Source organism: Stenotrophomonas forensis (genome assembly GCF_028752115.1).
GTDB lineage: Bacteria > Pseudomonadota > Gammaproteobacteria > Xanthomonadales > Xanthomonadaceae > Stenotrophomonas > Stenotrophomonas forensis.
The window spans coordinates 3,176,884-3,232,682 of the sequence record NZ_CP082270.1 but is presented as its reverse complement, the minus strand read 5'-3'; the positions used below and the strand labels follow the sequence as shown (position 1 = coordinate 3,232,682).

The 55,799-nt window shown below is 66.9% G+C and carries 53 protein-coding genes (2 of these 53 only partly in view); 28 read left to right on the top strand and 25 right to left on the bottom strand.

Translation table 11 applies throughout. The features are described from left to right. A protein-coding gene (locus K5L94_RS14995) for an endonuclease/exonuclease/phosphatase family protein (protein ID WP_053450280.1) crosses the window boundary here: on the top strand, positions 1-430 show its end. 458 nt of this gene lie to the left of the window's left edge; the window shows 430 of its 888 coding nt (coding positions 459-888); its start codon lies beyond the left edge, outside the window; its stop codon occupies positions 428-430. Between the two features lie 177 nt (positions 431-607). On the opposite strand, the gene rne is transcribed toward K5L94_RS14995, so the two are convergent. Next, positions 608-3,898, bottom strand: coding sequence for a ribonuclease E (gene rne, locus K5L94_RS14990; protein ID WP_274510789.1), 3,291 nt, complete (start codon positions 3,896-3,898; stop codon positions 608-610). 408 nt (positions 3,899-4,306) lie between these two features. Between rne and K5L94_RS14985 the strand changes: the two genes are divergently transcribed. Continuing rightward, a complete protein-coding gene (locus tag K5L94_RS14985) occupies positions 4,307-5,281 on the top strand; it encodes an RluA family pseudouridine synthase (RefSeq protein ID WP_040007401.1) in 975 nt (324 codons plus the stop codon). 113 nt (positions 5,282-5,394) lie between these two features. Here the strand turns inward: K5L94_RS14985 and zupT are convergent, their stop codons facing one another. The 3 genes from zupT to K5L94_RS14970 form a co-directional block, all read right to left on the bottom strand. Then, positions 5,395-6,204 (bottom strand): zinc transporter ZupT, encoded by an 810-nt coding sequence (gene zupT, locus K5L94_RS14980; RefSeq protein ID WP_006456115.1) that lies wholly within the window; start codon positions 6,202-6,204, stop codon positions 5,395-5,397. 98 nt (positions 6,205-6,302) lie between these two features. After that, positions 6,303-6,719, bottom strand: coding sequence for an energy transducer TonB (locus K5L94_RS14975; protein ID WP_053450278.1), 417 nt, complete (start codon positions 6,717-6,719; stop codon positions 6,303-6,305). Then, on the bottom strand, positions 6,716-7,066 hold the full coding sequence (locus tag K5L94_RS14970) for a 4a-hydroxytetrahydrobiopterin dehydratase (protein ID WP_049466833.1): 351 nt from the start codon (positions 7,064-7,066) through the stop codon (positions 6,716-6,718). The genes K5L94_RS14975 and K5L94_RS14970 overlap by 4 nt, the downstream gene beginning before the upstream one ends. Positions 7,067-7,156: 90 nt before the next feature. On the opposite strand from K5L94_RS14970, the gene K5L94_RS14965 reads away from it, so the two are divergent. Beyond that, the gene (locus K5L94_RS14965; protein ID WP_006456023.1) at positions 7,157-7,756 is read left to right on the top strand and encodes an NfuA family Fe-S biogenesis protein; all 600 of its coding nucleotides are present in this window, start codon (positions 7,157-7,159) and stop codon (positions 7,754-7,756) included. Positions 7,757-7,766: 10 nt separating this feature from the next. Continuing rightward, positions 7,767-9,539 carry a hypothetical protein gene (locus K5L94_RS14960; protein ID WP_274510785.1) on the top strand — a complete coding sequence of 591 codons (1,773 nt, stop codon included), beginning with the start codon at positions 7,767-7,769 and terminating at the stop codon, positions 9,537-9,539. Between the two features lie 185 nt (positions 9,540-9,724). Here K5L94_RS14960 and K5L94_RS14955 read toward each other — a convergent pair whose 3' ends face one another. Next, complete coding sequence (locus K5L94_RS14955) at positions 9,725-10,138, bottom strand: barstar family protein (RefSeq protein ID WP_053450276.1); 414 nt, start codon at positions 10,136-10,138, stop codon at positions 9,725-9,727. Then, the gene (locus K5L94_RS14950; RefSeq protein WP_053450275.1) at positions 10,138-10,590 is read right to left on the bottom strand and encodes a guanyl-specific ribonuclease; all 453 of its coding nucleotides are present in this window, start codon (positions 10,588-10,590) and stop codon (positions 10,138-10,140) included. Before K5L94_RS14950 ends, K5L94_RS14955 begins: the two co-directional genes overlap by 1 nt. Positions 10,591-10,809: 219 nt before the next feature. Between K5L94_RS14950 and K5L94_RS14945 the strand changes: the two genes are divergently transcribed. Further along, a complete protein-coding gene (locus K5L94_RS14945; RefSeq protein ID WP_005410310.1) occupies positions 10,810-11,421 on the top strand; it encodes a superoxide dismutase in 612 nt (203 codons plus the stop codon). 132 nt (positions 11,422-11,553) lie between these two features. Here the strand turns inward: K5L94_RS14945 and K5L94_RS14940 are convergent, their stop codons facing one another. Next, positions 11,554-12,402: an endonuclease/exonuclease/phosphatase family protein gene (locus K5L94_RS14940; RefSeq protein ID WP_274510771.1), complete on the bottom strand. Its 849-nt coding sequence runs from the start codon at positions 12,400-12,402 to the stop codon at positions 11,554-11,556. Positions 12,403-12,564: 162 nt separating this feature from the next. On the opposite strand from K5L94_RS14940, the gene K5L94_RS14935 reads away from it, so the two are divergent. Further along, the gene (locus tag K5L94_RS14935; protein WP_274510769.1) at positions 12,565-14,130 is read left to right on the top strand and encodes a POT-type proton-dependent oligopeptide transporter; all 1,566 of its coding nucleotides are present in this window, start codon (positions 12,565-12,567) and stop codon (positions 14,128-14,130) included. 7 nt (positions 14,131-14,137) lie between these two features. Continuing rightward, positions 14,138-14,764 (top strand): rhomboid family intramembrane serine protease, encoded by a 627-nt coding sequence (locus K5L94_RS14930; protein ID WP_049458513.1) that lies wholly within the window; start codon positions 14,138-14,140, stop codon positions 14,762-14,764. Positions 14,765-14,808: 44 nt separating this feature from the next. Here K5L94_RS14930 and K5L94_RS14925 read toward each other — a convergent pair whose 3' ends face one another. Beyond that, positions 14,809-14,994 carry a hypothetical protein gene (locus K5L94_RS14925; protein ID WP_008264509.1) on the bottom strand — a complete coding sequence of 62 codons (186 nt, stop codon included), beginning with the start codon at positions 14,992-14,994 and terminating at the stop codon, positions 14,809-14,811. 185 nt (positions 14,995-15,179) lie between these two features. On the opposite strand from K5L94_RS14925, the gene K5L94_RS14920 reads away from it, so the two are divergent. From K5L94_RS14920 to cfa, 3 genes are read left to right on the top strand one after another with little or no spacing between them, the layout of a single operon-like run. Next, positions 15,180-15,482, top strand: a complete 303-nt coding sequence (locus K5L94_RS14920; RefSeq protein WP_006377679.1) for a GNAT family N-acetyltransferase — start codon at positions 15,180-15,182, stop codon at positions 15,480-15,482. Positions 15,483-15,518: 36 nt separating this feature from the next. Further along, positions 15,519-16,400, top strand: coding sequence for a DUF3298 and DUF4163 domain-containing protein (locus K5L94_RS14915; RefSeq protein ID WP_180879732.1), 882 nt, complete (start codon positions 15,519-15,521; stop codon positions 16,398-16,400). Positions 16,401-16,419: 19 nt separating this feature from the next. Beyond that, entirely contained in the window at positions 16,420-17,535 is a 1,116-nt protein-coding gene (gene cfa / locus K5L94_RS14910; protein ID WP_180879730.1) for a cyclopropane fatty acyl phospholipid synthase, read from the top strand. A 174-nt stretch (positions 17,536-17,709) separates the two neighbouring features. On the opposite strand, the gene K5L94_RS14905 is transcribed toward cfa, so the two are convergent. Further along, positions 17,710-19,878, bottom strand: a complete 2,169-nt coding sequence (locus K5L94_RS14905; RefSeq protein ID WP_274510767.1) for a M3 family metallopeptidase — start codon at positions 19,876-19,878, stop codon at positions 17,710-17,712. A 130-nt stretch (positions 19,879-20,008) separates the two neighbouring features. Here K5L94_RS14905 and K5L94_RS14900 point away from each other — a divergent pair, with 130 nt between their 5' ends. Beyond that, complete coding sequence (locus K5L94_RS14900) at positions 20,009-20,488, top strand: glutathione peroxidase (RefSeq protein ID WP_274510766.1); 480 nt, start codon at positions 20,009-20,011, stop codon at positions 20,486-20,488. 79 nt (positions 20,489-20,567) lie between these two features. On the opposite strand, the gene K5L94_RS14895 is transcribed toward K5L94_RS14900, so the two are convergent. The 4 genes from K5L94_RS14895 to K5L94_RS14880 form a co-directional block, all read right to left on the bottom strand. Further along, complete coding sequence (locus K5L94_RS14895; protein ID WP_006455701.1) at positions 20,568-21,347, bottom strand: ferredoxin--NADP reductase; 780 nt, start codon at positions 21,345-21,347, stop codon at positions 20,568-20,570. An 80-nt stretch (positions 21,348-21,427) separates the two neighbouring features. Beyond that, on the bottom strand, positions 21,428-23,299 hold the full coding sequence (locus K5L94_RS14890) for an ABC transporter ATP-binding protein (protein WP_274510765.1): 1,872 nt from the start codon (positions 23,297-23,299) through the stop codon (positions 21,428-21,430). Between the two features lie 363 nt (positions 23,300-23,662). Then, complete coding sequence (locus tag K5L94_RS14885; protein ID WP_274510764.1) at positions 23,663-24,112, bottom strand: carboxymuconolactone decarboxylase family protein; 450 nt, start codon at positions 24,110-24,112, stop codon at positions 23,663-23,665. Between the two features lie 36 nt (positions 24,113-24,148). Next, complete coding sequence (locus K5L94_RS14880; protein WP_274510763.1) at positions 24,149-25,045, bottom strand: RNA polymerase sigma-70 factor; 897 nt, start codon at positions 25,043-25,045, stop codon at positions 24,149-24,151. Between the two features lie 118 nt (positions 25,046-25,163). Here K5L94_RS14880 and K5L94_RS14875 point away from each other — a divergent pair, with 118 nt between their 5' ends. The 3 genes from K5L94_RS14875 (at position 25,164) to K5L94_RS14865 (ending at position 28,297) form a co-directional block, all read left to right on the top strand. Then, the gene (locus K5L94_RS14875) at positions 25,164-26,681 is read left to right on the top strand and encodes a fumarate hydratase (protein ID WP_008268808.1); all 1,518 of its coding nucleotides are present in this window, start codon (positions 25,164-25,166) and stop codon (positions 26,679-26,681) included. Between the two features lie 587 nt (positions 26,682-27,268). Beyond that, on the top strand, positions 27,269-27,604 hold the full coding sequence (locus tag K5L94_RS14870) for a hypothetical protein (RefSeq protein WP_053450265.1): 336 nt from the start codon (positions 27,269-27,271) through the stop codon (positions 27,602-27,604). Between the two features lie 57 nt (positions 27,605-27,661). Further along, the gene (locus K5L94_RS14865; RefSeq protein ID WP_180879718.1) at positions 27,662-28,297 is read left to right on the top strand and encodes a glutathione S-transferase family protein; all 636 of its coding nucleotides are present in this window, start codon (positions 27,662-27,664) and stop codon (positions 28,295-28,297) included. A 73-nt stretch (positions 28,298-28,370) separates the two neighbouring features. Here K5L94_RS14865 and arsC read toward each other — a convergent pair whose 3' ends face one another. From arsC to K5L94_RS14850, 3 genes are all read right to left on the bottom strand, one after another. Continuing rightward, entirely contained in the window at positions 28,371-28,712 is a 342-nt protein-coding gene (gene arsC / locus K5L94_RS14860; protein WP_180879716.1) for an arsenate reductase (glutaredoxin), read from the bottom strand. Continuing rightward, a complete protein-coding gene (locus tag K5L94_RS14855; RefSeq protein ID WP_053450262.1) occupies positions 28,712-29,866 on the bottom strand; it encodes a phospholipase A in 1,155 nt (384 codons plus the stop codon). The genes arsC and K5L94_RS14855 overlap by 1 nt, the downstream gene beginning before the upstream one ends. A gap of 118 nt (positions 29,867-29,984) precedes the next feature. After that, positions 29,985-30,470 carry a DUF456 domain-containing protein gene (locus tag K5L94_RS14850; protein ID WP_053450261.1) on the bottom strand — a complete coding sequence of 162 codons (486 nt, stop codon included), beginning with the start codon at positions 30,468-30,470 and terminating at the stop codon, positions 29,985-29,987. A gap of 236 nt (positions 30,471-30,706) precedes the next feature. Here K5L94_RS14850 and K5L94_RS14845 point away from each other — a divergent pair, with 236 nt between their 5' ends. Continuing rightward, on the top strand, positions 30,707-30,916 hold the full coding sequence (locus tag K5L94_RS14845) for a cold-shock protein (protein WP_005410290.1): 210 nt from the start codon (positions 30,707-30,709) through the stop codon (positions 30,914-30,916). Positions 30,917-30,989: 73 nt separating this feature from the next. Here the strand turns inward: K5L94_RS14845 and K5L94_RS14840 are convergent, their stop codons facing one another. Continuing rightward, the gene (locus K5L94_RS14840) at positions 30,990-31,484 is read right to left on the bottom strand and encodes a glycine zipper 2TM domain-containing protein (RefSeq protein ID WP_010486804.1); all 495 of its coding nucleotides are present in this window, start codon (positions 31,482-31,484) and stop codon (positions 30,990-30,992) included. A gap of 135 nt (positions 31,485-31,619) precedes the next feature. After that, positions 31,620-32,054 carry a hypothetical protein gene (locus tag K5L94_RS14835; RefSeq protein WP_274510761.1) on the bottom strand — a complete coding sequence of 145 codons (435 nt, stop codon included), beginning with the start codon at positions 32,052-32,054 and terminating at the stop codon, positions 31,620-31,622. An 80-nt stretch (positions 32,055-32,134) separates the two neighbouring features. On the opposite strand from K5L94_RS14835, the gene K5L94_RS14830 reads away from it, so the two are divergent. Further along, positions 32,135-32,962, top strand: coding sequence for a tRNA threonylcarbamoyladenosine dehydratase (locus K5L94_RS14830; RefSeq protein ID WP_053509648.1), 828 nt, complete (start codon positions 32,135-32,137; stop codon positions 32,960-32,962). Between the two features lie 74 nt (positions 32,963-33,036). Here the strand turns inward: K5L94_RS14830 and K5L94_RS14825 are convergent, their stop codons facing one another. Together K5L94_RS14825 and K5L94_RS14820 are read right to left on the bottom strand one after the other, a co-directional pair. Continuing rightward, entirely contained in the window at positions 33,037-33,810 is a 774-nt protein-coding gene (locus tag K5L94_RS14825; RefSeq protein WP_053450258.1) for a TatD family hydrolase, read from the bottom strand. Further along, a complete protein-coding gene (locus K5L94_RS14820; RefSeq protein WP_040007412.1) occupies positions 33,807-34,022 on the bottom strand; it encodes a DUF6116 family protein in 216 nt (71 codons plus the stop codon). The genes K5L94_RS14825 and K5L94_RS14820 overlap by 4 nt, the downstream gene beginning before the upstream one ends. 163 nt (positions 34,023-34,185) lie before the next feature. Between K5L94_RS14820 and K5L94_RS14815 the strand changes: the two genes are divergently transcribed. The 11 genes from K5L94_RS14815 to K5L94_RS14765 all read left to right on the top strand — a co-directional run bounded on the left by K5L94_RS14815 (position 34,186) and on the right by K5L94_RS14765 (position 47,732). Then, the gene (locus K5L94_RS14815) at positions 34,186-35,031 is read left to right on the top strand and encodes a glycine zipper 2TM domain-containing protein (protein WP_053451351.1); all 846 of its coding nucleotides are present in this window, start codon (positions 34,186-34,188) and stop codon (positions 35,029-35,031) included. Positions 35,032-35,160: 129 nt separating this feature from the next. After that, positions 35,161-35,703, top strand: a complete 543-nt coding sequence (locus K5L94_RS14810; protein ID WP_053450257.1) for a GNAT family N-acetyltransferase — start codon at positions 35,161-35,163, stop codon at positions 35,701-35,703. Between the two features lie 176 nt (positions 35,704-35,879). After that, positions 35,880-36,536, top strand: coding sequence for a glutathione S-transferase family protein (locus K5L94_RS14805; RefSeq protein ID WP_053451350.1), 657 nt, complete (start codon positions 35,880-35,882; stop codon positions 36,534-36,536). 62 nt (positions 36,537-36,598) lie between these two features. Next, complete coding sequence (locus tag K5L94_RS14800; protein ID WP_053450256.1) at positions 36,599-38,878, top strand: transketolase C-terminal domain-containing protein; 2,280 nt, start codon at positions 36,599-36,601, stop codon at positions 38,876-38,878. A gap of 3 nt (positions 38,879-38,881) precedes the next feature. Further along, positions 38,882-40,825 (top strand): asparagine synthase (glutamine-hydrolyzing), encoded by a 1,944-nt coding sequence (gene asnB / locus K5L94_RS14795; protein ID WP_274510758.1) that lies wholly within the window; start codon positions 38,882-38,884, stop codon positions 40,823-40,825. 66 nt (positions 40,826-40,891) lie between these two features. After that, positions 40,892-41,452, top strand: a complete 561-nt coding sequence (locus K5L94_RS14790) for an NADPH-dependent FMN reductase (protein ID WP_053450254.1) — start codon at positions 40,892-40,894, stop codon at positions 41,450-41,452. A gap of 213 nt (positions 41,453-41,665) precedes the next feature. Next, positions 41,666-43,096 carry a replicative DNA helicase gene (locus tag K5L94_RS14785; RefSeq protein WP_005410278.1) on the top strand — a complete coding sequence of 477 codons (1,431 nt, stop codon included), beginning with the start codon at positions 41,666-41,668 and terminating at the stop codon, positions 43,094-43,096. A gap of 174 nt (positions 43,097-43,270) precedes the next feature. Next, positions 43,271-45,514, top strand: a complete 2,244-nt coding sequence (locus K5L94_RS14780) for a TonB-dependent receptor family protein (protein WP_274510756.1) — start codon at positions 43,271-43,273, stop codon at positions 45,512-45,514. Next, positions 45,514-47,103 (top strand): alkaline phosphatase D family protein, encoded by a 1,590-nt coding sequence (locus K5L94_RS14775; protein ID WP_274510755.1) that lies wholly within the window; start codon positions 45,514-45,516, stop codon positions 47,101-47,103. The genes K5L94_RS14780 and K5L94_RS14775 overlap by 1 nt, the downstream gene beginning before the upstream one ends. Positions 47,104-47,271: 168 nt before the next feature. Next, positions 47,272-47,484, top strand: a complete 213-nt coding sequence (locus K5L94_RS14770) for a hypothetical protein (RefSeq protein WP_005410275.1) — start codon at positions 47,272-47,274, stop codon at positions 47,482-47,484. Then, positions 47,481-47,732: a hypothetical protein gene (locus K5L94_RS14765; protein WP_164086741.1), complete on the top strand. Its 252-nt coding sequence runs from the start codon at positions 47,481-47,483 to the stop codon at positions 47,730-47,732. Before K5L94_RS14770 ends, K5L94_RS14765 begins: the two co-directional genes overlap by 4 nt. A 62-nt stretch (positions 47,733-47,794) precedes the next feature. Here K5L94_RS14765 and gstA read toward each other — a convergent pair whose 3' ends face one another. Beyond that, on the bottom strand, positions 47,795-48,397 hold the full coding sequence (gene gstA / locus K5L94_RS14760) for a glutathione transferase GstA (RefSeq protein WP_274510752.1): 603 nt from the start codon (positions 48,395-48,397) through the stop codon (positions 47,795-47,797). Between the two features lie 122 nt (positions 48,398-48,519). Between gstA and K5L94_RS14755 the strand changes: the two genes are divergently transcribed. After that, entirely contained in the window at positions 48,520-49,389 is an 870-nt protein-coding gene (locus K5L94_RS14755) for a LysR family transcriptional regulator (protein ID WP_274510751.1), read from the top strand. Positions 49,390-49,461: 72 nt separating this feature from the next. Here K5L94_RS14755 and lpdA read toward each other — a convergent pair whose 3' ends face one another. From lpdA to K5L94_RS14735, 4 genes are all read right to left on the bottom strand, one after another. Beyond that, positions 49,462-50,898, bottom strand: coding sequence for a dihydrolipoyl dehydrogenase (gene lpdA, locus K5L94_RS14750; RefSeq protein ID WP_008264626.1), 1,437 nt, complete (start codon positions 50,896-50,898; stop codon positions 49,462-49,464). Positions 50,899-50,961: 63 nt separating this feature from the next. Next, positions 50,962-52,161: a dihydrolipoyllysine-residue succinyltransferase gene (sucB, locus tag K5L94_RS14745; protein ID WP_008265271.1), complete on the bottom strand. Its 1,200-nt coding sequence runs from the start codon at positions 52,159-52,161 to the stop codon at positions 50,962-50,964. 40 nt (positions 52,162-52,201) lie between these two features. Further along, complete coding sequence (locus K5L94_RS14740) at positions 52,202-55,033, bottom strand: 2-oxoglutarate dehydrogenase E1 component (protein ID WP_006453251.1); 2,832 nt, start codon at positions 55,031-55,033, stop codon at positions 52,202-52,204. A gap of 186 nt (positions 55,034-55,219) precedes the next feature. Further along, on the bottom strand, positions 55,220-55,799 hold the 3' portion of the coding sequence (locus K5L94_RS14735) for a GNAT family N-acetyltransferase (RefSeq protein WP_053450247.1). Its footprint extends 317 nt past the window's final position; 580 of the gene's 897 nt are visible here — the last part of the coding sequence; its start codon lies beyond the right edge, outside the window; its stop codon occupies positions 55,220-55,222.

The window sequence follows — 55,799 nt, the reverse complement described above, 5'->3', positions numbered from 1 at the left end:
TGTCGATGGAACGCCGGTGAATGTCTACGCCACGCACCTCAACGAGCGCAGCGACGAGCGTGGCCAGGGCATCCGCCGCAGCCAGGTGGAAGACCTGCTGCGCTTCATCAGTGACACCTCGGCCGGTGCGCCGGTGGTGATCGCGGGCGACTTCAATGCACTGGTGGATGCCGGCGACCTGAGTGCGCTGCGCAGCCGTTACGGTGACAGCTTTGGCAGCGTGCACGTCAATACGGACCTGGCCGGGGTCAGCACCTTGAACCGGCACTATTACCAGGCGCCCTCGCGGATCGACCACATCTTCTTCCAGCAGGACGAGATGGTCGCGCGCGAGGCAAAGCTGCTGTTCGACCAGCCCGACGACAGCGGTCGCTGGGCCTCGGATCATTACGGCGTGTGGACCCGCCTGCAGTTCGCGCCGAAACCCTGAGATAGACCCGCTCTGGTAGGTGCCAACCTTGGTTGGCACCGGCGTGCCCGCGTGCATTCAATCAACGGTGCCAACCAAGGTTGGCCTCTACCAAGGCGAAGCCAGCGCCAATCACACAAACAAAAACGGCGGGGATCATCGATCCCCGCCGTTTCGATTCACACGATCAGGAGGCGATCAGTGCGCCGGCGGCGTGCGCTTGGCGGTCTCTTCGTCTTCTTCGTCAGCCTTGGCTTCGGCAGCCTGGGCCGCAGCGTCGGTGTGGCCATCGGCAACCGGGTCAATCGACGGTGCCACCACTGCCTCGGCGACCGGGGCAGCGGCTTCCACCGGAGCGGCCTCGACCGCCACCGGGGCGACCGGCTGTTCGGCGATCGGCGCGGTCTCGACGACCGGCGTGGCTTCAATCGCCACAGCGGCGTCCACCACCGGAGTGGTCTCCACCACCGGGGCAGCCTCAACGGCCGCCGGCTGGGCTTCCGCCACCGGGGAAGCGTCAACAACCTCCGGCTTCGATTCCACCACCGGCGCTGCCTCGGCCACGACCGGCTTCGTCTCAACAGCCGGGGCAGCTTCAACGACCGGGGCAGCCTCGACCACCGCCTGCGTTGCTTCCGTCACCGGGGTCGCAACGGCCGCCGGCTGCACCGGCGTCGCAGCGTCGATGGCATCGAGCATGCTGGTCTGTACCGGCGACGGTGCCGGTTCGGCCTTGACCGTAGCTTCGACCGGAGCCTTCGCTTCGGCCACGACCGGCGCAGCGGCTTCGACCACGGCGCTGCTCACCACCGCGACCGGCGCGGCGACAACGGCAGCAGCGGCGCGAGCCGGCTTTGCGGCGTCGGTAGCGGCGGGCTCGACTTCATCATCGAAGTCGAACTCCGGCTGCGAACGAGCCGGCTGCGCAGCAGCGACCGGCGCGGTGCCGGCAGTGCTGTCAGCGGTCGGCTCGGCGACATCAGTGTCATCGCCGTCGTCACCGTCGTCCTGGTCATCGCCCAGAACGTCGCTGCCGGCAGCGTTCTCGGCGCCACCGCGACGACGGCGACGGCCACCGCGACGGCCGCGACGACGGCGGGTCGCGCCTTCGCCGGCCTGGTCACCGTTGGCGTCGGTTGCAGCCTCTTCACCAGCGACCGCAACCACCTCGGCCTCGCTGGCCGCATTGGCAGCGGTCTCGACCGGTGCTGCGGCGTCCACCGGAGCGGTGGACACCGGGACGACCGGCGCCACCGGTGCAGTCGCTTCCTGCGCAGTCACCACGTTGGCGGCGACCGCCGAGGCGGCCACGGCGGCAGCCGCAGTCACGGTTTCGGTCGAGACCTCGGCGGCGTTGCGCTGCGGCTTCTCGGCCGGCTTGTCACCGTCCTGCTGCGGGCGCGGCTGCTTCGGCTGCTTCAGCTTCGGCTGCTGCGGGTTCTGGCCCTGCTGCTCGTTGCGCGGCTTGTTCTGCTGCTGCGGCTGCTGGCCATCCTTCTGCTGCGGCTCCTTCTGCTTGCCCTGCTGCGGCTGCTGCTGGGCATTGCTGTTGTTACCGTTGCGGCCGTCCTTGCGCTGCTCACCGCGGTCCTTGCGGTTGCCGCCGTCCTTCTGCTGCTGTGCGTTGCCGTTGCCGTTGCCGCCGTTGCCACGGTTGTCGTCGCGACGGTCCTTGCGGTCCTTGTTGCGATCCTTGTTGCGGTCCTTGCGGCCGCCGTCCTGCTGCTGGCGCGCCGCCGGAGCCGCCGGCGCCGGTGCGGGGGCCGGTTCGCCACCGAACACGCGCTTGAGCCAACCGATCACGCCACCGCTCGGAGCCTGCGCCACCGGCGCGGCCACCACCGGAGCCGGAGCGGCCGCGGCCGGCTCCACTTCCTCGCGCACCGGGGCGGGGGAGGTGTGCTTGACCTGGGTCACCGCCGGCGGCGGGATGTTCAGCTGGCCCTTGGTCAGGGCGTGCACCGGCAGCTTGCGCGGGGTGCCGCGCTGGTAGCTGGGCTTGTTGCTCTCTTCGCCCAGCTCGTTCTCGCGCAGGCGGGTCACGGTGTAGTGCGGGGTGTGCAGCTGCTCGTCGGCGACGATCACGATCGGCGCTTCGTGGCGCTGCTCGATCTCGCGCAGGGCGCTGCGCTTTTCGTTCAGCAGGTAATTGGCGATCTCCACCGGGGCCTGGACCAGCACCTGCCCGGTGTTCTCCTTCATCGCATGCTCTTCGGCAACGCGGATGATCGACAGCGACAGCGACTCGACGCTGCGCATGCGGCCGTGGCCGTCGCAACGCGGGCAGACGATCTGGCTGGACTCGCCCAGGCTCGGACGCAGGCGCTGGCGGCTCATTTCCAGCAGGCCGAAGCGCGAGATGCGGCCGACCTGCACGCGCGCGCGGTCGTACTTCAGCGCGTTGGCCAGGCGGTTCTCGACCTCGCGCTGGTGCTTGTTGGAGGCCATGTCGATGAAATCAATTACCACCAGGCCGCCGAGGTCGCGCAGGCGCAGCTGGCGGGCCACTTCCTCGGCCGCTTCCAGGTTGGTCTGGAACGCGGTGTCCTCGATGTCGCTGCCCTTGGTGGCGCGCGAGGAGTTGACGTCGACCGCGGTCAGCGCTTCGGTCTGGTCGACCACGATCGAGCCACCCGACGGCAGGCGCACGTTGCGCTCGTAGGCGCCTTCGATCTGCGACTCGATCTGGAAGCGGTTGAACAGCGGGATGTCGTCCTTGTAGTGCTTGAGCTTGCGCAGGGTCTGCGGCATCACCTGCTGCATGAACTCGCGGGCGTGCTCGTACATCTCCTCGGTGTCGACCAGGATCTCGCCGATGTCGGCGCGCAGGTAGTCACGCAGGGCGCGCACGATCAGGCGCGATTCCTGGTAGATCAGGAACGGGGCCGGTTTGCTCAGCGCGGCCTCGGCGATGGCACGCCAGACGTTGAGCAGGTAGTCCAGATCCCACTGCAGCTCTTCGGCATCGCGGCCGACGCCGGCGGTGCGGATGATCACGCCCATGTCGTCGGGGATGTTCAGCTTGTCCAGGGCGTCCTTCAGCGCGGCCCGGTCTTCGCCTTCGATGCGACGGGAGACACCGCCCGCGCTCGGCGAGTTCGGCATCAGCACCATGTAGCGGCCGGCCAGCGAGATGAACGTGGTCAGGGCGGCGCCCTTGTTGCCGCGCTCTTCCTTGTCCACCTGGACGACGATTTCCTGGCCTTCCCGCAGCAGCTCACGGATGCCGGCCTTGTTGTGGTCGACACCGGCCTGGAAGTAGTCGCGGGAGATTTCCTTCAGCGGCAGGAAGCCATGGCGGCCACCACCGTATTCGACGAAGGCCGCTTCCAGCGAGGGCTCGATGCGGAAGATCCGGCCCTTGTAGATGTTGGACTTCTTCTGTTCCTTCGACGGCTGTTCGATGTCGATGTCATACAACGACTGGCCATCCACGATGGCAACACGCAGCTCTTCAGCCTGCGTGGCGTTGATCAGCATTCGCTTCATTGTTGCGTTCCTCGCAAGCGGCTACCGCGCGGAACGCCATGGGGTTTCGCCTCTGGACACGGCTCGCCGCCCATTCGCGCAAGCGCGGGGAGGGCGGCTTGGGTTTCCAGCGCTACGACACCACGGCAGGCCGCGGGAGCGCTTCACTCTTATGGGTTTTTGGGTGTTGCAGGGCCGCAGGCAGCTGTCAGCCAGGCTGGAGCGCCACGCGGGACATGTTCAGCACGGTTGCGTGTCAGGCATCCGGCGATGGCCGGGAAGGCCGGTGAGCCGCTAACATGGCCGCCCCGCGGGCGGTGGTCGCGCACTGTGCCGGATTCGTCGGAAGCTGGGCTTCTGGCCCTGAGTAACTTCCAACGAAATCAATCCCTTATCTCGCCCCCCGAGTGTAACAGAATAAACAGCCTGATGACCGCCCAAGACCCCACCAAGCCCGCTGGCGACAAGCCTTCCGTGCGCATGATCACCGTTCCCGCCGACCGCGCCGGCCAGCGCCTGGACAACTTCCTGCTCGGCCAGCTGAAAGGCGCCCCGCGCAGCCTGGTCTACAAGCTGGTGCGCAGCGGACAGGTGCGGGTGAACGGCGGCCGGGCCAAGGCCGAACGCAAGCTGGAGGCCGGAGACGAGGTGCGTGTGCCACCGGTTCGTCTCACCGAAGAGGGAGACAAGGCCGGTCCGCCGGAGGCGTTCATGCGTCGGCTGGAGCAGGCCATCGTCTTCGAGGACGCCCGCCTGCTGGCCCTGAACAAGCCCACCGGCGTGGCCAGCCACGGCGGCAGCGGCATCAGTTTCGGCGCCATCGAGACCCTGCGTGCGCTGCGCCCGGGGCAGACCCTGGAGCTGGTCCACCGGTTGGATCGCGACACATCGGGCCTGCTGATCGTGGCCAAGAAGCGCTCGGCGCTGAGCGAGCTGCAGGCGCTGCTGCGTGAAGACCACGGCGCCGGCATCCGCAAGCGCTACCTGACCCTGCTGACCGGGCGCATGCCCGACGGCGTGATGACGGTCGATGCGCCGCTGCACGTGGGCCTGCGCCAGGGCGGCGAGCGCCATGTGCAGGTCAACGCGATCGGCAAGGAGTCGATCAGCCACTTCCGCGTGCTCGAGCGTCGCGGCGGGCATTCGTACTGCGAGGTCCGCATCGAGACCGGCCGCACGCACCAGATCCGCGTGCATGCCCAGCACCTGGGGCACCCGGTGGCCGGTGACGACAAGTACGGCGATCCGGTCGTCAACAAGCGGCTTCGTGAGCAGATCGGGCTGAAGCGCCTGTTCCTGCATGCGGCGTCGCTGGAGTTCGCACTGGACGACGGCAAGAGCCCGTACGTGCTGAACGCGCCGCTGGCCGATGAGCTGGTCGAGGCGCTGGATCGGCTGAAGTAGGCAGGACAGGCAGCGCGCCGTATCCCCTTGTAGAGTCGAGCTTGCTCGACTGCTGTTCGGTCGAGGAATGTCAGTCGAGCAAGCTCGACTCTACGGGGCGGGCCTGGAATTGCTCACCACTTGAACAGCACCAGGCTGATTGCCAGCGTGCCCATGCCCGCCACCAGCCCGTACACGGTTTCGTGGCCCTTGGCATAGCGCTTGGCCGCCGGCAGCAGTTCATCCAGGGCCAGGAACACCATCACGCCGGCAATCAGCCCGAACACCCAGCCGAAGGTGGCGTGCGACAGCGATCCGGACAGCAGCCAGTAGCCCAGCGCCGCGCCCACCGGCTCGGCCAGGCCCGACAGCAGACTGGCGCTGAACGCGTAGAACTTGTTCTGGGTGGCGAAGTACACCGGCACCGCGATCGCGATGCCCTCGGGGATGTTGTGGATGGCGATGGCGAAGGCCAGCGGCATGCCCACCGATGGGCTCTCCAGGGTCGCGAAGAACGTTGCCAGCCCTTCCGGGAAGTTGTGTGCGGTGATGGCGATCGAGGTCAGCAGGGCGACGCGCTTCAGGTACTCGCGGCTGTTCTCGCGGAATGCCGGGTCCTGCTTGTCCAGGCTGTCATGCGGGTTGGGAATGAAATGGTCGATCAGTACGATCACGATCACGCCCAGCAGGAACGCCAGGGTGCCGTAGGTGAAGCCGGTGCGCTCGCCATAGGCCAGCGCGAAGGACGCAATGGACTTGTTGAGGATCTCCGACAGCGACACGTAGACCATGGCACCGCCGGCGAAGGCCAGCCCGAAGGCCAGCAGGCGCGGATTGGGCCGGCGCGAGAACAGCACCAGCAGGCTGCCGATGGCGGTGGCCAGACCGGCCGCGAGGGTGACCGCGAGCGCGATCCAGACGTTTTCCGGGGGAATCTGCAGCATGTACCGACGCGATCCTGGTCAACAGACAACCGCCCTGGGCAAGGCCGGGGCGGCGAGGGCGAGGCGGGCGTCGGCTTGCCTCGTCGGGGCGCGCGCGATCAACCGCCGCGGCGCAAGCGTTCTTCGATGGCGAAGCACTGGTCCGGCTTCGGCTGCGGTGGGTTGAAGCTGACCGGCACCTGGATGGTGGCCGGCACCGGCTGGCCGTTGCGGGTGGCGGCGTTGAACTGCCAGCCCTGCACGGCGGCCTTGGCCAGCTCGTCCAGCTGCGGGTTGCCGGCGCCGGTCAGCAGGACGACCTCGCTGGGCTTGCCGTCGGTACCGATGGTGACCTTGAAGGTGCTGGTGCCGCCCACGCCCATGCAGGCCAGTTCCAGCGGGTACTGCGGCGGCGGCGTCTTCACCGCGGCCACTTCGGTCGGCGGCGGCGGTGGCGGTGCCGGCGGTTCGGACGCGCCGCAGCCGGCCAGGCCGGTCGCAGCGAACAGGGACAGGCTCAGCAGGCGTACGTTCATGGCAGTTGCTCCGTCAGGGCCGAAGTCTTTGCCGCGCAGATGAAGTCGTTCTCGCTCAGGCCGCCCACATCGTGGGTGGAGAAGCGCACGACCGCGCGGTCGTAGTGCACGCCCAGGTCCGGATGGTGGTCCTCGCGGTGGGCGATCCAGGCCAGCGCGTTCACGAAGGCCATGGTGGCGTAGTAATCCTTGAAGCGGAAGGTGCGCGACAGGGCCTGGCCGCCCTCGCTCAGCTCCCAGCCGGGAACCTGCGGCAGCAGTTCGGCCAGGCGGGCTTCGCCAAGCTTGTGGTCGCTGCCTTTGCGCGGCACGCAACGGGCCTGGGCCAGTGGAATCAGGTCGGCCATGGGAATCTCCACCTCGTGTTGACTGAACAATGCGCCGGACGGTGTATAAACCGAATGAGCGGCTGACGCTTACTTGGCTAGAATAGCCTGATGATCCAGATCTCCGACACTGCCCAGACCCATTTCCGCAAGTTGATCGAACGCGAGGGCGTGCCCGGCATGGGCGTGCGCCTCAGCGCGGTCGATCCCGGTACCCCGCGCGCCGATGCCCGGCTGGAATTCGCCGAACCGACCGATCTGCTCGGCGACGAGTGGGCGGTGGACTGCGATGGTTTCACCCTCTATGTCGATGCCAGCAGCGTCGGCTGGCTCGATGGCGCCGAGATCGACATCGTCGCCGGCACCGCCGGTGCCCAGCAGCTGACTATCAAGGCGCCGCGCATCAAGGGCGAAGCGCCCGGCGATGCCGCCTCGCTGGTCGAGCGCGTGCATTGGGTGGTCGAGAACGAAATCAATCCGCAGCTGGCCTCGCATGGCGGCAAGGTGGCCGTGCAGGAAGTCTCGGCCGACGGCGTGGTGCTGCTGCGCTTCGGTGGTGGCTGCCAGGGCTGCGGCATGGCCGACGTGACCCTCAAGCAGGGCATCGAGAAGACCCTGATGGGCCGCGTGCCGGGCGTGACCGCTGTACGTGACGCGACCGACCACGACAGTGGCCACGCGCCGTACATCCCTCGCGGCAACGCCGCCTGATCGCTGACGCGTGCCTCTGACCCGGGCCGAGCAGCTCATCGACCTGCTGCTGGCGCGCCAGCAGCCCGGGGCCGTCCTCGAGAAAACCACGCGCCTGCCCTATGGCTGGGCGATGTGGCTGCGCTCGCTCGGTCCATTGCCGCGGCCGCTGCATGCCGGCGAGATCATCGCGGTGCTGTTGCCGCGTCCGTTGCCCGGGCCACCCGGGCAATCACCGCGTTTGTCCCCGTGGCAGGCGCTGCGCCGGTTGTTCTGGCAGGACTGGGATGCCGCACCGCGCGATCAGCGCTGGATGCGCTGGACCTCGGCTCTGGTCAGCGCGCTGTTGCATCTGCTGTTCTTCGTGCTGCTGCTGTGGGTGGCGGTGATCCGCACCACGGCGCCGGAGGAAGAGGGCGCTGAAGGCGAGCGCGTGCAGGTGGAATTCGTCGGCCGCGCTACCCAGGAAGGCGGTGGCGACCAGCCGGGCGCCGAAGCCGCTGCCGCCGCGCCGGCCGGGCAGGTGGCGGCCGGCCGCGAGGCGGGAGCCGCCAGCGCACCGCAACCGCGTCCCGCCGCAGCGTCGGCGCCTGCGCCCATGCCGGCGCCGGCAGCCACCGCCAGCGTGCCTGCGCCGCCGGCTGAAGCCGAACCCGCGCCGGTCGCGGCACCGCCGCCGTCGCCGGTGCAGGCCACCGACGTGGCCGAGGCCAGCTCCGACTTCGTGGTGCCGCCGGTCAGCGTGCCGCGTACCGAGGTCAGCATCGTGCCGCGCGACACCACACCCACGGTGCGCGAGCGCAGCGTGCAGCCGTTGCAGGCGCCCCCTGTGCCGACGCCGCTGCATGCACCGGCCGTCGCGGTGCGCACGCCGCAGTTGCGTGACATCCAGGTACAGGAGCGCGAAGTCAGTACGGTCGACGCCCCGGTGGCGCCGCAGCCGCTGCGCACCGCGGATGTGCAGGTACGCCTTCGGCAACAGGAACTGCAGGTGCGCGAACGCGAGGTGCAGGCCGTGGTCGATCCGCAGGTGCGGATGGCGACCGTGGCCGGCCGTGAGCCGACCGTACATGCGCCGGCGGGCCGTGACGTGCAGGTGCGCGAACGCGAAGTCGCCTCGGCACCAGCGGCGGCGCCATCACCTTCCAGTGGCAGTGTCGCCGCGGCAACTGCTGCGCCTGCGGCCAGCAGCAGCGCGGCGCAGGCCAGCAGCACGACAGCGCGCACGTCGGCATCCAGTACCGCACCGGCCCAGGCCGGCGCGCGCCCGGCACCCGATCCGGGCAATTGGGCCACGCCTGCCAAGGGCGATGACTGGGGGGCATCCAGCCGCAACCGCGACGGTGCCAGCAGTGGCGCGCGCCAGGCCAATGCCGCTGCCTCCGGCAAGGGCAGCGGTCTGTTCAATGCCGATGGCAGCGTGCGGGTGCCGGGGCAGGAGGGCGAAGGGCACGCCGAACGGGGCGCCCCCGGCGGTGCCAACGATGGCTGGACCAAGGAGCGTATCGCCCAGTCCGGCACCTGGTTGAAGCGGCCGCCGTACGACTACACACCCACCTCGTTCGACAAGTACTGGGTGCCGCAGGAATCGCTGCTGGCCGAGTGGGTGCGCAAGGGCATCAAGTCGATGGAGATTCCGTTGCCGGGCACCGGCTCGAAGATCTCCTGCGTGATCTCGATCCTGCAGGCCGGTGGTGGCTGTGGCCTGACCAATCCGAACATGCAGGACCAGCCCGCGGTGGCGCGTCCGCCGCCGGACATCCCGTTCAAGAAAGAACTGCAGGAAGACAATGGGAGCCGCTAGCGGCTCCCATTGTCCACGCATGTTTCCTTATCCCCGCGCCGTTGGCGCGCCCCCTTGAACAACAAGGGGGCTCCTCGCCGGAACCATCACGGGATGTGACGGTCGTGCTGACACGCTTTGGTAGGTGCCAACCTTGGTTGGCACGGAAGCGCCGACCAAGGTCGGCCTCCACCAGGGCAGTGACCTCACGCGCTCTGCGACAGGAACACCCAGAACGGCACGTCACGGCCAACCCAGTCGCGGCTGGTTTCGTCCATCACCTCCAGCAGGGTGTCGAAGTCCTTCTGCGTGGCGGCACGCAGTGCATCGACGTCGGCCAGGAACAGTGCATAGCCGTTGGCCGGCAGCCATTGCAGGTCGCGCAGGTTGTCCGACAGAGCATCCCAGTTGCCGCCGAACCCTGCCGGGAAATCCAGCTGCGCGGCCAGTCGTGCCAGCAGAGTGCGCTTGTCGGCCACGCCTTCCAGATCGATGCGGATCACCTTCAGGCCGGCATCGCGCATCGCCGCGGCCAGCGCGTCGATGTCGTCGCTGTCGATGGCGTAGACGCCGGCATTGTTGATGTCATGCAGGCCGAGGCCGAAATCATCGTGGCTCATCACTGCGCTCCCTGGGCCGGTACGGTGAAGCTGCGGAACGATTCATAGTGGTCGTCGGTGTAGTACCACGCCTCTGGCGGATCGCCACCGGTGACGATGCGGCGCGTGCCACGGGTGCGTGCGCCAGGCGTGTCGACGGTGTACTCGCGGTAGTAGCCGCGCGCGCGCTGCGGCAGCTGCTGCTCGCGGTTGCCGAAGGTGCTGCCGTCCTGGCGGTGCGGGAACGGACCACCGCGCTGTATCAGCGCGATGGTCTGGCGCGCCTCGGCGGGCAGGAACGCGGGCAACCCGCCATCGGCGCGGGCTGCCGGCGTGGCCGGGGCCTGCGCGGCAGGCGCGCCCTGCAGTTCCGGCGCGAACTGCGGCGCTGGCGCACGCTGCATGAAGTGGTTGGCGACCAGGCCGAGCAGCAGCAGGGCGATGGCGGTGATCAGCAGCCGGGGGTTGCGCATGGGCACGGGCAGGCGAGGGCGAGGCACGCACTGTAACGCCTGTGCGCTGCACGGGGCATGAGGAACGCGCAGCGTCACCGCTGCGTAACAATTGCCGGCATGCTCACCGGCAGGACGCAATTTCCTTTACATCCCCCTTGGTAATCTTGCGGTCTGTCCCCATCATTCACCGCGCACTGCCCGACACCGTCGGGTGCCCTCGCAATCAGGAGATGCATCATGGCCTACACCCTGCCCAAGCTGTCCTACGCCTACGACGCGCTGGAACCGCATATCGATGCGGCGACGATGGAAATCCATCACACCAAGCATCACCAGACCTACATCAACAACGTCAACGCGGCGCTGGAAGGCACCGAGTACGCTGACCTGCCGGTCGAAGAGCTGGTGAAGAAGCTCAAGTCGCTGCCGGAGAACCTGCAGGGCCCGGTGCGCAACAACGGGGGTGGCCATGCCAACCACTCGCTGTTCTGGACCGTGATGGCGCCGAATGCCGGCGGCAACCCGGTGGGCGACGTGGCCAAGGCGATCGACAAGGACCTGGGTGGCTTCGACAAGTTCAAGGATGCCTTCACCAAGGCTGCGCTGACCCGTTTCGGCAGCGGCTGGGCATGGCTGAGCGTCACCCCGGACAAGAAGGTCGTGGTCGAGAGCACCGGCAACCAGGACAGCCCGCTGATGGAAGGCAACACCCCCATCCTCGGCCTGGACGTGTGGGAACACGCGTACTACCTGAAGTACCAGAACCGCCGTCCGGAATACATCGGCGCGTTCTTCAACGTCATCGACTGGAACGAAGTCGAGCGCCGCTACCAGGAAGCGATCGCCTGATCGGCGTCGCGGGTTGAAATGAAAAGGCCGGGGGAAACCCCGGCCTTTTTTGTTGCAGGATTCATTCGGTAGTGCCGGCCGCTGGCCGGCAATCGTGTGGTACCCGAGGAGCCGGCCAGCGGCCGGCACTACCTATTCGGCGGTGGCCGTATCGCCCTGCAGGCGCAGGGTTGCCATCACGCCCAGGCGCAGGCCGGGCAGGTCGCCATCGGCCGGCAGCAGGATCGGCTGCTGGCGGATGCCGCCGAAATGCTTGACCTGGAACAGCACGTCCAGGCCATGGCCGGTGGCTCCACCGCCACTGGCCGCTGGCGGTTCCGCGCGGCCGCCAGGATTGCGCCGGGCCGGCTGGAAGCCGGGCGTGCTGCGCACCAGTTCCACGGTGGAGGCCGAGAAGTCGCCGGCGATCAGGCTCGGCATGCCCTCGGCGGTGGCGCCGATCCAGGTCATCAGGTCGTTGGTCTGGTGCTGGCGCGCGGTGGCCTCGTCCGGCTCCGGGCGCAGCCGCGCCACGTAGATGTTGACCAGCGCCTGGCCAAGCTTCAGCCGCATCATGCCGGCCGCGCTGAACGTCCCGGGTGGATGCAACAGGGTGACGCCGTCCTCGCTGACCGGCAGCCGGGTCAGCATGGCATTGCCATGCCGCAGCGGCTGGCTGGGTGGATCGGCGGTGACGAAGTCGCAGCTGTAGCGCAGCCGGCTGGCCAGCCAGCAGGCCGGGTTGCGGCCCTGCTGCTGCAGCACCTGCTGCACCGAGATCACGTCCGGTTGCAGGTCGGTCAACAGTTGTGCGACCTGCTCGCGGCGCTGCTTCCATTGCGCATCGTCGCGGCTGGGCAGTTCCAGTGCGGCCACGGTCAGTTGCCGGGGCTCGCCCTCGCTGCTGGCCGAGGCCGGTGCCTGCGGTCGCGCCTGGGCCTGCAACGCCGGCAACAGCAGCAGGCAGCTGAGCAGGAGTCGGGCGTAGGCGAGGGGGCGCATAACGATAAGTTTACGCTTTTGTCGTGCAGGTGCCGTGACTTCCGGCACAGCCAGGAGCGCCTGCCATGGATTGGCACCGTTGTCATGCAGCCCTGCAGCGTGCTTCGCAAGGCCTGGTTCCGGTAACCTTGCGCCTTTCGCTTTGCAGGAATGCCTTACAGGATGAGCCACGACGCAGTTGCCCCCATCGCCGGCCAGGGAAGGATGCCGCGCCAGATTCCGTACATCATCGGCAATGAGGCCTGCGAACGGTTCAGTTTCTACGGGATGCGCAACATCCTGGTGCAGTTCCTGATCACCTCGCTGCTGCTGCAGGAAATCACTGCGGAAGGCCGTGCCGGTGAAGCCAAGGACATCATGCACAGCTTCATGATCGGCGTGTATTTCTTCCCGCTGCTCGGTGGCTGGCTGGCCGACAGGTTCTTCGGCAAGTACCACACCATCCTCTGGTTCAGCCTGGTCTACTGCGCCGGCCACCTGTGCCTGGCGCTGTTCGAGAACAGCCGCGAAGGCTTCTTCCTTGGCCTGGGACTGATCGCGCTCGGCGCTGGCGGCATCAAGCCGCTGGTGGCCTCGTTCATGGGTGACCAGTTCGACCAGAGCAACAAGCACCTGGCCAAGCTCGTCTTCGACGCCTTCTACTGGATCATCAACTTCGGCTCGCTGTTCGCCTCGCTGCTGATCCCGCTGGTGCTGAAGAACTGGGGCCCGCAGTGGGCGTTCGGCATCCCGGGCATCCTGATGTTCGTAGCCACCTTCGTGTTCTGGCTGGGCCGCAAGCGCTACGTGCTGGTGCCGATGCCGCCGAAGGACCCGCATTCGTTCGCCAACGTGGTGCGTACCGCGCTGACCGCACGCGTCGCCGGGCAGGGCCGTCCGGGCCTGGTGATCGCCGCGCTCGGCCTGGTGCTGGCGGTGGCCTCGTTCGGGCTGGTCGGTTCGTTGGGCATCGTCATCTGCCTGTGCCTTGCGCTGGTCGCCATCCTGGCCGGCATCGGCGGCGGCACCTGGCTGCAGCTGGACCGTGCCCGCGGCCAGCATCCGGCCGAAGCCGTGGAAGGCGTGCGCTCGGTGCTGCGCGTGCTGGTGATCTTCGCGCTGACCACGCCGTTCTTCTCGCTGTTCGACCAGAAGGCCTCGACGTGGGTCCTGCAGGGCCAGCAGATGCAGATGCCGAGCTGGTTCACCGCCTCGCAGATGCAGGCATTGAACCCGCTGCTGGTGATGATCCTGATTCCCTTCAACAACCTGGTGCTGTACCCGGCGCTGCGCCGTTTCGGCTTCGAGCCGACCGCGCTGCGCCGCATGACCGCCGGTATCGCCTTCAGCGGCCTGGCCTGGATCGTCATCGGTGGCATCCAGGTGGTGATGGACGGCGGCAATGCCATGTCGATCTTCTGGCAGATCCTGCCATACGCACTGCTGACCTTCGGTGAGGTACTGGTCTCGGCCACCGGCCTGGAGTTCGCCTACAGCCAGGCGCCGCAGGCGATGAAGGGCGTGGTGATGAGCTTCTGGAACCTGACCACCACCATCGGCAACCTGTGGGTGCTGCTGTCCAACGCGGCGGTGCGCAACGACACGGTGACCCACCAGATCGCCGGGACCGGCCTGAGCGAGGCGGCGTTCCTGATGTTCTTCTTCGCCGGCTTCGCCTTCATCGCGGCGTTGGCCTTCGGTTGGTACGCGAAACGCTATCGTATGGTCGACAACTACCGTAGCGCCTGAGCCTGACATGACCCCCGTCAATCTGCTGTTGATCGCCATCACCGCCATCCTTTCGTGGATGGCGTTCAACAACCGCAAGCTGGCCGACCGCCTGATCCTGTGGCCGCCCGCCGTGGACCGCCATCGCCAGTACGACCGGCTGGTGACCTATGGCTTCATCCACGCCGACTGGTCGCACCTGATCTTCAACATGATCACCCTGTTCTTCTTCGGGGGATTCATCGAGAGCGTGATGGTGGAGCTGACCGGCAGCTACCTGACCTATCCGGCGTTCTATATCGGCGCGCTGCTGGTCTCGATCCTGCCCAGCTACCTGAAGAACCAGAAGAACCCGAACTACCTCAGCCTCGGTGCATCCGGGGCGGTGTCGGCGGTGCTGTTCGCCTTCATCCTGATCAAGCCGTGGTCGATCATCCTGGTGTTCTTCATCCCGGCGCCGGCCATCATCTACGCCGCGTTCTACGTCGGCTACAGCATCTGGATGGACAAGCGCGGTGGTGATCGCATCAACCACAGCGCACACCTGGCCGGTGCGGCGTTTGGCGTGATCTTCATGCTGGCCATGCAGCCGAGCATCTTCAACCACTTCCTGCGTGAACTCTCCAACCCGACCTTCCGCCTCGGCGGCGGTTGAGGGTGGGAACGGGGGCGGATCGGCAGCGATCCGCCCCGGCCGGTTCAGGCCGTGGTCTGCTGCCCGTAGGTGTCCAGCAGGCGGGCGAACACTTCCTCGCCGATGCGCTGGAAATCCTGGTCTTCGGTCTGCCCTTCCACTGCCAGCTGCAGCAGGCCCTCCAGCAGGGCACGGTCGGTATCGGAATGGGGATCGCTGGGGTGCATCGGGGCCTCCGCGGTGATGCGCATGGTCTACGGTCGCAAGGGCCGTGCCAGCCTGGCCGTACCCCTCCACAGGCGATAGCGGCCGCCCGCCCTCCAGCTTGAGGGTCGAAAACTGACGTGAATGGACCGCACTTGCCCCTGTTCAGGCTTCACGCGATCATGGCGCCCGGCTGCGCACCATCCACGCAGTCGCCGCAGGAGACAGTTCCATGGCTTCGGTCACGCCCCCCGGTCTGGCCTACGAGGTCGAACACGACCTGGCCAGCCATCGCTTCACCGCCCGTGTCCGAGGACAACTGGCGGTGCTTGATTATCAGATCAAGCGCAGGCGCATGGTCATCACCCACACCGAAGTGCCCGAGCCGATTGCCGGCCGCGGTATTGCCGGTGAGCTGACCCGCGTCGCGCTGCGCTTCGCCCGCGAGCAGAAATACAAGGTGGTGCCGGCGTGTTCGTATGCCGAGGCCTTCCTGCAGCGGCACGAGGAGTATCACGACCTGCTCGTCGGCTGATGCCGGCGGGCCACGCTTCAGCCATGGCAGGCGATGATGTACAAACATGAACAGGGGATCCCGATGAAGATTGGAAACAACCGGCCATTGCGCGGCAGCGTGCTGGCCGGCGTGGTGGGCGTGCTGTTGCTGGCCGGTTGCCAGCGTGAGAGCGAGCCGGCACCGGCGACCGACGCGGCCCCCGCCGCCGAGGCCCCGGTCGCGGGCGAGACACCCACCACGGAAGCGCCGCTGGATCTGCGCGACGTGATCGAGAACAACGAGCGCGAAGTGGTGGGCATCAGCTACCCGGCCGGCATCGACCGTTATCCGGGCCTGGCACGCGCGCTGCAGGACTATGCGACCAGCGCCCGCAGCGACCTGCAGCAGGCACTGGACGGGCTCGGCAACGACAAGCCGACCATGCCCTACGAGCTGTCGCTGAGCTTCGAGAAGCTGCTGGAGACCCCGCAGCTGGTGGTGGTCAGTGCCGATGGCAGCCGCTATACCGGAGGCGCCCACGGTGAGCCACTGGTGGCACGCTTCGTGTGGCTGCCGCAGCACCAGCAGATGCTCAGCGCCGAAAAGCTGGTGGCCGATGCCAAGGGCTGGAAGGCGATCAGCGATTTCGTCGCCGACCAGCTGCGCGAGCGCGTGGCCACCCGCCTCAGCGGCGAGGACATGGACCCGGCCCAGCTGCAGGAATCGCTGCGCAACGCATCGCGCATGATTGCCGACGGTACCGGCCCGCAGGCCGACAATTTCAGCCAGTTCCAGCCGCTGACCGACGACAAGGGGCAGATCACCGCGCTGCGCTTTGTTTTCCCGCCCTACCAGGTGGGTCCATACTCGGACGGCACGCAGACCGCCGATGTACCGGCGGCGGTGCTGTTGCCGCACGTGGCCAAGGACTACGTGGAGCTGTTCGCACGCGGTTGACCGCAGTCGAGGAGGTGGCGTGGATACAGGGTTGCAGGAGCGGGTCGCCGGCCTGCTGCAGGAAGCCGGGGTCCGCATCGGCGGCACCCAGCCACAGGACATCCAGGTGCATGATCCGCGCTTCTTCGCGCGGGTCATGGCGCACGGCTCGCTCGGCCTCGGCGAGAGCTACATGGACGGCTGGTGGGATGCCAACGTCCTGGACGACTTCCTCGTCCATCTGATGCAGGCGCACCTGGACGAACGGGTGCATGGCTGGCGCGAAGTGGCCGATGCGCTGAAGGCGCGCCTGTTCAACCTGCAGGCCGGGCAGGGCAGCTACGAGGTCGGCCGCCGCCATTACGACCTCGGCAATGACCTGTACCAGGCCATGCTCGGAACGCGCCTGGTCTACAGCTGCGGCTACTGGCGCACTGCCGATGATCTTGACGCCGCGCAGGAGGCCAAGCTCGACCTGGTCTGCCGCAAGCTGGGCCTGCGTCCGGGCCAGCGCGTGCTGGACATCGGCTGCGGTTGGGGCGAGGCACTGAAGTTCGCTGCCGAGCGCTACGGTGTCAGCGGCGTCGGCGTGACCATCTCCAGGGAGCAGGCCGAGTTCGCCCGTGAGTTGTGCGCCGGGCTGCCGATCGAAATCCGCCTGCAGGACTACCGCGAACTGGACGAGCCGTTCGATGCGATCTTCTCGATCGGCATGTTCGAGCACGTCGGTGACAAGAATTATTCCAGTTTCTTCGAGGTGGCCAGGCGCTGCCTGTCGCCACGCGGGTTGCTGTTGCTGCATACCATCGGCACCAACATCTCGCGGCATCGAACCGATCCATGGATCGCGCGCTACATCTTCCCGAACTCGATGCTGCCGTCGGCGGTGCAGATCAGCAAGGCATTCGAAGGACGCTTCGTGCTGGAGGACTGGCACAACTTCGGCACTGATTACGACCTGACCCTGCAGGCGTGGCGGCGCAACGTGGAAGCGGCCTGGCCGCGACTGGATGCGCGCTATGACGAGCACTTCCGGCGCATGTGGCGTTTCTACCTGGCCGGGTCGATGGCGACTTTCCGCTGCCGGCACGCGCAGCTGTGGCAGCTGGTGCTGTCGCCGGAAGGCGTGCCGGGCGGGTACATCGCGCCGCGATGACTGCCAGTAGATCCACGCCATGCGTGTATGGACGATGCCGGGGTTCATGGCCCGGAAGGATCGTGCCGACCAACGATCGGCCCCCACCCGTAGATCCATGCCATGCGTGGATGGCGCATGAAAAAACCGCCCGGTCTCCCGGGCGGTTTTCGTTTCACGCTACCGCGCGGGCGATCAGTTGCCGGCGCCGGTCAGGCCACGCTTTTCCAGCAGCGGTTCGATCTGCGGCTCGTGGCCGGCGAAATCGCGGAACAGCTGCATCGCGTCGACGCTGCCGCCCTTGGACAGCAGCGTAGCGCGGAAGTGGTCGCCGTTCTTGCGGCTCAGGCCGCCGTTGTCCTTGAACCACTTCTGGGTGTTGGCATCGAGCACTTCCGACCAGATGTAGGCGTAGTAGCCGGCCGAGTAGCCACCCATGATGTGGCTGAAGTACGGGGTCTTGTAGCGCGGCGGCACCGGCGCGTAGTAGATGCCGTCCTTCTCCAGCGCAGCGCGCTCGAAGGCCATCACGTCCTTGGCGGCCGGCACCTGGTCGGCGCCGATCTGGTGCCAGCGCTGGTCGAGCATCGCCGCACCCAGGTACTCGGTGGTGGCAAAGCCCTGGTTGAACTTGGCCGCAGCCAGCACCTTGTCCAGCAGTGCCTGCGGCATCGCCGAGCCGTTCTGGTAGTGCTTGGCGTAGTTCTTCAGGATGGCCGGGTTGTCCGACCACATCTCGTTGACCTGCGAGGGGAACTCGACGAAGTCGCGCGGTACCGAGGTGCCCGAGAAGTACGGGTACTTCACGTTGGAGAACATGCCGTGCAGCGCGTGGCCGAACTCGTGGAAGGTAGTGTTCACCTCATCCCAGGTCAGCAGGGTCGGCTGGCCGGCCGGCGGCTTCGGGATGTTCAGGTGGTTGGCCACCACCGGCTTGAAACCGGTCAGCTTGGACTGCGAAACGTAGGAGTTCATCCACGCACCGCCACGCTTGGACGCGCGCGCATACGGATCGAAGATGAAGATCGCCAGCTGGCTGCCGTCGGCGTCGAACACGTCGTAGACGGTGACGTCATCGTGGTAGACCGGCAGGTCGGTACGCTGCTTGAAGGTCAGGCCGAATTCCTGGCCGGCAGCATAGAACACGCCGTTTTCCAGCACGTTCTTCATTTCGAAGTACGGCTTCAGCTGCGACTCGTCGAAGTTGTACTTGGCCTGGCGCACCTTCTCGCTGTAGAAGGCCCAGTCCCACGGTTCGAGGGCGAAGGTCTTCTTGCCGGCGGCCTTCTGTTCCTGGTCGATCATCGCCTGCAGGTCGGCCGCTTCGCGCTTGGCGTTGGCCACGGCAGCCGGGGCCAGCTTGCCCAGCATCGCGTTGACCGCTTCGGGGGTCTTGGCGGTCTGGTTGGTCAGGTTGTAAGCGGCGAAGTTCGCAAAGCCCATCAGCTTGGCCTTGTCGGCACGCAGCTGCATGATGCGCGAGACCAGTGCGGTGTTGTCGAACTCGCCACCGCGGCTGCCACGGCTGATCGAGGCTTCGTAGATCTTCTGGCGCAGGGCGCGGTTGGCCAGGTTGGTCAGCGGCGGCTGGCCGGTGGTGTTGAGCAGGGTGATCACGTACTTGCCTTCCAGGCCACGGGCCTTGGCGGCTTCGGCGGCGGCAGCGATCTGCTCCTTGGACAGGCCGGCCAGCTCCTTGACGTCGTCGACGGTGATCGCCGAAGCGTTCACTTCCGACTGCACGTTCTGGCTGAACTTGGTGCCCAGGTTGGCCAGCTCGGCGTTCATCTCCTTCAGCGTGGCCTTGTCGGCCTCGGACAGCTTGGCGCCGGCGCGCACGTAGTTGTCGTAGTACTTCTCGACCAGGCGCACGCCTTCGGCGTCCAGGCCCAGCTGGCTGCGGGTGTCATACAGTGCCTGGATGCGCGCGAACAGCTTGCCGTTCAGCGCGATCGCATCGCTGTGCGCGGCGAACTTGGCCGAGTAGTCGGCCTGCAGCTTCTTGCGGGTGTCGTTGGTGTCGGCGCCGACCAGGCTGAAGAACACGGTGGTCGCGCGGTCGAGGATGTCACCGCTCTTTTCCAGGGCGATGATGGTGTTGTCGAAGGTCGGCTTGGCCTTGTTGTTGGCGATCGCCTCCACTTCCTTCAGCTGCTGCGCCATGCCGGCGTCGAAGGCCGGGGCGAAGTCGCTGTCCTTGATCCTGTCGAACTGCGGGAAATGCAGCGGCAGCGGGCTTTCGGCGAAGAACGGGTTGGCCTGCTGGGCATTGGTGCTGGCAGCCGGGGTGGCGGCGCCGGCCGAGAAGGCGGGCAGGGCAAGGCCGAGGGACATGGCCACGGCAAGGGCAAGGCGAGTGGTCAAGGTAGGAACTCCGGTAAGGCAAACAAGGGCCCGAGGGTAACCCGGCCAGCGGCGCCCGCACTTGTGTCAAAAGGCATGTTGCCGGGGCTGGGTGCGGGTACCATGCAATCACCGCCCACGCCCCGCCATCATGACCACCGCCTACGATTTCAGCTTCCGTGACCTCGATGGCCAGCCGCAGGCGCTGGCGCAGTTCCAGGGCCGTCCGCTGCTGCTGGTCAACGTCGCCAGTCGTTGCGGTTTCACCCCGCAGTACACCGGGCTGGAGCAGCTGTGGCAGGACTACCGCGAGCGCGGCCTGGTGGCGATCGGCTTTCCGTGCAACCAGTTCGGCGCGCAGGAGCCGGGTGATGCCGCGCAGATCCGCCAGTTCTGTTCGCTGGACTATCCGGTCAGCTTCCCCTTGTCGGAGAAGATCGAGGTCAACGGCAGCGGCGCCGATCCCCTGTGGGCATGGCTGTCACGCGAGAAGCGCGGCCTGCTGGGCATTGCCCGCATCAAATGGAACTTCAGCAAGTTCCTGGTCGATCGCAAGGGAAGGGTGGTGTCGCGGCATGCTCCGACCACCACGCCGGAGCAGCTGCGCAGCGCAATCGAAGCACTGCTGTGAAGGGTGGTAGTGCCGGCCGCTGGCCGGCAATCCCCTAGCGCACGGAGAGCCGGCCAGCGGCCGGCACCACCGTTACAGATTATTTCTCGACGAAGGCGCGTTCGAATACGTAGTGGCCCGGTTGGCCGATACGCGGCGAGACCTGGAAGCCACGGGCATCGAGCACGCTGCGCAGGTCGGCCAGCATCTGCGGGCTGCCGCAGATCATCGCGCGGTCGTTCTCCGGGCTCAGTTCCGGCAGGCCGAGGGTGCGCTGCATCTCACCGCTTTCCATCAGCGAGGTCAGGCGGCCCTGGTTGGCGAACGGCTCGCGGGTGACGGCCGGGTAGTACAGCAGCTTGTCGCCGATCATCTCGCCCAGGAACTCGTGCTCACGCAGTTCCTTCTCGAAATAATCGCGATAGGCCAGATCCTTTTCGTAGCGCACGCCATGGCACAGGATCACCTTCTCGAAGCGCTCGTAGGTCTCCGGGTCCTTGATCACCGACAGCCACGGTGCCATGCCGGTGCCGGTGCCCAGCAGGTACAGGTTCTTGCCGGGGTGCAGGTCGCTGATCAGCAGGGTGCCGGTAGGCTTCTTGCCGACCAGCACCTTGTCGCCCGGCTTGATGTGCTGCAGACGCGAGGTCAGCGGGCCGTCCTGCACCTTGATGCTGAAGAACTCCAGGTGCTCTTCCCAGTTGGCACTGGCGATGGAGTACGCGCGCAGCAGCGGCCGCGCCTCGGTTTCCAGGCCGATCATCACGAACTGGCCGTTCTCGAAGCGAAAACCGCTGTCGCGGGTGAGGGTGAAGCTGAAGTAGGCATCGGTCCAGTGACGGACCTCAAGCACCGTTTCGGCGCCAAAAGCGGAGGACATGGGCGTATCTATCGGAAGTCGTCGGGGGTGATTCTATCTCAAATGAGACAGGTTCTCATTAGGCGGAACGAGAGGCGTTCTCAGCGGTAGCCGGCCGCCTGCAGCTCGAACAGCTCGGCATAGCGGCCGCCCTGTGTCATCAGCTGCTCATGGGTGCCGCTGGCCTCGATCCGGCCGTCGGCCAGCACCAGGATGCGATCGGCCATGCGCACCGAAGAGAACCGGTGGGAAATCAGTACGGCAGTGCGATTATCCGCCAATTCCCTGAACCGCTGGAACACTTCGAACTCGCTGCGTGCGTCCAGCGCTGCCGTTGGCTCATCCAGGATCATCACCTGCGCATTGCGCATCCACGCACGGGCAATGGCGATCTTCTGCCACTGGCCACCGGACAGGTCCACGCCCTGCTTGAAGCGGCGCCCGATCAGCTGGTCGTAGCCGCCGGGCAGGTCGTCGATCACTTCCTCGGCCATGCCGCGGCGCGCGGCGTCGGCGATGCGTGCCCGATCGTCCATGGCCTCGACCTGGCCGACGCCGATGTTCTCGCCGGCGCTGAGGTTGTAGCGCACGAAGTCCTGGAAGATCACCCCGAGATTGGCGCGCAGGTCGTCCAGGTCGTAGTCGCGCAGGTCGCGGCCATCGAGCAGGATGCGGCCCTCGTCCGGTTCGTACAGCCGCGCCAGCAGCTTGACCAGGGTGGTCTTGCCGGCGCCGTTCTCGCCGACCAGGGCCAGTACCTCGCCAGCCTGCAGCTGGAAATCCAGGTGGCGTACCGCCCATTGCTCGGCATCCGGGTAGCGGAAGCCGACGTTCTCGAACACGAACCCCTGGCGGATCGGCTGCGGCACGCGCACTGCGCCTTCGCGCGAGTGGATCTCCGGCTGGATCTGGAAGAACGAGAACAGGTCATCCAGGTACAGCGCCTGGCTGGCTACCTGCGAGAACCCGATCAGCAGGCCTTCCAGCAGCTGGCGCAGGCGCAGGAAGCTGCCGGCGAGGAAGGTCAGGTCGCCGATCGAGAAATCGCCACGGACCGTGCGCCAGGCGATGTAGGCGTAGGCGGTGTAGTAGCCCAGCGTGCCCAACGCGGCCAGCAGCGTGCCCCAGAACGCGCGGCGCCGGGCCAGCGCCCGGTTGGCCTGGAACAGCGCCACCGACAGGCGCCGGTAGCGTTCCACCAGGAAGCGGTGCAGGTTGTAGATCTTCACTTCCTTGGCCGTTTCCACACTGGCACCGAGCTGGCGCAGGTAGTCGAGCTGGCGGCGCTCGGGCGTCCATTGGAAGTTCAAGCTGTAGCCGGCCGCGTTGAAGTGCGATTCGCCGATGAAGGCCGGCACCAGCGCCAGCGCGAGCAGCAGGATCAGCCACGGTGCGTAGACCAACAGGCCGATGGCCAGGCTGGCCACGGTAATCGCGTCCTGGACCTGGCCGAACAGCTGGCTCATCAGGTTCATCCGGCCCATGGTCTGGCGCCGCGCACGGTCCAGCTTGTCCTGCAGGTCCGGGTCCTCGAAGTCCTCCAGGTCCAGGGTCGCGGCGTGTTCCATCAGCCGGATGCTGGTGACGTTGGCGAACAGTTCCGACAGCAGGGCATCGGCATAGCTGACCAGGCGGCCGAGCAGGTCCGAGGCGATGGCCAGGCCGAATTCCAGGGCCAGCAGGCCCAGCAGTGGATTGAGCACGCCACTGGACAGCGCCTCGCCCAGCGGCGGGAAGCCGGCATCGTGTTGGCTCAGGTGCAGGGCGCTGTCGATGATCAGCTTGCCGACGTACAGCATCGCCACCGGCAGCAACGCACGGATCAGGCGCAGGCCGAGGCTGGCCAGGGTGAGCGCGGGGCTGGTCTGCCAGACCATGCGCAGGAACGGCGGCAGGTTGCGCATCGCCTTGAAGCGCTGGCGCAGGCTGGGTTTCTTCGCGGCGGCGGCGCCAGCGGTGGGGGTGGCAGGCATGCGCGTATTGTGCGCGCCTGATGCGTGCAGAGGGGGTCAGTGCAGCCGTGTGGCCGCGCCGGGGTCAGAACCCTTTGCGTCGCAAAGGGCTCTGACCCTCCCGCATCCACGCATGATGTGGATTTACCGTGTCGACCAAGGTCGACACCTACCAACAGCAGCAGGAAATCTGTCGAAGGCGGGGTGGGTCAGGTCGCAGGGGCGTGAGCCGCATGGATGCGGCGACCGAGCTTACATGGACGTACTTGCAGCGGCCCCTGTGGCCTGATCCACCCCGCCATTCCTCGGGAAACCAGCTTTTGACGCTGCTCTGGCTGTTGCCTCTGCCGGTGCCGGGCGCAGCCCGGCCAGCAGAACTCCCTGTTACGGCAGCGGCGGCAGCAGACCCGCGCCCAGCCGGTTCCAGGCATTGATCACCGCGATCCCCATGCTCAGGTCGCTGATGCCCTTCTCATCGAAGTGCGGTGCCAGCGCATCGAACGCCGCCTGCGATGGCGCCCCATGGGTCAACCGGGTCAGCGCCTCGGCCCAGCCCAGCGCGGCACGCTCGCGGGCATCGAAGAAGCGGCTTTCGTGCCATGCCGGCAGGGTGTCCAGCTTGCGCGGCTCGATGCCGCCCTTGCGCAGCGCGGTGCCGTGCATGTCCATGCAGTAGCCGCAGCCGTTGAGCTGCGACACGCGCAGGAACAGCAGTTCCATCAGGGTCGGATCGATCGAGCTGTCATGCACCGCCTTGCTGGTGGCCAGCAGGCCCTTGAAGGCCTCGGCGGCCAGGCGGGTGTAGGGAACGCGGGGAGAGGCATGGTCGGACATCGTGGGCTCCACGGCGGCCACGATGGCCGCCTTTCACTACCAGGACGCCGCGGCGTCCCCGTGCGTGACAACCCGTGGCAGCTTTTCCGGATTCAGCACGCTGTACACCTGGGCGATGCGGCCGTCGACCACTTCGATGGTGGTGACCGAATGCAGGCGGTCACCGATGAAGCGCAGGATCGCCGGTTCGCCGTTGACGTAGCCCAGCCGTGCCGGATGTGCCGCGCCGCGGCGGGCGATGGCCCAGAACAGGCGGCCGATGCGTTCGGCGCCCAGCAGCGGGCGCACCGCTGCGGTGACCACGCCGCCGCCGTCGGAAACCAGCAGTGCGTTGGCGTGCAGCAGGGCCTGGATCGCCTCGCTGTCGCCGCGCTGGGAGGCGTCCATGAAGCGCGCCAGCAGCTGCCGGTGCTGGCTGGGGTCGGCATTGAAGCGCGGTCGCCCGGCCTGCAGGCGTTGCCGCGCGCGGTGCACCAGCTGCCGGCAGTTGGCCTCGCTGTGGCCGATCAGGTCGGCGATCTCGCGGTAATCGTGATCGAAGGCCTCCTTCAGCAGGAACGCAGCGCGCTCTTCGGGGCCGAGCTGCTCAAGCAGGGTCAGGAAGGCCACCGAAACATCATCGGCAAACGCACGCAGCTGGGCCGGGCCGGGCGCCGGGTCCGGCTCCAGCGTGACCGCCAGCGGTTCAGCCAGCCACGGCCCGACGTAGTGCACGCGCTCGCGCTTGGCCGCGCGCAGCCGGTCCAGGCCGAGCCGGGTGGTGGCGGTGACCAGCCAGGCCTCGGCGTCGCGGACGCTGGCCGGGTCGGCGCCCGACCAGCGCAGCCAAGCGTCTTGGACCACGTCCTCGGCGTCGGCGCGGCTGCCGAGCAGGCGGTAGGCCAGGGCCATCAGGCGCGGACGGTGGGTCTGGAAGGTGGTTTCGGCGTTCATATGGGCAAGGACGCCGCGGCGGGCAGGGACGTGACACGAATGTACAACGGCACCCCCGGTGGCAGAGGGGGTAAAATGGTCGGATTACCCCCGCCAGCCTCCAGCAAGCGAGCAAGTCGTGACATCGATCAAGCAGGAAGACCTCATCCAGTCCATCGCCGACGCGCTGCAGTACATCTCGTACTACCACCCGGTCGACTACATCAAGAACCTTGCCGCCGCCTACGAGCGCGAGGAGTCGCCGGCCGCGAAGGAGGCGATGGCCCAGATCCTGATCAATTCGCGGATGTGCGCCGAAGGCCACCGTCCGATCTGCCAGGACACCGGTATCGTCACCGTGTTCCTGGAAATCGGCATGGACGTGCGCTGGGACGACGCCACCATGGGCGTGGAAGACATGGCCAATGAAGGCGTGCGCCGCGCCTACATGCACCCGGACAACAAGCTGCGCGCCTCGGTGCTGGCTGATCCGGCCGGCAAGCGCATCAACACCAAGGACAACACCCCGGGCGTGGTCAACGTCAAGGTGGTGCCGGGCAACACGGTCGACGTGATCGTCGCCGCCAAGGGCGGTGGTTCGGAAGCCAAGACCAAGTTCGCCATGCTCAACCCGTCCGACTCCATCGTCGACTGGGTGCTGAAGACCGTGCCGACCATGGGCGCCGGCTGGTGCCCGCCGGGCATGCTGGGCATCGGCATCGGTGGCACCGCTGAAAAGGCGATGCTGCTGGCCAAGGAAGCACTGATGGAGCCGATCGACATCACCGAGCTGCAGGCCCGGGGTGCGTCCAACCGCATCGAAGAGCTGCGCCTGGAGCTGTACGAGAAGGTCAACGCGCTGGGCATCGGCGCACAGGGCCTGGGCGGCCTGACCACCGTGCTCGACATCAAGATCAACGATTACCCGACCCACGCGGCCAACCTGCCGGTGGCGATGATCCCGAACTGCGCGGCCACCCGCCATGCGCACTTCACCCTGGACGGCAGCGGCCCGGTGATGCTGGACCCGCCGTCGCTGGAAGACTGGCCGAAGCTGACCTATGACGCGTCCAAGGGCACCCGCGTGGACCTGGACACGATCACGCCGGAAGACGTGGCCAGCTGGAAGCCGGGCCAGACCCTGCTGCTCAACGGCAAGCTGCTGACCGGCCGCGACGCCGCGCACAAGCGCATGGTCGACATGCTCAACAAGGGCGAACAGCTGCCGGTCGACCTGAAGGGCCGCTTCATCTACTACGTCGGTCCGGTCGATCCGGTGCGCGACGAAGTGGTGGGCCCGGCCGGCCCGACCACCGCCACCCGCATGGACAAGTTCACCCGCCAGGTGCTGGAGCAGACCGGCCTGCTGGGCATGGTCGGCAAGGCCGAGCGCGGCCCGGCCGCGATCGAAGCGATCCGTGACAACAAGTCGGCCTACCTGATGGCCGTCGGTGGTTCGGCCTACCTGGTGTCCAAGGCGATCAAGGCGGCCAAGGTGGTCGGCTTCGCCGACCTGGGCATGGAAGCGATCTACGAGTTCACCGTGCAGGACATGCCGGTGACCGTCGCCGTCGATTCCACCGGCGAGTCGGTGCACAAGACCGGCCCGCGCGAGTGGCAGGCCCGCATCGGCAAGATTCCGGTGGTGGTGGAGTAAGCCTCCCGTTCCAGTCTGGACAACGGCGCCCTTGTGGCGCCGTTGTTGCATGCAGCCTGCCCGTGGATGGCCTGCTCTGTTAACGTGCTGTCTGATGCATTGGAAGGGAGTCCATCGTGCGGCAGTGTTCGCGTGTTTTCGTCTTGCTGATCGCTGCGCTGGCGTGCAGTGCCTGTGGTCCGCGTTACTTCGTCGAGCCGCCAACCCATGAAGCTGGGAGGATCTGCGCGTCGGTCTGCGAGAGCCAGAAGGCAACGTGCGACTTCCACAACCGCGCCCGTGCCGAGTCGGACCAGCGGAGCTGCGAAAGCGAGAAGAGCCGGGTCATCAGCCGTTGCAGTGGTATCGCCGACGACAAGCAGCGGCACAACTGCGAAGGGGGCAACGGTGCCGGCAACTACTGCGGTTCCCCGGCACTTCCTTCATGCAATGCTCCGTACGCCCAGTGCCTGCTCTCCTGTGGCGGCACCGTGAATGAAGTCCGCACCGACACCGGTGTTCCCGTGTACTGAGCGGGGCGCGCATCGATGCCTGCACGAGCAACCGTGGTCTGCCAGGGTCGGCCTGCCCCTGCACTGGATGTGCCCATGCGCCTGCATCGATCCGTAGCGGCTGTGTTCCTGCTGGTCCTGGCCGGCTGCAGCACAGCGCCATCCTATGAAGGTGCGGATTTCTCCGCCTCCGCGCAGTGCCGCATGCAGTGCCAGGCCAGCTATCGCAGTTGCATGGCGCAGGACAGGACCGGCAACAGTGCGTTCAGCTGCGAACAGCAGGTGGTACCCGCGCCGGACAAGCGCTGCAAGGACGTCGCCAACCCTGAACTGCGCCGTGCCTGCGAGCTGAAGGCGCACGACTGTACGATGCGCGCGCCGATGATGTCCTGTGGTGAACAGCGGGATACCTGCATGAGCAGCTGCGGCTGAGCAACGGCCCGCGCAGGGGCGCATAATCGGCCGATCCAACCGCACAGGATCCGCCGCATGGGCACCACGCTGTATGGTTCGACCAGTACCGCCGCGCTGGTCGTGCACTGGCTGTTGATCGAGCTGGGCATCGAGCACGAGCTGGTGCTGCTGGATTTCGACGCGCGCGAGCACAAGGCGGCGGACTACCTGGCGCTGAATCCGGCCGGTGTGGTGCCGACGCTGATGATCGATGGCCTGGTACTGACCGAGGCGGCGGCGATCGCGCTGTACCTGGCCGACCGCCATCCGGACGCCGGCCTGCTGCCGGCGGTGGGTACGCCCCAGCGCGGCGACGCCTATCGCTGGATGTTCTGGTGCGCCAATACGCTGCAGCCGGCCTATCGGGCCTGGTTCTATCCGCACGAAGTGGCCGGCGAGGCCCATGTGCAGGCCAGCCGCGAGATGGCACGGCTGCGCCTGGAAGCGGCCTGGCAGCAGGTGGCCACGCACCTGCAGGGGCACGGTCCCTATCTGTTGGGGGCAACGCCGTGCGTGGTCGACTACATGCTGGTGATGCTGATGCGCTGGTCGCGCAACATGCCCACGCCCAGTGACACCTGGCCGACGCTCAAGTCGCACGCCACCTCGATGAAGGCGCGTCCGGCGTTCGCCGAAGTCTATCGCCGCGAAGGCATCACCGACTGGCTGTAACCGAAAAAGGGGACGGAGGGAATTAAGTCGCTTGTGCACAAACGACTTAATTCCCTCCGTCCCCTTTTTCAGGTTACAGGATCTGCAGCACCGTTTCCGGTGGGCGGCACAGCCGCGTGCCCTTGGGCGTGCGCACCACCGGCCGGTTGATCAACCGCGGGTGCTCGGCCATTGCAGCCAACAAGGTGGCATCGTCGGCTTGTTCCAGTCCGAGTTCGGTGAACTGCGCTTCCTTGCTGCGCACCAGTTCACGCGCGCTCAATCCGGAATCGGCCAGCACCTCGCGCAGCGCGGCCACATCGGGCGGATTGCCCAGGTACTCGACCACCACCGGGTCGAAGCCGGCATCGCGGATCAGCTTCAATGCGCCGCGTGAATTACTGCAGGCCGGGTTGTGCCAGATCGTCACGTCCATCAGAACCACTCCAGCAGCGACACGCCCACGCCGACATAGGTGGCCTTGTGGTTGTAGTCGATCAGGCTTTCGCCGTAGCCATCGAAGATCTGCACATGACCGCGCAGCAGGTTGCTGATCGGGAAGCCGTAATCCAGCTGCAACGCGCCATGCGAGCGGCTGCCGGTGCGCAGCGAATGGCGCGCCATCAGCGCGACCTCGTGGCCGTTGCGGTTCCAGATCAGGGTCGCGTCGCCGCGGCCCATGTAGTCCTCGATGTCCGGGTTGTTGTCGTCGCTGCGGGTCTCCGGAATGCGGTACCACGGGCGCAGCACCAGTGCCCAGTTCTCGCGGTCCAGGCCGATGTTGAGCATCACCCGGTTCCAGCTGCGTGACAGCGGATCGGCGCGGCCGTTGGACTGGTGGTTCAGCGCGATGCCGGTCATGCGCCCGCGCCAGCCACCGATCGAATAGCCGTTGCGGAACACCATCATCACTTCGGGTTCGTAGTTGGTTTCGCGGAACGGGCGCGAATCCTCGCCGTTGTAGGCCTGCCAGCGCGAGCTCTGGGTATAGCCGGCCCAGATGTCGCCGTTGTCGCCGAACAGGTTCTCGGCGACCTTGGTCTTGAAGCTGATCTGGAACTTCAGTTCGGCACTGTCCAGCACCTGCGGCGTGGTGACCGTGTTGGCCGGGTTCGGCGAATGCGGCGTGGTGTTGCGGTCGCTGGTCCAGAACGCGGGCAGCAGGTACACCGGCTTGTAGGCCCGCAGCTGGAACGGGCCGAGCTTGGAGTCTTCGGCCAGCTCCCAGCGGCTGTCCAGCAGCGAGCCGCGGCCGGCGTTGGCCAGCGCACTGTCCGCTGCCGCCGGGCGGAACAGGTCGCTGACGCGTTCGCGCAGTTTCTCCTCGCCCTGGCTCACCCGCGCGGTCTGCCGCTCTTCGCGGCGCGCCTGCGCGGCGGCCTCTGCGGCAGCATCGGCAGCCGCGGTGGCCTGCGGGGTGTGCGCGAACAGGCGGTCGTAGCAGGCCAGGCGGGCCGCATCGGTGGTGATGGCCGCGCAGGCAGCGGGCGAGGTGTCGGTGCTGGGCACGAACTCCTGCGCCGCCAGCGGTGCACTGGCCAGGGCCAGCGCCAGCGGCGCAAGGCGGGGAAGCAACGGGGGGAGGGTCATTCCAACAGGCCCTTCGGTGAATACGGGGATCGCACAGTGTGGCGGCTGCACCTGATCGCGGCCAGCCCCCACGGTTTATGCACGGCCACCGCGTGCGCAGGGCGTGAAGGCAGCGCCGTCACAGGAACCAGGCGAAGGCGAACAGGCCCAGCATGGCGATCACCACCGCCAGCTTCAGCGCCAGGCCGAGCAGGATGCCGAGCCAGGTGGCGAGGCCGACCCTGGTCGAGCGTCCCAGCTCGCGGGTGTGCCAGTACTCGCCAAGCAGGGCACCGACCAGCGGCCCGGCGAACAGGCCGATGGGCATGAAGAACAGGCCGACGATGCTGCCGACGAAAGTGCCCCAGAGCGCCTTTCGGCTGGCCCCGACCCGCTGCGCACCGACCACGGTGGCCAGCACGTCCACCAGCAGCGAGAGCAGGGTCAGCACGCCCAGTACGACCAGGGTCGGCCAGCCGACATGGACGAAGCCATCAGCCCAGGCCGCCAGCAGCAGTCCGATGAACACCAGCGGGATGCCGGGAAGGGCTGGAAGGATGATTCCGGCGATGCCGACAAGGACAAAAATGACCGCTAGCAGATATAAGATGAATGAGAGTCCCATGCTGTCCCGTATGGTGGTCGATTTGGGGTTGACAGTGAAAGATTTTGCCAGTTGCTTTTTCGTTTTGGGCGGGTTAAGTTGCAGTCGCTGAGCTTGGCAAGGTCACCGTGGATCGTGGCCTGATGAAGCAAGATCTTCCCGATCCGCTGCATCGATGCACCTCGCTTCCCCCTTGCTTGTCAGCCGCCCAACAGGCGTTTCCAACAACAAGAGAGAGTCACCAGGGAGTTAGTGAGATGTCTGATCGCGAGACCGGTACCGTCAAGTGGTTCAACGATGCAAAGGGCTTCGGCTTCATCAGCCGTGAAAACGGCGAAGACGTGTTCGTGCACTTCCGCGCCATCCAGACCCAGGGCTTCAAGAGCCTGAAGGAAGGCCAGAAGGTCACCTTCACCGTCGTGCAGGGCCAGAAGGGCCTGCAGGCCGACGCCGTGCAGCCGACCTGATCGCGCTGTACAACGTCACATGAAAAAGGCCCGCGCAAGCGGGCCTTTTTCCTTGCCATCGGCCCGGGGCAGGTCAGCGCAGGATGACCTTGCCGTTGACCACGCGCACGTAGGTGTTCTCGCGGATGCCGCCGAGGTCACGCTGGTTGACCACGATGGTGCGGCCATCGTCCATGCGCACGCTGATGTCATAGGTGTCGCTGGTGACGTTCTTCTGGATCTGGTTGCCGGCCAGCGCGCCACCCACTGCGCCCGCTGCAGCCGCGATGTTCTTGTTGCCGCGGCTGCCACCGGTGTGGTCGGAGATTTCGTGGCCGGCCACGGCACCGACGATGCCGCCGAGGATCGCGCCGGTGGCGCTGGGCGCGGTGCGGCCGGACTGCACGGTGTTGATGCGGGTGACGATGCCGCAGTCGGCGCAGCGGCCCTGGTTGTAGCCGCCGTTGTTGCCATAGCCGCCATTGTTGTAGCCATTGTTGTAACCACCACCGCCGTAACCGGGCGAGGTGGCACAGCCAGCCAGGGCGAGGGTAGCGATGGCGCTGGCGGCGATGAGCTGGATCTTCATGGGGCGTCTCCTGGCCGTGAAGGCGGGTGCGTTGGGTGGTACTGCGTCATGCAGCAGGGTGGACGAATCGTCCCCTTTCGAACGTGAACAAGGCGCCAACCGCGCGTGCATTGCCCGGCTGCAGGATGAATGCGCTTAGCGGAAATCCTGATGGCAGGCGCGGCAGTCGGCCTGCAGCGTATCCACCACCTGGGCCAGGGCAGTGCAGTCGCTGGGGGGCGCAGCCAGCGCGGCGTTGAGGTTGCCGCGCAGCCGGCTGGCGTGCTGCTGGAACTGCGCACTGTCCTTCAGCCCAGGAAAAGCCAGGTCCAGGTCGTTGGACAGCAGGCGAATGGCCTGCAGCCGCGGCACGCTGTCGGCCAGGCTGCAGCGGTTCTGCTGCTGGGCCTGCTGCTGCAGCTGCGATTGCCGCTGCATCACCTGCATGAGGCTGTCCGGGAACGGGTCGCGGCGGGCCTGCAGGGCGCGTCCGACCATCACCGTTGCGATCAGGCCGATCAGCAGGCCCAGGCACAGTACGAACAGGTAGCGATGGGCGGTGCTCAGGCGACGGGGCGGGCTGGCGTTCATGGCGGGCTCTCCGGGCGTGCAACGGTGGGTTCGATGCCGGCGCGCTGCAGGCGCCGGCACCTGCACGTTAAAATAGCCCGATGAACGAACAGGTCAAACAACGCTTCGCCGGCATCGAACGGCTGTATGGCGTGGGTGCGCTCGAGCGCCTGCAGGGCAGCCGCGTGGCGGTGGTGGGCATGGGTGGTGTCGGCTCATGGGTGGTGGAGGCGCTGGCCCGTTCGGCGGTCGGCCACCTGACCCTGATCGACGCCGATGACATCTGCGTGTCCAACACCAACCGGCAGCTGCCGGCGATGGAAGGCAACTATGGCCGCAACAAGGCCGAGGCGATGGCCGAGCGCTGCCGCGCGATCAATCCGGACATCGAAGCCGATGCCGTGCAGGCCTTCCTGACCGTCTCCAACATGGCCGAACTGCTGGATCGCGGTTTCGATCTGGTGATCGACGCCTGCGACAGCTTCCGGGTCAAGGTCGAAACCATCGCCTGGTGCCGCCGCCGCAAGCTGCCGCTGCTGACGGTGGGCGCTGCCGGCGGCCGCACCGATCCGACCCTGGTGCGCATCCGTGATGTTTCGCGCACCGAGCACGATGCGATGCTGGCGCTGATCCGCAAGAAGCTGCGCAGCGAATTCAATTTCCCGAAGAATGCAAAGCGCTACTTCGGCGTGCCGGCGGTGTATTCATTGGAAAACGTGAAGTACCCGCAGGCCGATGGCAGCGTGTGTGGCATCCGCCCGAACCTGGGCGCCGATGCGGCACTGAAGCTGGACTGCGGCGCAGGCCTGGGCGCCGCGACGCACATCACCGGCGCGTTCGCCTTCGCCGCGGTCGGCAAGGCGCTGGAAATGCTGCTGGAACCGAAGAAGGTGAAGGCCGAAGTGGTCGAGGCCCATGCCGACGCGTGACGGTAGTGCCGGCCGCTGGCCGGCAGCGCCCGAATGATTGAATCAGTGCGGATGCCGGCCAGCGGCCGGCACCGTTAAATCGCCGGCAGCGCGAACAACCGCTGCGCATTTCCGGTGGTGGCCTGTGCCACCGCATCCAGTTCCATTCCACGCAACGCCGCCACATGGCGGGCGATGACGGCCAGCCGTGCCGGTTCGTTGCGCTGGCCGCGGATGCCGGCATCAGGCTGGTCCGGCGCATCGGTCTCCAGCAGCAGCTGCTCCAGCGGCATCTGACGGACCAGTCGCTGCAGGCGCTGCGCGCGATCGTAGGTCAGCGGGCCGCCCAGGCCCAGCAGGAAACCCTGCCTGTGCAGCTGCGCGGCCTGTTCCGGGCTGCCGGAAAAGCTGTGCACCACGCCGCGCAGGCCACCGATGCGGCGGATCGCGGCAATCACCGCGTCCACCGCGCGCCGCGCATGCACGATCACCGGAAGATCGAACTCGCGGGCCAGCTCCAGCTGGCCAATGAAATAGGCCTGCTGCGCCTCGGCATCCAGCCCCTCAACGAAGAAATCCAGGCCGCATTCGCCGATCGCGCAGGGGCGTTCGCGTTCGATCCACTCGCGCAGCAGCGGCAGGTGCCCGGGCTGGTGCTCGGCCAGGAACATCGGGTGCAGGCCGTAGGCCGGGTACAGCCCCGGCGCCTGCCGGCAGACCTCGCGCAGCGTTGGCCAGCTGGCGGCGGTCACCGCGGGCACGACCTGCTGGCGCACGCCCGCGGCCTGCGCACGATCGATCACCGCAGCGCGGTCATCGTCGAAGGCGCTGGCGTCCAGATGGCAGTGGCTGTCGACCAGCAGACTCAACGCTGTTCCAGCGGCGGCGGCGGGGTGGCGTTGCGGCTTTTCCAGTTGGCCAGCAGCAGCGTGCCGAAGCCCAGTACCAGCTCGTCGACGAACGGGATCGGGTCGGGAATGAACAAGGTCAGCACGAACAGGCCGGCCGTGAGCTTGAACAGGGTGGGGTAGCGCAGCCGGCGCGCCCATTGCAGTACCGGCAGCAGCATCGCGTTGGCCATGGCGGGAATCCTCGTGGGTAACATGCAAACGCTACCACGGGCCCAGCATTTCCCGATGCTGAATGGGTTACAGCAATGAGCAGGAAATGTGGAGATTCCGTTCAGGCAGCCCATGCTGCAATCTGGCCCGAGAACGTTGCGGATGGTCCGCAAGGAGCAGGTCATGAAAAGCACAACTACAACTGTCCTGGTCGCAGCGGGCGCGCTGCTGGTCGGTGGCATCGCCACCGCCGCCTTCATGAAGAGTGGCGACACGTCGCCCGATTCCATCAGCGCCGGAACCCCCAATGCCGAATCGCGCCTGGCCGATGGCAATGCCATTGACGACGGTGCGCGTGGTGACAAGCTAGACCCGTCGGCGCCGCGCGGCCTGGAGTACGCCGACGTGCTGAAGGTCGACCCGATCACCGAGAAGCAGAAGGCCTATGCCACCGTGATCGGTACCGATCCGGTGCGCGAGACCTCCACCACCCAGACCCCGCACGAAGTCTGCCAGGACGTGACCGTGCAGGAGCGCCTGCCGGAGCGTGACGGCAACGTCGGCGGTACCGTGGTCGGCGCGGTGGTTGGTGGCCTGCTCGGCAACCAGGTCGGCGGCGGCAACGGCAAGAAGGCCGCAACCGCGGCCGGCGCGGTGGCCGGTGGCTTCATCGGCAACCAGATCGACAAGCGCCACGTGGGTGGCCGCGTGGTCAACCGCACCGAGCGCCAGTGCCACACCGAGACTGCCACCTCCGAGTCGAGCCGCGTTACCGGTTACAACGTGACCTACCGCAACGAGGACGGCACCACCGGTACCATGCGCATGGCCAGCAAGCCGGGTAACCGCATTGCCATGGGCAACACCGATGTGGTCAAGGGCTACAACGTGACCTATCGCTATGACGGTGCCGAGAAGACCGTGCGCATGGACAACAAGCCGGCCAGCGATCGCCTGCCGGTGGTCGATGGCCAGCTGGTCACGCAGACCGCAGCCGCGGGTGCCACTGCCGCAGCCACGCGCCAGTAAGCCCAGGCGCAACATGCAGTAGCCAACGGGCCGGCGCATGCCGGCCCGTTTCGTTTTTCGGGCCGGAATTCATCCCGTCGGGTCAGGGATCGACCATCATGGTCGCCCTTCCCACGACATGGAGTCGGCATGAGCATCTTCGACCTGCGCCTGGAAACCGAGCGGCTGGTCCTGCGCCCCCTGCTGCGCGAGGATTACGAAGCCTACCTGGCGTTCTGCGCCGACGAGGAAACGATGCGAACCCTGGGCGGCGTGCAGCCGCCTTCTGTGGCCTGGCGCGGCTTCTGCAGCCTGGCCGGCGCCTGGCAGCTGTTCGGCTTCTCGATGTTCAGCGTGATCGAGAAATCGAGCGGCGAATGGATCGGGCGGATGGGGCCCTGGCAACCGCAGGACTGGCCCGGTACCGAGGTTGGCTGGGGCATCCGTCATGCCAGCTGGGGCCGGGGCTATGCGCCGGAAGCGGCAGTTGCGGCGATCGACTGGGCTTTCGATACGCTGGGCTGGGACGAGGTGATCCACACCATTGCCGAGAACAACGACAACTCGCGGGCGGTCGCGCGCAAGCTCGGCAGCACGCTGCTGCGCATGGGGGAGCTGCCGCCGCCGTACAACGACAAGCCGATGCAGATCTGGGGCCAGTCACGCGAGCAGTGGAGGAAGCGCGCGCGCTGAGCGTTGCCTGGTAGTGCCGGCCGCTGGCCGGCAATCGCTTGGATCCTGCTGCATCGAGGATGCCGGCCAGCGGCCGGCGCTACCGTGTGGGCATGCTGCACCCGCGCTTGGCAATCATCGGCGCGCTTGCCAGACTGCACGCAGCCGGCCGCCGGCCGGATCCGATGGAGCAGGCGATGGTGGAAGAGCGCGTCCCGTTGACGGTGCATGGCATGTCGGTCTCGGGCAATTGCCACAAGGTACGCCTGCTGCTGGAGCAGCTCGGCAGCCGCTACCGCTGGGTGGAAGTGGACAGTGCCCATGGCCAGACCCACACCGCTGAATTCCTTGCACTGAACCCGAATGCCAAGGTGCCGCTGATCGTCCGTGACGACGGCCGCGTGCTGACCGAGTCCAATGCGATCCTGTTCTGGCTGGCCGAAGGCACGCCGTACCTGCCCAGCGACGGCTGGGAGCGCGCGCAGGCGTTGAGCTGGATGTTCTTCGAGCAGTACACGCATGAGCCGTGCGTGGCGGTGGCGCGCTTCATCCGTGGCTGGACGGCCCCCGATTCGCCGCGCCGCGCTGAACTGCCGAGGCTGCACGAGCGTGCCGCCACCGCACTGGCGGTGATGGAGCAGCACCTGCGCCAGGCGCCCTGGTTCACCGGCAGCGAGTACGGCATCGCCGACATCGCGCTGTTCGCCTACACCGACGTGGCAGGCGAGGGCGGCATCGACCTGGCGCCGTTCCCCGAGGTGCGCGCCTGGCTGCAGCGCGTGCGTGGGCAACCGCGCTTCCTGCCGATGCCGGCGGTGACCGCCGAGGTGCGTGCACGCTTCGACGCCGCGTGAATTCCACAGGGTAGCGCCGGGCCACGCCCGGCGGAACGCAACAACGACACGGAGGGTGTTCGATGTTTGCTGTGGTTCCAGATCCGATTCCCGCGCGCATGCGCGTGCTCAACCGCGCCGACGTGTGCGACGCCAATTTCCTCGATGCGGTACGTGGCTGGCGCGGTACCCCACGCCAGCGGCCGGCACCGGATGCACCGATACTGCCTGGCAGCACGCTCACCGCCGCGGCCTTTGCCGACCTGTTCGACTCGCAGCTGGCCAGCCGCCAGCTGGACCTGATGGCACGCGTGCTGCGTGTGCAGAACAAGGTTTTCTACACCATCGGCTCCTCCGGCCATGAGGGCAACGCGCTGCTGGCACGCGCCAGCCGGCATACCGATCCGGCGTTCCTGCACTATCGTTCCGGCGCCTTCATGGCCGAGCGTTCGCGGCAGGTGCCGGGCATCGATCCGTTGCGTGATGCCGCGCTGTCCTTCGCCGCCAGCGCCGATGATCCGGCCAGCGGCGGGCGCCACAAGGTGTGGGGCAGCAAGCCGTTGTGGGTGCTGCCGCAGACCTCGACGATCGCCTCGCACCTGCCCAAGGCGCTGGGGACCGCGCTGGCCATCGAGAGTGGCAAGCGGCTGGGGCAGCCGCTGCCGATCCCGGCCGACAGCATCGTGCTGTGCTCGTTCGGTGATGCCTCGGCCAACCATGCCACGGCGCAGACCGCGTTCAACACGGCGATGTGGTCGGCCTACCAGAAGCTGCCGGCACCGGTCCTGTTCGTCTGCGAGGACAACGGGCTGGGCATCTCGGTGAAGACGCCGGACGGCTGGATTGCCGAGCGCTTCAGCCGCCAGCCCGGGCTGGATTATTTCTTCGCCGATGGCCTGGATCTGGCGGTCGGCCACGCCCAGGTGCAGGCCGCAGTGGAGCACTGCCGGCGTACCCGGCGGCCGACCTTCCTGCACCTGCGCACCACGCGCCTGATGGGCCATGCCGGCACCGATTTTGAAGTGGAATGGCGCGCGTTGCCGGAGCTGTGCGCGGCCGAGGCACAGGACCCGTTGCTGCGCTCGGCGCAGATCGCGATGGAGTCGGGCTGGATGGATGCCGCCGCCATCGAGGTGGCCTACGAGACCATGCGTGCGCGCTGCATGGCCGCCGCCGCCGAGGCCGAAGGCCGCCCGAAGCTGCAGTCGCTGCAGGACGTGATGGCGCCACTGGCGCCGTACACGCCGGCGGCGGTGCTGGCCGAGGCCCGGCGTGAGGTTGCCGACGAAGCGCGCGAGGCCCTGTACGGCGGTGCCGAGGCGCTGCCGGAGCGGCAGGCACCGCGGCATCTGGCGATCCAGATCAACCACGGCCTGCAGGAACTGCTGGCCAAGTACCCGCAGAGCCTGCTGTTCGGTGAGGACGTAGCGCAGAAGGGCGGGGTGTATACGGTCAGCAAGGACCTGCTGCGCCGGTTCGGCCCGCGCCGGGTGTTCAACACCCTGCTGGACGAGACCATGATCCTGGGCATGGCCCAGGGCCTGGCCAACATGGGCATGCTGCCGATCCCGGAAATCCAGTACCTGGCCTATCTGCACAACGCCATCGACCAGGTGCGCGGCGAAGCCTGCTCGCTGCAGTTCTTCTCCAACGACCAGTTCCGCAACCCGATGCTGGTGCGGGTGGCCGGGCTGGGCTACCAGAAGGGCTTCGGTGGCCATTTCCACAACGACAACTCGATCACCGCGCTGCGCGACATCCCCGGCCTGGTGGTCGGTTGCCCGTCGCGCGGCGACGATGCGGTGATGATGCTGCGCACGCTGGCCGCGCTGGCGCGGGTGGATGGGCGGGTGGCCGTGTTCCTTGAGCCGATCGCGCTGTACATGAGCAAGGACCTGCACGAAGCGGGCGATGGCCAGTGGTTGTTCGACTACCCGGCGCAGGGCCAGGCGCTGGTGCCGGGCGAGGGCCGGGTCTACGCCGCCGACGCCGGGGACCTGGTGGTCTTCACCTATGGCAACGGCGTGCCGATGGCGCTGCGTGCGGCGCGCGCGATCGAGCAGCAGCTGGGCTGGCAGGTGCGGGTGGTCGACCTGCGCTGGCTGGTGCCACTGGATGCCGCCTTCATCGCCACACAGGCCGCCAGTGCCCGGCGGGTGCTGGTGCTGGACGAGGGGCGGCACAGCGGCGGGGTGGGCGAGGGCGTGGTCACCGCGCTGGTCGAGGCCGGCTTCGGCCACCTGCCGCTGCGCCGGGTCTGCGGTGCCGATACCTATACCCCGCTGGCGGGGGCAGCAATGTTCGGGCTTCCAAGCGACAATGCAGTGATTGGCGCCGCCCTTGAACTGGCGCAGGAACCCTGATGCATGTGTGGATTGGCGGGAATGTTGTTGCCGGCGCCGGTGGCGTCGGCCGAGGTGCTGCAGGCGCAGGTGCTGGCCATGGGCGAGGCACTGCACCACCGCGGGCCGGATGATGGTGGCCGCTGGGTCGATGCCGGGGCCGGCATCGCGCTGGCGCACCGCCGCCTGAGCATTCTCGACCTGTCCCCGCTGGGCCACCAGCCGATGGCCTCGGCCGACGGTCGCTATGTGATGGCCTACAACGGCGAGGTCTACAACTTCGCCGCGCTGCGCGCCGAGCTGGAACCGCTGGGCCACGCCTTCCGCGGCCACTCCGACACCGAAGTCCTGCTGGCAGCGATCCTGCAGTGGGGCTTTGAAGACACCCTGCAGCGTTGCAACGGCATGTTCGCGATCGCCCTGTGGGACCGGCAGGAACAGTGCCTGTGGCTGGCCCGCGACCGTGTCGGCAAGAAGCCGCTGTACTACGGCTGGGCCGGCGACACGCTGGTGTTCGGTTCCGAACTGAAGGCGCTGTGGCAGCATCCGGCGTTCGACAACGACATCGACCGCGATGCGCTGACCCTGCTGCTGCGGCTGGACTACATCCCGGCGCCGCACAGCATCCACCAGCGCTGCTACAAGCTGATGCCGGGCCGACTGCTGCGGCTGGATGCAGCGACCGTGGCGGCCGGTGCGGCCGCGCACCGCCCGGAACAGGCGCAACGTCCTTTCTGGGATGCGCGCGCGCGCATGCAGGCGGCGTTGGCGGCGCCGTTCCAGGGCCGTATCGAAGAGGCCGAGGAACAGCTGGACACGCTGCTTCGCGATGCGGTGGCGCTGCGCATGGTGGCCGACGTACCGGTAGGCGTGTTCCTGTCCGGCGGCACCGATTCGTCGCTGGTGGCGGCGCTGATGCAGGCCCAGAGCGGGCAGCCGGTGCACAGCTTCAGCATCGGTTTCACCGGTTCGGGCCACGACGAGGCGCCGCTGGCCAGGGAGCTGGCGACGCACCTGGGCTGCGACCACACCGAGTTGTACGTCAGTGGTGCCGACGCGCTGGCGGTGGTGCCGCAGTTGCCGGCGATGTTCGACGAGCCCTTCGCCGATGCCTCGCAGGTGCCGACCGCGCTGGTCGCGCGCCTGGCCCGGCAGGGCGTGACGGTGGCGCTGTCCGGCGATGGCGGCGATGAACTGTTCTTTGGTTACACCCGTTATGTGCGCGCGCTGCGCAACTGGCAGATGCTGGGCCGCGTGCCGGGGCCGCTGCGGCGCTGGATGGGAGCGCGTTCGCAGCAGCAGGGCGAGGCCTCGCGTACCGGTGGCCTGGCCGCACTGCTGGCCGAGTCCGGCGCGCGCGGTATCGGCGATGTGTACCGCAACCGCATCTCGCGCTGGCGCGACCCGGCCGCAGCGGTACCGGGGGCGCAGGCGGCGGGCAGCTTCTATGACCTGGCCGACCCGCTGCACGGCGCCGGCACGCCGGCCGACGCGATGATGCTGGCCGATTACGTGACCTACCTGCCGGATGACCTGCTATGCAAGGTCGACCGCACCTCGATGGCGGTCAGCCTGGAAGCGCGCGCGCCGTTGCTGGACTGGCGCGTGGCCGAGTTCGCGTGGTCGCTGCCGCTGGGCTTCAAGCGCAGTGAAACCACCAGCAAGGTGCTGCTCAAGCGTGTTCTTGGCCGCTACGTGCCGCAGTCGATGGTGCACCGGCCCAAGCGCGGTTTCGGTGCGCCGGTCAGCGATTGGCTGAAGGGCGACCTGCGGCCGTGGGCCGAGGATCTGCTGCAGCCGGCTCGATTGGAACGCGAAGGCGTGCTGTCGGCGGCGGCGGTGCAGCCGCTGTGGCAGCAGTTTCTCGGCGGGCAGCGCAAGTGGCATACCCACCTGTGGAACGTGCTGATGTTCCAGGCCTGGCAGGCGCATTGGCGGCAGGTGCGGGCGGGCGTGACCGGCCGCTGATCTTCACCGGGGCGCACGGGGCCGGCGACTAGGCTGGGCGTCCCGCACCGTGAGGAGTATGTCCCGATGTCCATCCCCACCATCGCCGTGTTCGTCGGCAGCCTGCGCAAGGACTCCTGCAACCGCAAGCTGGCCCATGCGCTGGAGAAGATCGCCGGCCAGCGAGCACGCTTCCAGTACGTGCAGATCGGCGACCTGCCGCTGTATGACCAGGACTTCGATGGACACTATCCGCCGCAGGGCACGCGGCTGAAGGACCAGGTCCGCGCCGCCGACGCGGTGCTGTTCGTGACCCCGGAATACAACCGGTCGGTGCCGGGCGTGCTGAAGAACGCCATCGACATCGGCTCGCGACCGTATGGTGACAGTGCGTTTGCCGGCAAGCCGGCGGCGGTGATCGGCGCCTCCATCGGCCAGATCGGCACCGCCGTGGCCCAGCAGCACCTGCGCAACAGCCTGGCCTTCCTCGACATGCACGTGCTCGGCCAGCCCGAGGCGTTCATCCACTTCAAGGACGGCCTGATCGATGCCGACGGCACGGTCCACAACGAGGGCACGCAGAAATTCCTGCAGGGCTACGTGGACCGGTTCCTGTCGCTGATCGCGGTGCACGTCAAGGGCGATTGACGCCAGCGGCGGTCGCCCCCATCTGCGATAATGGCCTGCTCGGGTGCCGCAATGGCACCCGTCGCAGGCAGCGCGACGCCCCCACGCCAGTCTGGCCAGGCACCGGCGGATATCCCCCGTTTCTCCACGGCTTATCCACAGGCTTGTCCATGGCCGCCGGGGTCGGCGCATGCCTACACTCGTCTGGTCCACTTTTGCAGGAAACACCGCAGCATGTCCGCCCGTTCCGGCTTCCGTTCCAACCGCAGAGAGCGCGGCGATGGTTTTGATCGTGATCGCGATGAATCGCGCATCGATCAGCTGCGGGTACCGCCGCATTCGGTGGAGGCCGAGCAGGCGGTGCTGGGTGGCCTGATGCTGGCGCCGGAGGCGTATGACCGGGTCAACGACCAGCTGACCGAAGGCGATTTCTACCGCCGCGATCACCAGATGATCTACCGCGCGATCCGTGAGCTGTCCGAGCGCGAACGGCCGTTCGACGCGGTCACCCTGGGCGAGTGGTTCGAATCGCAGGGCAAGCTGGAGCTGGTCGGCGACGGCGCCTACCTGATCGAGCTGGCCAGCACTACGCCGTCGGCGGCCAACATCGTGGCCTACGCCGAGATCGTGCGTGACAAGGCGGTGCTGCGGCAGCTGATCCAGGTCGGTACCGACATCGTCAACGACGGTTTCCAGCCCGAGGGCCGTGACAGCAGCGAGCTGCTGGCGTCGGCGGAAAAGAGCGTGTTCGCCATCGCCGAGCAGGGCGCACGTGGCCGTACCGATTTCGTGGCGATGCCCGGCGCCCTGAAGGACGCGTTCGAGGAACTGCGCAACCGCTTCGAGAACGGCGGCAACATCACCGGCCTGCCGACCGGCTACAACGACTTCGATGCGATGACCGCCGGCCTGCAGCCGACCGACCTGATCATCCTCGCCGCGCGCCCGGCCATGGGCAAGACCACCTTCGCGCTGAACATCGCCGAGTACGCGGCGATCAAGTCGAAGAAGGGCGTGGCGGTGTTCTCGATGGAAATGTCGGCCTCGCAGCTGGCGATGCGCCTGATTTCCTCCAACGGCCGCATCAACGCACAGCGCCTGCGTACCGGCCAGCTGGAAGACGAGGACTGGAGCCGCGTCACCAGTGCGATCAAGATGCTGAAGGAAACCAAGATCTTCATCGACGATACGCCGGGGGTGTCGCCGGAAGTGCTGCGTTCCAAGTGCCGCCGGCTCAAGCGCGAGCACGACCTGGGCCTGGTGGTGATCGACTACCTGCAGCTGATGAGCGTGCCCGGCAACAGCGAAAACCGCGCGACCGAAATTTCGGAAATCTCGCGTTCGCTGAAGGGCCTGGCCAAGGAACTGCACGTGCCGGTGATTGCGCTGTCCCAGCTCAACCGCTCGCTGGAAACGCGTACAGACAAGCGCCCGGTGATGGCCGACCTTCGCGAATCGGGCGCAATCGAGCAGGACGCGGACATGATCGTGTTCATCTACCGCGACGACTACTACAACAAGGAAAACTCGCCGGACAAGGGCCTGGCCGAGATCATCATCGGCAAGCACCGTGGTGGCCCGACCGGCTCGTGCAAGCTGAAGTTCTTCGGCGAGTACACGCGTTTCGACAACCTGGCCCACGACTCGGTCGGTTCGTTCGAATAACCGCAGTGCCGGCCGCTGGCCGGCAACCGCCCCACGGCCTGCAGACCATCCGCAACGCCAAACTTCCGTACGTGGCGTGTAAATGACATGTAACGCGCCGCTTCTACGATTCCGCCGCTGCTGCCCTTTCGACGCCGCCCTTCGGCGTCCAGCGTGCCCAAGGAATCCGCCCCCATGCCGTCCCACGCTCCGCTTCGCCGCAACCTGCTGGCCCTGCTGGTCTGTGCTTCGCTGCCGTCGCTGGCCGCCGCTGAAACCGCTCCCGCCACCGACGCGCAGTCGGCCACCACGCTCGATTCGATCTCGGTGATCGGCCGCGGCGAAGCCCGCCAGGTGCAGCGCATGACTGCCGAGGACATGAAGGTGCTGCCGCCCGGCGCCAATCCGCTGAAGCTGCTCGCGACCAAGCCGGGCGTGCATTTCGAATCGGCCGATGCCACCGGCGCCTACGAATGGTCCACCACCATCAGCCTGCGCGGCTTCAACCAGAACCGCCTCGGCTACACTCTCGATGGCATTCCGCTGGGCAACATGGCCTATGGCAACAGCAACGGCCTGCACATCAGCCGCGCGGTGATCAGCGAGAACCTCGGCGGTGCCGAAGTCTCCACCGGTATCGGCGCGCTGGGTACCCCGTCCACCAGCAACCTCGGTGGCGTGTTCCAGTTCTATTCGATCGATCCGTCCACCGAATATGGCGTGGTGCTGGCGCAGGGCTTCGGCAGCGACAGTGCACGCCGCAGTTATGCGCGCCTGGAGACCGGTGAGCACCAGGGCTTCGCCGCCTACCTGTCCGGCGTGTACTCCGAGGGCGACAAGTGGAAGGGCAAGGGCTCGCAGGAGCTGAAGCAGTTCAACAGCAAGGCGACCTACAACTTCGGCACGGACAGCAAGATCACCGCGTTGTTCAACGTCTCGCGGCGCGTCGAAGCGGACTACCAGGACCTGTCGCTGGAGATGATCGACCGCCTCGGCTGGGACTGGGACAACTACGCGCCGGATTGGGATCGCGCGGTCGCCGCCGCACGTGGCACATTCAGCGGCGGCGTCAACAGCCCGTGGGATGCGTACTACTCCGGCCATGGCCTGCGCAACGATGACCTGTCCAGCATCGCCGGTGATTTCGGCCTGAACGAATCGATGCGGCTGAAGGTCAACGTCTACAACCACAGCAACCGTGGCCAGGGCCACTGGTTCAGCCCGTCCAATCCGTCCAATCCGGGCACCAGCCGCGAGATCCCGATCTCGATCCGCACCACCGAGTACGCGATCGACCGCACTGGCGTGACCTCGGCATTCACCTGGAATGTCGGCGGCCACGAACTCGAAGCCGGCCTCTGGTACGAGGACAACGGCCACAGCGTGCAGCGCAACTTCTACTACATCGACGGCCCGGTCACCGACGACTTCTTCCTGCGCAATCCGGACCAGCGCGTGTGGCACCAGCGCTACACCACCATCACCCGCCAGTTCTACGTGCAGGACCGCTTCCGCCTGTTCGATGACCGCCTGACCATCGACATCGGCGCGAAGTCGCCGCACACCCGCACCAGCGTGCGCACGCCGCTGGGCAGCTATGCCAACAACAGCAGCCTGACCGCAAGGAAGGGCTTCCTGCCGCAGGCCGGCTTCAACTTCAAGCTCAACGAAGGCAACGAGATCTTCGGTTCGTTCGCCAAGAACATCGCGGCCTATGCGCTGGGCGTGGGCAGCCCGTTCAATGTGCCGCAGGCCGCGTTCGACGCCAGCGCGAAGAACCTGAAGCCGGAACAGTCGCGTACGCTCGAACTGGGCTGGCGTGGCTACGGCCAGGGGTATGAAGCCTCGGTCGCGGTGTACGACGTCAAGTTCGACAACCGCCTGCTTGCGATCGCCCAGTGCGTGGGCATCCTCGGCTGCCCGGCGCTGTTCTCCAACGTCGGTTCGGTGACCAGCCGCGGCGCCGAGGCGACCCTGCAGCTGAAGCCGATGCAGGACCTGGCCTGGTCCAACGCGCTGTCGTGGAATGACAGCACCTACGACAACGACTACGTGAACAACGGCGTGGTGCCGACCCGCGGCAAGAAGACCGTCGACACCCCGGAGTGGATGTTCGCCAGCACCCTGGCATGGACCCCGGGCCCGTGGGACATGCGCCTGTCGGCCAACCATGTCGGCAAGCGCTACGTAACCTACACCAACGATGTGTCGGTGCCGAGCTACTGGCTGGTCAACGCCTCGGTGGCCTATGACTTCGGCCAGCTCGGCCCAGCACAGAACCTGACCGTGGCGTTGAACCTGACCAACCTCACCGACAAGCGCTACCTGTCGTCGATCAACACCAACGGCACCTACGCCGCCGACCCGACCCGCAGCCTGGCGACCATGCAGGTCGGCGCGCCGCGGCAGGTGATGGCCACCGCAACCGTGCGCTTCTGATGCGCGGTCCTGTCGATCCGGAAAGCCGTCGTCGTCTGCTGCGCATGGCGTGGCAGGGCACGGGGGCGGCGATCGCGCTGGCGGCGATGCCGGGGCTGGCCACGGCCGGCCCACGGCCGCGGCTGGGGCGTGATCCGTTCACCCTCGGCATTGCCGCCGGCGATCCGGATCCGCAGGGAGCCGTGTTGTGGACGCGGTTGGCCCCGGACCCGCTCAACGGCGGTGGCATGCCGTCGCGGGCGGTGCCGGTGCGCTGGTTCGTGGCTGAAGACCCGGGCATGCGCCGGCTGGTGCAGCGTGGCGTTGCCGCCGCGGTGCCGGAGCTGGCCCATTCGGTGCACGTGGAGGTCAATGGCCTGCGCCCGGGCCGCGACTATTACTATCGATTCGCCTGCGATGGCGATGAGGAAAGCGCGGTCGGCCACTTCCGCACCGCGCCGCTGCTGGACATGCAACTTCGGCAGCTGCGGCTGGCGCTGTGCACCTGCCAGGCCTGGAACAGTGGCTACTATCCGGTGCTGCGCGACATCGCACAGAGCGATGTCGACCTGGTGCTGCATGCCGGTGACTACCTGTACGAATACAGCCCGCTGCAGAACGCACGCGGGCGCACGCTGGATGCCGAGCGCTTCAGCGGCGAGACGGTCAGCCTGGAGCGCTACCGTGACCAGTACGCACTGTACAAGCTCGATCCGGATCTGCAGGCTGCGCACGCCGCACACGCGTTCGCGGTGATCTGGGATGACCACGAGGTGCAGAACGATTACTCCGGCATCCACCCGGAAAAGCCCGGCGTGTCGACCGAGGACTTCATCGTGCGCCGTGCGGCGGCCTACCGCGCGTTCTACGAACACCTGCCGATGCGCAGCGCGCCGTCGGGTAATGGTGGCCTGCGCGTGCACCGTCGCCTGCGCTACGGCGATCTGGCACAGCTGACCCTGCTCGACTGCCGCCAGTTCCGCCCGGCCAATCCCTGTGGCGTCGGTGAATCACCACGCTGTGATGCCGCACTGGACCCGCGCATGAGCATGCTCGGTGCAGGCCAGGAAGCGTGGTTCGCGCAGTCGATGGCCGCCGCACGGGGCACGCGCTGGAACGTGGTGGTGCAGCAGTTGCTGATGGCGCAGCTGCGGCTGGACGGCGGCACGCCGCGCGAGCGCTTCTGGAACGACGCCTGGGATGGCTATCCCGCTGCACGCAACCGGTTGCTGCAGGCACTGCAGTCAGGCGGGCAGGGCAACGCCATCGTGCTCGGTGGCGACTGGCATTCCACCTTCGTCAACGACCTGAAGCTGGATTTCGACACGGCCGATGCCGCGGTGCTGGCCACCGAGTTCATTGCGCCGGCGATCAGCAGTGGCGGCGACGATACGCCCTATGGCCCGTACTACGGTCCATCAATTCCGCAGAACCCGCATATCCGCTATTTCGATGGTGATCGCCGTGGCTGGTGGAAGCTGCAGCTGAACCGGCAGACCGTGGACGCCGAGCTGCGCTTCGCCGACAGCGTGCTGCGCGCGGATGCGCCGGTACGCACGGCCGCCCGCTTCCAGGTGACCCATGGCCGCCCGGGCGCACTGCCGGTGTGAATCCGTTCGGTAGTGCCGGCCGCTGGCCGGCAACCTCCTGAATCTCCGGTTTCCCCACCACCGGTTTCATCGCCCCCAGCCCGGTTTCGTCGCAAACCGTTTGCGGGCAGCGAGGGTGGGGCGCCATGGTGTCCACAGGCGGCAGGGTGCCGCCCCAAGGAGACCGTGATGAAGACCCTGTTTGCGCTCGGTGTGTGGTGCCTGCTGTTCGTGCTGTGCTGGCCGCTGGCGATCCTCGCCCTGATCGCCTGGCCGTTCGTGTGGCTGCTGAGCCTGCCATTCCGCCTGGTCGGCATCACCTTCTCGGCGCTGTTCGCGTTCCTGCGCGCGCTGTTCATGCTGCCGGCACGCCTGCTCGGTGGCGGCCCGGTGGCCGCATGAGGGCGCTGCTGTTGGCCGCGCTGGCGCAGGTTGCGCTGCCAGCGCTCGCTACACCGGCGGTGCCGCCGCCGTCTGCCTGGCTCGAGCGCCAGCAGACCGCGGCTGCCGACGAAGCGGATGCCGCGGCGGCGGCGACACCGAAAGCCCGGGAGCGCTGCCGGGTGGTGAAGGAATGGAAGGCCGGCGATACGGTTGTTCAGCACAAGGTCTGCGACGATCCACCGAAGAAGCCGGCTGGAAAGGTGTAGCGCGGAGCCCATGCCCGGCTGCTCTCCAAAACGGCCAGATCACGCAGGGGCGCGGCCTTGCATCATGCCGCCTCGGCACGCAGCGCTGCCTGCACGGCCGGTCGCGCGTTGACCCTGCGGGTGTAGGCCGGCAGCGCCGGCCACGCCGCCAGATCGATGGAGAAGAAGCGACACCAGCCAAGCACCGTGAACAGATAGGCATCGACCACGCTGAAGGTTGAACCCATCAGGAAATCCTGTTGTGCCAGGATTTCCTGCAGCAGATCGAAGCGCTTGAAGAGTTTTGCACGGAAGAATGCCTTGGCCTCTTCCGGCAGCGCGGCATTGAACAGCGGTGCCGAACCAGCATGGATTTCGCTGGTGACAAAGTTCAACCACTCCTGCAGCCGTACCCGCTCCCAGCTGCCGACGGGCGGGGCCAGCGCGCATTCGGGTTTCAGGTCGGCCAGGAACTGGACGATCACCGGGCCTTCGGTCAGCACCTGGCCGTCGTCCAGCTCCAGCGCGGCAACGTATCCCTTGCGGTTGATCGTACGGAAGTCGCGGCCATCGGCGGTCTGCCTGGTCGCGTTGTCGACCTTGACCAGTTCGAACGGGAGGCCGAGCTCGCGCAGCACGATATGCGGCGACAGCGAGCAGGTGTAGGGCGCGTAATACAGCTTCATGGACGGTCTCGAGAGGGAAGAGCGGCTGGGACAGCCGATGCAGGGCAGTCTGCTGGCCCGGCGGTATCCGGTAAAATCAATCTTCGATTTCCATGCCATAAGCTGGGCTACTGCCTGCCATGATGAATCTTGCCCATTGGCGCCTGCTGGTTGCCGTGGCCGACGAGGGAACCATCTCGCGCGGCGCCGATCGCGTCGGCATCAGCCAATCCGGTGCCAGCCAGGCGCTGGCCCAGTTGGAGGCCTCGTTGGGCTTTGCGGTCTTCGTGCGCGAGCGGCGTCAGGTGGAGATCACCGCGCTGGGGCGGCGAGTGATCGAACACGCACGCAGCATGCTGGGCGGCCTGCAGGCCATTCGCGCGCTGGCCGACGACAGCCGCGGGGTGAGTGGAGTCCGCATCCGCCTGGCCAGCTTTCCTTCGATCATCTCGGGCGTGTTGCCTCCGCTGTTGCGTGATTTCCGGCGGCGTCACCCGGGCATCGAGGTGGTGACCGTGGAAGGTACCGACGTGGAGGTCGAGCACTGGCTGGCATCCGGCATGGTCGATGTCGGGGTGGTGATGAACCCCGCTGCTGATCGAGACCCGCTGGCACTGGGCAGCGATGAGTGGATGGCGGTGCTGCCGCAGGCGCATCCGCTGGGGCGTCGCGCCACCGGGGGCGGGGTGGCGCTGAGCGAGCTGGCGGGCGAACCCTTCATCCTTGCAACGGGCGGCTGTACGGTGAATGGTCAGCGCCTGATGAGTGACGCTGGCCTGGAAATGGCGGACGTACGGGTGACCGTGCGCGACTGGGCCAGTGCCTGCGTACTGGTCCGCGAAGGGCTGGGTGTTTCGCTGGTGCCCGAATCCACGCTGCCTGAGGACCGGCATGGCCTGCGGGTGATGCCGCTACGGCCGCTCATCCAACGGGTGTTCGGTCTTGTCAGTTCGGATGCCGGAAAGGCATCGCGGGCGACCCGGCTGTTGCTGGACGAGCTGCGCGGCCAATGAAAAACCCCGCCGAGGCGGGGTTTTTTGATTGCTGGAGTGTGCCGGCCAGCGGCCGGCACTGTCAGCGAACGATCAGTTCGCCTTGTGGATGGCGCGCTTGCTGACCGCCATCGCCGCGTCGTGGATCACTTCCGACAGCGACGGGTGGGCGTGGCAGATGCGGGCCAGGTCATCGGCCGAGCCGCTGAACTCCATGGTCAGCACGCCTTCGTGCACCAGCTCGGAGACGTTGGCGCCGACCAGGTGCATGCCGAGGATGCGGTCGGTCTCGGCGTGGGCCAGGATCTTCACGAAACCTGCCGGCTCGATCATCGCCACGGCACGGCCGTTGGCGGCGAACGGGAAGCTGCCGGCCTTGTACGGAATGCCTTCGGCCTTCAGCTGGGCTTCGGTCTTGCCGACCCAGGCCAGTTCCGGCTCGGTGTAGATGACCCACGGAATGGTGTCGAAGTTGACGTGGCCCGGCAGGCCGGCGATCAGCTCAGCCACCGCGATGCCTTCCTCGAAGCCCTTGTGCGCCAGCATCGGGCCGCGCACGCAGTCGCCGACCGCCCACACGCCGTTGACGCCGGTGTGGCAGTGCGCGTCGACTTCGATCTGGCCGCGCTCGTTGATCTTGACGCCGGTCCCTTCAGCCAGCAGGCCCTTGGTGGCGGCGCGACGGCCAACGGCCACCAGCAGCTTGTCCACGGTCAGGGTCTTTTCGCCTTCGCTGTCGGTGTAAGTGACAACGACTTCCTTCTTCTTGCCCTTGCCGGTGATCTCGGTCTTCGAGACCTTGGCGCCGAGGCGGATGTCCAGGCCCTGCTTCTTGAATTCCTTGGCAGCGGTCTTGGCCACTTCGGCGTCGGCCACGGCCAGGAACTCCGGCAGTGCTTCCAGGATGGTGACTTCAGCGCCCAGGCGCTTCCACACGCTGCCCAGTTCCAGGCCGATCACGCCGGCGCCGATCACCGCCAGGCGGTTCGGCACTTCGGTGAAGTCCAGGCCGCCGACGTTGTCGACGATGGTCTCGCCGTCGAACTTGGCGAACGGCAGTTCGATCGAATCCGAACCGGCCGCGATGATCACGTTGGTGCCCTTCAGCTCGACGATGGAACCATCATGCTGGGTGACCTTGACCACGTTGCCCGGCTGCAGTTCGCCGAAGCCGTAGTAGGCGGCGACCTTGTTGGCCTTGAACAGCATGCCGATGCCGCCGGTGAACTGCTTGACGATCTTGTCCTTGCGGCCAACCATCGCCTCGACGTCGATCTTGGCATCCTTGAAGCTGATGCCATGGTCGCCAAAGATGTGGCCCATGTTCCAGAACTGGCGCGAGGAATCCAGCAGCGCCTTGGACGGGATGCAGCCCACGCGCAGGCAGGTGCCACCCAGGGCCGGCTTGCCGTCCTTGCCCAGCGCTGCGTCGATGCAGGCGGTCTTCAGGCCCAGCTGTGCCGCGCGGATGGCAGCGTGGTAACCGGCCGGGCCGGCACCGATGACGACGACGTCGAATTGTTCAGCCATTGAATTATTCCTTGATGCATTACCAGAACCCCTCCGCGCGGGCGCGGAGGGGCGGGAGGTGTCTTACAGGCCGAACAGCATGCGGCCCGGGTTTTCCAGCTGGTTCTTGATGTCCACCAGGAACTGCACCGAGTCCTTGCCGTCGATGATGCGGTGGTCGTAGGACAGCGCCAGGTACATCATCGGCGCGATCACGACCTGGCCGTTCTGGGCGATCGGACGCTCCTTGATGGCGTGCATGCCCAGGATGGCGCTCTGCGGCGGGTTGATGATCGGGGTCGACAGCAGCGAGCCGAAGGTGCCGCCGTTGGTCACGGTGAAGGTGCCGCCCTGCAGTTCTTCCAGGCTCAGCTTGCCGTCACGCGCCTTCTTGGCGTAGTCGGCGATGGTCTTTTCGATGTCGGCGAACGACATGCGCTCGACGTTGCGCAGGACCGGGGTGACCAGGCCCTTCTCGGTCGAGACGGCGATCGAGATGTCCGAGTAGCCGTGGTAGATGATGTCGTCGCCGTCGATCGAGGCGTTGACCAGCGGGAAGCGCTGCAGCGCGTTGGCAGCGGCCTTCACGAAGAAGCTCATGAAGCCCAGCTTGATGCCGTGGGCCTTGACGAACTCGTCCTGCAGTTCCTTGCGCGCCGCCGACACCTTGGACAGGTCGACTTCGTTGAAGGTGGTCAGCATGGCGGTCGAGTTCTTCGACTCCATCAGGCGCTCGGCGATGCGCTTGCGGATGCGGGTCATCGGCACGCGCTCTTCCGGACGTGCGCCACCGGCCTTGCCGGCGCCGCCGTTGCGGGCGAAGTTGACGATGTCTTCCTTGGTCACCGCGCCGCGGCGGCCGGTGCCGTCGACATCGGCCGGGTTCACGCCTTCGGTGATGGCGGTGAAGCGGGCGCCCGGCGGCAGCGCGTCGGCGGCCGACTTGGCAGCCGGGGCCGGAGCGGCAGCAGCGGCCGGAGCCGCAGCGGCCGGCGCGGCCTCAGCCTTCTTCTCTTCAGCGGCCGGAGCCGGGGCAGCGGCCACGGCGCCTTCTTCGATGATCGCCACGACCTGGCTGGAGGTCACGGTCGAGCCTTCGGCGAACTTGATTTCCTTGAGCACGCCGTCGACCGGCGACGGCACTTCCAGGACGACCTTGTCGGTTTCCAGGTCAAGCAGGTTTTCGTCGCGCTTGACGGCGTCGCCCACCTTCTTGTGCCAGGTGGCGATGGTGCCGTCGGCGACGGATTCGGGCAGTACCGGGGCTTTGACTTCGGTGGCCATTGCGGGAGCTTCCTGGTTTGTCTTCTAAATAGGGGGAGGATTATTCAGCGAACGTGTCGTTGAACGGGTTGACCAGTGCATCGGCGACCAGCTGCTGCTGTTCGCGGACGTGGTCAGCCATGTGACCGGCAGCCGGCGAAGCCGAACGTGCGCGACCGGCGTAGTGCAGGTTCTGGCCATCGGCCAGGCAGAACTGCAGGTGGTGGCGGATCTGGTACCACGCACCCTGGTTCTGCGGTTCTTCCTGCGTCCACACCACGTCGGTGGCCTTGCCGTACTTCTTCAGTTCGGCGGCCAGCAGCGCACGCGGGAACGGGTACAGCTGCTCCACGCGGATGATCGCCACGTCGTCCTGGCCACGCTTGGTCTGGTCTTCCAGCAGGTCGTAGTAGACCTTGCCCGAGCACAGCACCACGCGCTTGACCTTCTTGGCATCGGCGTTGGCGTCGCCGATCAGGTGCTGGAACTCGCCGTTGGCCAGTTCGTCCAGGGTCGACACGGCCAGCTTGTGGCGCAGCAGCGACTTCGGCGACATCACCACCAGCGGCTTGCGGGTGGTCAGGTGCAGCTGGCGACGCAGCATGTGGAAGGCCTGTGCCGGGGTCGACGGCACCACCACCAGCATGTTCTCCAGCGCGCACAGCTGCAGGAAGCGCTCCAGGCGCGCCGAGCTGTGTTCCGGGCCTTGCCCTTCATAACCATGCGGCAGCAGCAGGGTCAGGCCGGAGATACGGCCCCACTTGGCTTCACCGGCAGCGATGAACTGGTCGATCACCACCTGGGCGCCGTTGGCGAAGTCGCCGAACTGGCCTTCCCAGATGCACAACGTGTTCGGATCGGTGGTGGAGAAGCCGTACTCATAGGCCATCACCGCTTCTTCGCTCAGCAGCGAGTCGATGACGGTGGCCTTTTCCGGAGAATCCACCAGCTGCCGCAGCGGCATGTAGTAGTTGTCGGTCTTCTGGTCGTGCAGGATCGCGTGGCGGTGCGTGAACGTACCGCGGCCGACGTCCTGGCCGACCAGGCGCAGTGCATGGCCTTCGTCGAGCAGGGTGGCGTAGGCCAGGTTCTCGGCAAAGCCCCAGTCGCCCGGGATCTCGCCGGCAGCCATCTTGCGACGGTCGTCGTAGACCTTGGCCACGCGCGAGTGCAGCTGCACTTCGTCCGGCACGGTGTTGATCAGCTTGGCCAGCTCGACCAGCTTGTTCTTCTCGACCTTGGTCGAGACCGGGTCGGACAGCTTGCCTTCCAGCAGCTTCGGCCAATCGACGAACAGCGGGCTGCTCGGCGGGGTCTTCTCGACCTTGGCCAGCTCGGTGGTCACTTCACCGGCGTCCAGCTTCTCGCGGTACGCATCGACCATCGCCTTGCCGGCGCCAGCGGCGATCACGCCCGCCTTTTCCAGCTGCTCGGCGTACATCTCGCGGGTGGTGGCGTGCTTGCGGATCACCTGGTACATCAGCGGCTGGGTGATCGCCGGCTCGTCGGCCTCGTTGTGGCCCCAACGGCGGTAGCACATCAGGTCGATGACCACGTCCTTGGCGAACGTCTGGCGGAACTCGAAGGCCAGCTGTGCGGCGAACACCACCGCTTCCGGATCATCGCCGTTCACGTGCAGCACCGGGGCGGCGATCATCTTCGCCACGTCGGTGGCGTAGCGCGTGGAGCGCGTATCCAGCGGGTTGGAGGTGGTGAAGCCGACCTGGTTGTTGACCACGATGTGCACGGTGCCGCCGACGGCGAAGCCGCGGGCCTGCGACATCTGGAACAGCTCCATGACCACGCCCTGGCCGGAGAAGGCCGCGTCGCCGTGGATCAGGATCGGCATCACCTGCTTGCGCGCGGTGTCCTTGCGGCGCTCCTGGCGCGAACGCACGGAACCGGCCACGACCGGGTCGGCGATTTCCAGGTGCGACGGGTTGAACGCCAGCGCCAGGTGCACCGGGCCGCCGTCGGTGGCGACGTCGGCCGAGAAGCCCATGTGGTACTTCACGTCACCGGCCGAGGCGTGCTCGTCGTGCTCGAACTTGCCTTCGAACTCGTCGAACAGCTTGCGCGGGTTCTTGCCCAGGGTATTGACCAGCACGTTCAGGCGGCCGCGGTGGGCCATGCCGATCACCACGTCCTTGACGCCATCCTTGCCAGCGCTGCGGATGATGGTGTCCATCATCGGGATCAGCGAGTCGCCGCCTTCCAGCGAGAAGCGCTTCTGGCCGACGTACTTGGTGTGCAGGTAGCGTTCCAGGCCTTCGGCCGCGGTCAGGCGCTCCAGGGTGCGGCGCTGGGTGTCAGCGTCCAGCTGGTAGTTGCCACCGGCCGCTTCCAGCTTCTTGTAGATCCACTGGCGCTGCTCGACCTCGGAGATGTGCATGAACTCCGCACCGATCGAGCCGGTGTAGGTCGCCTTCAGGCGCGCCAGCAGGTCGCGCAGCTTCATGCGCGGCTGGCCACCGACGCCGCCGGTGCTGAATTCGCTGTTGAGGTCGCCATCGGACAGGCTGTGGAACGGCAGGCCCAGGTCCGGGGTGTTGACCGGCGTGGTCAGGCCCAGCGGGTCCAGGCGGGCGTCCAGATGGCCGCGCGAGCGGTAGGCGGTGATCAGACGACCGACATTGCGCTCACGCTCGTCGCCCGCACCGTTGCCGGTGCCGGCTTTCAGCGCATCCTTGGCCGCGTCCGCAATGTGGGAGATGACGGCCGAGTGCGGAATGTCACCTGCTTCGCGGCCCTTGAAGCCGTCGAAGTAGGTTTTCCATTTGGGATCGACACTATCCGGGGAGACCAGGTACTGCTCGTACAGGTCCTCGACATAGGAGGCGTTGCCGCCGGCGAGTTGCGAAGATTGCGCAAACTGCTTCAGTTGATTGTCCACGATGGAGGGTGTTGATTCGCTTTGTGGGGTATGGCTTCAGAAGGACCCGGCAGGAAGATGAATAGCCCTGCGCGGGCGCGTTCAAACAGCCAAATTGTACCCCCAACCGGACACGAAGGGGCGCCGCCCGAGGCATCGCAGGTCCACCGGTGCCGCTTCCAGACAGGTTGAGGCAGCCCGCTCCGCTCAGAGGCCGAGCGCGCGAAGTTCGCTGCAATCGCGCGAACGGTCCCAGACACGCTGCAATTGCTGCTCGAACGGCTGCGAACGTGCCGGTAGCGCGATGCCGGCCTCGCCGTCGAGGCGGTGGCCGATCAGACGAAAGTAGAAGTCGCCGGCATCGTTGAGCACGCACGCCGAGGCCAGCGCACGGTCGATCGGATCGGAGACCTCGCGGATCTGGATCACGCTTGGCAGGCGCTGGGCCAGCGCCAGCAGGGGCGCTCCGGCCGAGGCGATCGCCGCCGCATCGTGCACGATCACCCGCAGCTGCTTGTCGTGGCGGGCAGTGACGAAACGGCGCAGGGCGGCCTGCACGGGCGGTGTGTCGAGCAGGCCCGGGTCCAGCTGGCGGCTGTGCAGCCACAGCTGGCGACGGGCGCGATGGACGATGGCGGTGGTGATGTCCACCGCTTCGGCGCGGCTGTCGATGGCGCTGGCCGCGCCCAGCCGGCGGCGCATCTGCTGGTGACCGATGCCGGCTTCTTCAAACACATCGCCCTCGGGCAGGAAGCCCTGGCGGGCATAGAACGCCCGGGCCGGCAGC

Excerpts from the sequence above, each read along its gene's own strand:
- K5L94_RS14870 (WP_053450265.1), top strand. The coding sequence starts at position 27,269 with ATGCGCCTGCATCGATCCGTAGCGGCTGTGTTCCTGCTGGTCCTGGCC.
- K5L94_RS14890 (WP_274510765.1), bottom strand. The coding sequence starts at position 23,299 with ATGCCTGCCACCCCCACCGCTGGCGCCGCCGCCGCGAAGAAACCCAGC.
- K5L94_RS14780 (WP_274510756.1), top strand. The coding sequence starts at position 43,271 with ATGCCGTCCCACGCTCCGCTTCGCCGCAACCTGCTGGCCCTGCTGGTC.
- K5L94_RS14915 (WP_180879732.1), top strand. The coding sequence starts at position 15,519 with ATGTACAAACATGAACAGGGGATCCCGATGAAGATTGGAAACAACCGG.
- K5L94_RS14815 (WP_053451351.1), top strand. The coding sequence starts at position 34,186 with ATGAAAAGCACAACTACAACTGTCCTGGTCGCAGCGGGCGCGCTGCTG.
- K5L94_RS14975 (WP_053450278.1), bottom strand. The coding sequence starts at position 6,719 with ATGAACGTACGCCTGCTGAGCCTGTCCCTGTTCGCTGCGACCGGCCTG.
- K5L94_RS14775 (WP_274510755.1), top strand. The coding sequence starts at position 45,514 with ATGCGCGGTCCTGTCGATCCGGAAAGCCGTCGTCGTCTGCTGCGCATG.
- K5L94_RS14945 (WP_005410310.1), top strand. The coding sequence starts at position 10,810 with ATGGCCTACACCCTGCCCAAGCTGTCCTACGCCTACGACGCGCTGGAA.
- K5L94_RS14970 (WP_049466833.1), bottom strand. The coding sequence starts at position 7,066 with ATGGCCGACCTGATTCCACTGGCCCAGGCCCGTTGCGTGCCGCGCAAA.
- zupT (WP_006456115.1), bottom strand. The coding sequence starts at position 6,204 with ATGCTGCAGATTCCCCCGGAAAACGTCTGGATCGCGCTCGCGGTCACC.
- K5L94_RS14855 (WP_053450262.1), bottom strand. The coding sequence starts at position 29,866 with ATGACCCTCCCCCCGTTGCTTCCCCGCCTTGCGCCGCTGGCGCTGGCC.
- K5L94_RS14950 (WP_053450275.1), bottom strand. The coding sequence starts at position 10,590 with ATGCGCAACCCCCGGCTGCTGATCACCGCCATCGCCCTGCTGCTGCTC.
- K5L94_RS14895 (WP_006455701.1), bottom strand. The coding sequence starts at position 21,347 with ATGTCCTCCGCTTTTGGCGCCGAAACGGTGCTTGAGGTCCGTCACTGG.
- K5L94_RS14930 (WP_049458513.1), top strand. The coding sequence starts at position 14,138 with ATGACCCCCGTCAATCTGCTGTTGATCGCCATCACCGCCATCCTTTCG.
- K5L94_RS14765 (WP_164086741.1), top strand. The coding sequence starts at position 47,481 with ATGAGGGCGCTGCTGTTGGCCGCGCTGGCGCAGGTTGCGCTGCCAGCG.
- K5L94_RS14770 (WP_005410275.1), top strand. The coding sequence starts at position 47,272 with ATGAAGACCCTGTTTGCGCTCGGTGTGTGGTGCCTGCTGTTCGTGCTG.
- K5L94_RS14850 (WP_053450261.1), bottom strand. The coding sequence starts at position 30,470 with ATGGGACTCTCATTCATCTTATATCTGCTAGCGGTCATTTTTGTCCTT.
- K5L94_RS14810 (WP_053450257.1), top strand. The coding sequence starts at position 35,161 with ATGAGCATCTTCGACCTGCGCCTGGAAACCGAGCGGCTGGTCCTGCGC.
- K5L94_RS14880 (WP_274510763.1), bottom strand. The coding sequence starts at position 25,045 with ATGAACGCCGAAACCACCTTCCAGACCCACCGTCCGCGCCTGATGGCC.
- K5L94_RS14820 (WP_040007412.1), bottom strand. The coding sequence starts at position 34,022 with ATGGCCAACGCGATGCTGCTGCCGGTACTGCAATGGGCGCGCCGGCTG.
- gstA (WP_274510752.1), bottom strand. The coding sequence starts at position 48,397 with ATGAAGCTGTATTACGCGCCCTACACCTGCTCGCTGTCGCCGCATATC.
- K5L94_RS14835 (WP_274510761.1), bottom strand. The coding sequence starts at position 32,054 with ATGAACGCCAGCCCGCCCCGTCGCCTGAGCACCGCCCATCGCTACCTG.
- K5L94_RS14900 (WP_274510766.1), top strand. The coding sequence starts at position 20,009 with ATGACCACCGCCTACGATTTCAGCTTCCGTGACCTCGATGGCCAGCCG.
- K5L94_RS14845 (WP_005410290.1), top strand. The coding sequence starts at position 30,707 with ATGTCTGATCGCGAGACCGGTACCGTCAAGTGGTTCAACGATGCAAAG.
- K5L94_RS14800 (WP_053450256.1), top strand. The coding sequence starts at position 36,599 with ATGTTTGCTGTGGTTCCAGATCCGATTCCCGCGCGCATGCGCGTGCTC.
- K5L94_RS14755 (WP_274510751.1), top strand. The coding sequence starts at position 48,520 with ATGAATCTTGCCCATTGGCGCCTGCTGGTTGCCGTGGCCGACGAGGGA.
- K5L94_RS14955 (WP_053450276.1), bottom strand. The coding sequence starts at position 10,138 with ATGAGCCACGATGATTTCGGCCTCGGCCTGCATGACATCAACAATGCC.
- K5L94_RS14790 (WP_053450254.1), top strand. The coding sequence starts at position 40,892 with ATGTCCATCCCCACCATCGCCGTGTTCGTCGGCAGCCTGCGCAAGGAC.
- K5L94_RS14830 (WP_053509648.1), top strand. The coding sequence starts at position 32,135 with ATGAACGAACAGGTCAAACAACGCTTCGCCGGCATCGAACGGCTGTAT.
- arsC (WP_180879716.1), bottom strand. The coding sequence starts at position 28,712 with ATGGACGTGACGATCTGGCACAACCCGGCCTGCAGTAATTCACGCGGC.
- K5L94_RS14935 (WP_274510769.1), top strand. The coding sequence starts at position 12,565 with ATGAGCCACGACGCAGTTGCCCCCATCGCCGGCCAGGGAAGGATGCCG.
- sucB (WP_008265271.1), bottom strand. The coding sequence starts at position 52,161 with ATGGCCACCGAAGTCAAAGCCCCGGTACTGCCCGAATCCGTCGCCGAC.
- K5L94_RS14965 (WP_006456023.1), top strand. The coding sequence starts at position 7,157 with ATGATCCAGATCTCCGACACTGCCCAGACCCATTTCCGCAAGTTGATC.
- K5L94_RS14940 (WP_274510771.1), bottom strand. The coding sequence starts at position 12,402 with ATGCGCCCCCTCGCCTACGCCCGACTCCTGCTCAGCTGCCTGCTGCTG.
- K5L94_RS14920 (WP_006377679.1), top strand. The coding sequence starts at position 15,180 with ATGGCTTCGGTCACGCCCCCCGGTCTGGCCTACGAGGTCGAACACGAC.
- K5L94_RS14885 (WP_274510764.1), bottom strand. The coding sequence starts at position 24,112 with ATGTCCGACCATGCCTCTCCCCGCGTTCCCTACACCCGCCTGGCCGCC.
- asnB (WP_274510758.1), top strand. The coding sequence starts at position 38,882 with ATGTGTGGATTGGCGGGAATGTTGTTGCCGGCGCCGGTGGCGTCGGCC.
- lpdA (WP_008264626.1), bottom strand. The coding sequence starts at position 50,898 with ATGGCTGAACAATTCGACGTCGTCGTCATCGGTGCCGGCCCGGCCGGT.
- K5L94_RS14865 (WP_180879718.1), top strand. The coding sequence starts at position 27,662 with ATGGGCACCACGCTGTATGGTTCGACCAGTACCGCCGCGCTGGTCGTG.
- rne (WP_274510789.1), bottom strand. The coding sequence starts at position 3,898 with ATGAAGCGAATGCTGATCAACGCCACGCAGGCTGAAGAGCTGCGTGTT.
- K5L94_RS14785 (WP_005410278.1), top strand. The coding sequence starts at position 41,666 with ATGTCCGCCCGTTCCGGCTTCCGTTCCAACCGCAGAGAGCGCGGCGAT.
- K5L94_RS14925 (WP_008264509.1), bottom strand. The coding sequence starts at position 14,994 with ATGCGCATCACCGCGGAGGCCCCGATGCACCCCAGCGATCCCCATTCC.
- K5L94_RS14985 (WP_040007401.1), top strand. The coding sequence starts at position 4,307 with ATGACCGCCCAAGACCCCACCAAGCCCGCTGGCGACAAGCCTTCCGTG.
- K5L94_RS14805 (WP_053451350.1), top strand. The coding sequence starts at position 35,880 with ATGGTGGAAGAGCGCGTCCCGTTGACGGTGCATGGCATGTCGGTCTCG.
- K5L94_RS14840 (WP_010486804.1), bottom strand. The coding sequence starts at position 31,484 with ATGAAGATCCAGCTCATCGCCGCCAGCGCCATCGCTACCCTCGCCCTG.